At 68.1% G+C, this 56,502-nt stretch carries 48 protein-coding genes and 1 tRNA gene (1 of these 49 cut by a window edge); 18 read left to right on the forward strand and 31 right to left on the reverse strand.

The window, feature by feature from the left end:
* The 10 genes from hypF to gltX all read right to left on the reverse strand — a co-directional run.
* Positions 1–2,050, reverse strand: the 5' portion of a protein-coding gene (gene hypF, locus CG50_RS09815) for a carbamoyltransferase HypF (protein WP_036637646.1). 170 nt of this gene lie to the left of the window's left edge; the window shows 2,050 of its 2,220 coding nt (coding positions 1–2,050); it begins with the start codon at positions 2,048–2,050; the stop codon falls past the left edge of the window.
* Between the two features lie 27 nt (positions 2,051–2,077).
* Positions 2,078–3,499, reverse strand: coding sequence for a nickel-dependent hydrogenase large subunit (locus tag CG50_RS09820; RefSeq protein ID WP_036637648.1), 1,422 nt, complete (start codon positions 3,497–3,499; stop codon positions 2,078–2,080).
* The gene (locus CG50_RS09825; protein ID WP_036637650.1) at positions 3,496–4,494 is read right to left on the reverse strand and encodes an NADH-quinone oxidoreductase subunit B family protein; all 999 of its coding nucleotides are present in this window, start codon (positions 4,492–4,494) and stop codon (positions 3,496–3,498) included. The genes CG50_RS09820 and CG50_RS09825 overlap by 4 nt, the downstream gene beginning before the upstream one ends.
* Positions 4,491–5,876 carry a sensor histidine kinase gene (locus CG50_RS09830; protein WP_081880373.1) on the reverse strand — a complete coding sequence of 462 codons (1,386 nt, stop codon included), beginning with the start codon at positions 5,874–5,876 and terminating at the stop codon, positions 4,491–4,493. Before CG50_RS09830 ends, CG50_RS09825 begins: the two co-directional genes overlap by 4 nt.
* Before the next feature lie 303 nt (positions 5,877–6,179).
* On the reverse strand, positions 6,180–7,418 hold the full coding sequence (locus CG50_RS09835; RefSeq protein ID WP_081880374.1) for a LysM peptidoglycan-binding domain-containing M23 family metallopeptidase: 1,239 nt from the start codon (positions 7,416–7,418) through the stop codon (positions 6,180–6,182).
* A gap of 107 nt (positions 7,419–7,525) precedes the next feature.
* Positions 7,526–8,218, reverse strand: coding sequence for a protein-L-isoaspartate(D-aspartate) O-methyltransferase (locus tag CG50_RS09840; protein ID WP_051909849.1), 693 nt, complete (start codon positions 8,216–8,218; stop codon positions 7,526–7,528).
* Positions 8,215–8,994, reverse strand: a complete 780-nt coding sequence (gene surE / locus CG50_RS09845; protein WP_036637652.1) for a 5'/3'-nucleotidase SurE — start codon at positions 8,992–8,994, stop codon at positions 8,215–8,217. The genes CG50_RS09840 and surE overlap by 4 nt, the downstream gene beginning before the upstream one ends.
* Positions 8,995–9,105: 111 nt before the next feature.
* A complete protein-coding gene (locus CG50_RS09850) occupies positions 9,106–9,672 on the reverse strand; it encodes a manganese efflux pump MntP (RefSeq protein WP_036637653.1) in 567 nt (188 codons plus the stop codon).
* A gap of 208 nt (positions 9,673–9,880) precedes the next feature.
* Positions 9,881–11,176, reverse strand: coding sequence for a citrate synthase (gene gltA, locus CG50_RS09855; RefSeq protein WP_036637655.1), 1,296 nt, complete (start codon positions 11,174–11,176; stop codon positions 9,881–9,883).
* 78 nt (positions 11,177–11,254) lie between these two features.
* A complete protein-coding gene (gene gltX / locus CG50_RS09860) occupies positions 11,255–12,658 on the reverse strand; it encodes a glutamate--tRNA ligase (RefSeq protein ID WP_036637657.1) in 1,404 nt (467 codons plus the stop codon).
* A 115-nt stretch (positions 12,659–12,773) separates the two neighbouring features.
* Between gltX and CG50_RS09865 the strand changes: the two genes are divergently transcribed.
* On the forward strand, positions 12,774–14,891 hold the full coding sequence (locus CG50_RS09865; protein WP_051909851.1) for a ComEC/Rec2 family competence protein: 2,118 nt from the start codon (positions 12,774–12,776) through the stop codon (positions 14,889–14,891).
* A gap of 681 nt (positions 14,892–15,572) precedes the next feature.
* On the opposite strand, the gene lexA is transcribed toward CG50_RS09865, so the two are convergent.
* Complete coding sequence (gene lexA, locus CG50_RS09870) at positions 15,573–16,325, reverse strand: transcriptional repressor LexA (RefSeq protein WP_036637658.1); 753 nt, start codon at positions 16,323–16,325, stop codon at positions 15,573–15,575.
* Positions 16,326–16,449: 124 nt separating this feature from the next.
* Between lexA and trmB the strand changes: the two genes are divergently transcribed.
* From trmB to trpB, 9 genes are all read left to right on the forward strand, one after another.
* Complete coding sequence (trmB, locus tag CG50_RS09875; protein WP_036637660.1) at positions 16,450–17,181, forward strand: tRNA (guanosine(46)-N7)-methyltransferase TrmB; 732 nt, start codon at positions 16,450–16,452, stop codon at positions 17,179–17,181.
* Between the two features lie 59 nt (positions 17,182–17,240).
* Positions 17,241–18,590, forward strand: a complete 1,350-nt coding sequence (gene aroA, locus CG50_RS09880) for a 3-phosphoshikimate 1-carboxyvinyltransferase (protein WP_036637662.1) — start codon at positions 17,241–17,243, stop codon at positions 18,588–18,590.
* A complete protein-coding gene (locus CG50_RS09885; RefSeq protein WP_036637664.1) occupies positions 18,587–19,171 on the forward strand; it encodes a (d)CMP kinase in 585 nt (194 codons plus the stop codon). The genes aroA and CG50_RS09885 overlap by 4 nt, the downstream gene beginning before the upstream one ends.
* A gap of 6 nt (positions 19,172–19,177) precedes the next feature.
* Positions 19,178–19,903 (forward strand): alpha/beta fold hydrolase, encoded by a 726-nt coding sequence (locus CG50_RS09890; RefSeq protein WP_036637666.1) that lies wholly within the window; start codon positions 19,178–19,180, stop codon positions 19,901–19,903.
* Positions 19,904–20,092: 189 nt separating this feature from the next.
* The gene (rpsA, locus tag CG50_RS09895) at positions 20,093–21,772 is read left to right on the forward strand and encodes a 30S ribosomal protein S1 (protein ID WP_036637668.1); all 1,680 of its coding nucleotides are present in this window, start codon (positions 20,093–20,095) and stop codon (positions 21,770–21,772) included.
* Positions 21,773–21,975: 203 nt separating this feature from the next.
* The gene (gene ihfB, locus CG50_RS09900) at positions 21,976–22,275 is read left to right on the forward strand and encodes an integration host factor subunit beta (protein ID WP_036637678.1); all 300 of its coding nucleotides are present in this window, start codon (positions 21,976–21,978) and stop codon (positions 22,273–22,275) included.
* Positions 22,272–22,634, forward strand: a complete 363-nt coding sequence (locus CG50_RS09905; RefSeq protein WP_245615676.1) for a LapA family protein — start codon at positions 22,272–22,274, stop codon at positions 22,632–22,634. Before ihfB ends, CG50_RS09905 begins: the two co-directional genes overlap by 4 nt.
* Before the next feature lies 1 nt (position 22,635).
* A complete protein-coding gene (locus CG50_RS09910; RefSeq protein WP_051909853.1) occupies positions 22,636–23,310 on the forward strand; it encodes a phosphoribosylanthranilate isomerase in 675 nt (224 codons plus the stop codon).
* 102 nt (positions 23,311–23,412) lie between these two features.
* A complete protein-coding gene (gene trpB, locus CG50_RS09915) occupies positions 23,413–24,645 on the forward strand; it encodes a tryptophan synthase subunit beta (protein ID WP_036637680.1) in 1,233 nt (410 codons plus the stop codon).
* Between the two features lie 118 nt (positions 24,646–24,763).
* Here trpB and CG50_RS16240 read toward each other — a convergent pair whose 3' ends face one another.
* Together CG50_RS16240 and CG50_RS09925 are read right to left on the reverse strand one after the other, a co-directional pair.
* Positions 24,764–25,270, reverse strand: coding sequence for a GbsR/MarR family transcriptional regulator (locus tag CG50_RS16240; protein WP_051909855.1), 507 nt, complete (start codon positions 25,268–25,270; stop codon positions 24,764–24,766).
* A gap of 78 nt (positions 25,271–25,348) precedes the next feature.
* Positions 25,349–26,305, reverse strand: a complete 957-nt coding sequence (locus CG50_RS09925) for a zinc ABC transporter substrate-binding protein (RefSeq protein WP_051909857.1) — start codon at positions 26,303–26,305, stop codon at positions 25,349–25,351.
* A 124-nt stretch (positions 26,306–26,429) separates the two neighbouring features.
* Between CG50_RS09925 and CG50_RS09930 the strand changes: the two genes are divergently transcribed.
* The 4 genes from CG50_RS09930 (at position 26,430) to CG50_RS09945 (ending at position 29,074) form a co-directional block, all read left to right on the forward strand.
* A complete protein-coding gene (locus CG50_RS09930) occupies positions 26,430–26,933 on the forward strand; it encodes a Fur family transcriptional regulator (RefSeq protein WP_036637682.1) in 504 nt (167 codons plus the stop codon).
* A complete protein-coding gene (locus tag CG50_RS09935; RefSeq protein WP_245615677.1) occupies positions 26,930–27,757 on the forward strand; it encodes a metal ABC transporter ATP-binding protein in 828 nt (275 codons plus the stop codon). Before CG50_RS09930 ends, CG50_RS09935 begins: the two co-directional genes overlap by 4 nt.
* Entirely contained in the window at positions 27,754–28,539 is a 786-nt protein-coding gene (locus tag CG50_RS09940) for an iron chelate uptake ABC transporter family permease subunit (protein ID WP_036637684.1), read from the forward strand. The genes CG50_RS09935 and CG50_RS09940 overlap by 4 nt, the downstream gene beginning before the upstream one ends.
* Before the next feature lie 310 nt (positions 28,540–28,849).
* Positions 28,850–29,074 (forward strand): hypothetical protein, encoded by a 225-nt coding sequence (locus tag CG50_RS09945; protein ID WP_211248598.1) that lies wholly within the window; start codon positions 28,850–28,852, stop codon positions 29,072–29,074.
* A 178-nt stretch (positions 29,075–29,252) separates the two neighbouring features.
* Here CG50_RS09945 and CG50_RS09950 read toward each other — a convergent pair whose 3' ends face one another.
* From CG50_RS09950 to lipB, 9 genes are all read right to left on the reverse strand, one after another.
* Entirely contained in the window at positions 29,253–29,969 is a 717-nt protein-coding gene (locus CG50_RS09950) for a YjbF family lipoprotein (protein WP_051909861.1), read from the reverse strand.
* Positions 29,966–32,113 carry a YjbH domain-containing protein gene (locus CG50_RS09955; RefSeq protein ID WP_245615678.1) on the reverse strand — a complete coding sequence of 716 codons (2,148 nt, stop codon included), beginning with the start codon at positions 32,111–32,113 and terminating at the stop codon, positions 29,966–29,968. Before CG50_RS09955 ends, CG50_RS09950 begins: the two co-directional genes overlap by 4 nt.
* 117 nt (positions 32,114–32,230) lie before the next feature.
* Positions 32,231–33,277 carry an ABC transporter ATP-binding protein gene (locus tag CG50_RS09960; protein ID WP_036637686.1) on the reverse strand — a complete coding sequence of 349 codons (1,047 nt, stop codon included), beginning with the start codon at positions 33,275–33,277 and terminating at the stop codon, positions 32,231–32,233.
* Complete coding sequence (locus tag CG50_RS09965; RefSeq protein WP_036637689.1) at positions 33,274–34,056, reverse strand: ABC transporter permease; 783 nt, start codon at positions 34,054–34,056, stop codon at positions 33,274–33,276. Before CG50_RS09965 ends, CG50_RS09960 begins: the two co-directional genes overlap by 4 nt.
* The gene (locus CG50_RS09970) at positions 34,053–34,949 is read right to left on the reverse strand and encodes an ABC transporter permease (RefSeq protein WP_036637756.1); all 897 of its coding nucleotides are present in this window, start codon (positions 34,947–34,949) and stop codon (positions 34,053–34,055) included. Before CG50_RS09970 ends, CG50_RS09965 begins: the two co-directional genes overlap by 4 nt.
* 120 nt (positions 34,950–35,069) lie before the next feature.
* Complete coding sequence (locus CG50_RS09975) at positions 35,070–36,128, reverse strand: ABC transporter substrate-binding protein (RefSeq protein ID WP_245615680.1); 1,059 nt, start codon at positions 36,126–36,128, stop codon at positions 35,070–35,072.
* Positions 36,129–36,415: 287 nt separating this feature from the next.
* Entirely contained in the window at positions 36,416–37,672 is a 1,257-nt protein-coding gene (locus CG50_RS09980) for a cbb3-type cytochrome c oxidase subunit I (protein ID WP_036637691.1), read from the reverse strand.
* A 45-nt stretch (positions 37,673–37,717) separates the two neighbouring features.
* Complete coding sequence (locus CG50_RS09985) at positions 37,718–38,260, reverse strand: c-type cytochrome (RefSeq protein WP_338048272.1); 543 nt, start codon at positions 38,258–38,260, stop codon at positions 37,718–37,720.
* Positions 38,261–38,268: 8 nt separating this feature from the next.
* A complete protein-coding gene (gene lipB, locus CG50_RS09990; protein ID WP_275452232.1) occupies positions 38,269–38,967 on the reverse strand; it encodes a lipoyl(octanoyl) transferase LipB in 699 nt (232 codons plus the stop codon).
* Positions 38,968–39,151: 184 nt separating this feature from the next.
* Here lipB and CG50_RS09995 point away from each other — a divergent pair.
* Positions 39,152–39,238: transfer RNA gene (locus CG50_RS09995), tRNA-Leu, on the forward strand.
* A gap of 134 nt (positions 39,239–39,372) precedes the next feature.
* On the opposite strand, the gene CG50_RS10000 is transcribed toward CG50_RS09995, so the two are convergent.
* Together CG50_RS10000 and CG50_RS10005 are read right to left on the reverse strand one after the other, a co-directional pair.
* A complete protein-coding gene (locus CG50_RS10000; protein WP_036637703.1) occupies positions 39,373–40,017 on the reverse strand; it encodes a response regulator transcription factor in 645 nt (214 codons plus the stop codon).
* Positions 40,014–42,395, reverse strand: coding sequence for a sensor histidine kinase (locus CG50_RS10005; protein WP_051909864.1), 2,382 nt, complete (start codon positions 42,393–42,395; stop codon positions 40,014–40,016). The genes CG50_RS10000 and CG50_RS10005 overlap by 4 nt, the downstream gene beginning before the upstream one ends.
* A gap of 532 nt (positions 42,396–42,927) precedes the next feature.
* On the opposite strand from CG50_RS10005, the gene CG50_RS10010 reads away from it, so the two are divergent.
* Complete coding sequence (locus tag CG50_RS10010; RefSeq protein WP_036637705.1) at positions 42,928–43,206, forward strand: FeoA family protein; 279 nt, start codon at positions 42,928–42,930, stop codon at positions 43,204–43,206.
* Entirely contained in the window at positions 43,203–45,098 is a 1,896-nt protein-coding gene (gene feoB / locus CG50_RS10015; protein WP_051909866.1) for a ferrous iron transporter B, read from the forward strand. Before CG50_RS10010 ends, feoB begins: the two co-directional genes overlap by 4 nt.
* Positions 45,099–45,117: 19 nt before the next feature.
* Here feoB and rodA read toward each other — a convergent pair whose 3' ends face one another.
* From rodA to CG50_RS10050, 7 genes are all read right to left on the reverse strand, one after another.
* Entirely contained in the window at positions 45,118–46,257 is a 1,140-nt protein-coding gene (gene rodA / locus CG50_RS10020) for a rod shape-determining protein RodA (protein ID WP_036637707.1), read from the reverse strand.
* Between the two features lie 14 nt (positions 46,258–46,271).
* A complete protein-coding gene (mrdA, locus tag CG50_RS10025; protein ID WP_036637709.1) occupies positions 46,272–48,221 on the reverse strand; it encodes a penicillin-binding protein 2 in 1,950 nt (649 codons plus the stop codon).
* A gap of 10 nt (positions 48,222–48,231) precedes the next feature.
* Positions 48,232–48,768: a hypothetical protein gene (locus tag CG50_RS10030; protein WP_036637710.1), complete on the reverse strand. Its 537-nt coding sequence runs from the start codon at positions 48,766–48,768 to the stop codon at positions 48,232–48,234.
* A complete protein-coding gene (mreC, locus tag CG50_RS10035; RefSeq protein WP_036637712.1) occupies positions 48,761–49,651 on the reverse strand; it encodes a rod shape-determining protein MreC in 891 nt (296 codons plus the stop codon). Before mreC ends, CG50_RS10030 begins: the two co-directional genes overlap by 8 nt.
* Before the next feature lie 37 nt (positions 49,652–49,688).
* Positions 49,689–50,726, reverse strand: coding sequence for a rod shape-determining protein (locus CG50_RS10040; protein ID WP_036637714.1), 1,038 nt, complete (start codon positions 50,724–50,726; stop codon positions 49,689–49,691).
* A 321-nt stretch (positions 50,727–51,047) separates the two neighbouring features.
* Positions 51,048–52,607, reverse strand: a complete 1,560-nt coding sequence (locus CG50_RS10045) for a 2-isopropylmalate synthase (RefSeq protein WP_036637716.1) — start codon at positions 52,605–52,607, stop codon at positions 51,048–51,050.
* Between the two features lie 384 nt (positions 52,608–52,991).
* A complete protein-coding gene (locus CG50_RS10050) occupies positions 52,992–54,464 on the reverse strand; it encodes an MORN repeat-containing protein (protein ID WP_036637718.1) in 1,473 nt (490 codons plus the stop codon).
* Positions 54,465–54,646: 182 nt separating this feature from the next.
* Between CG50_RS10050 and CG50_RS10055 the strand changes: the two genes are divergently transcribed.
* Positions 54,647–56,305 carry an NAD+ synthase gene (locus CG50_RS10055; RefSeq protein WP_036637720.1) on the forward strand — a complete coding sequence of 553 codons (1,659 nt, stop codon included), beginning with the start codon at positions 54,647–54,649 and terminating at the stop codon, positions 56,303–56,305.
* The last annotated feature ends 197 nt before the right edge of the window (positions 56,306–56,502 follow it).

Below are 56,502 nucleotides of genomic sequence, written 5' to 3' on the forward strand. Positions count from 1 at the left end.
CGCCGGTCTCGATGAGCTTCCGGGCGCGGCGGGCGAAGGCCTGCGCGAGCCACAGATGAACCGCCCGGGCGCGCTCCGCCGCGGGGGCAGGGCCGCACAGCATCCGCAGCATCGGGGCGGGGTCGATCTGCGGCCCGTCGGTCTGGTCCTCGACCTCAGCGGCCTCGCGCGCGGTGCCGGCCAGCGCCTCGAGCCGCATCGCGGCCTCGCCCTCGTAGCTTTGCGCCTGCACGCAGAGCCCGATGATCGCCGCCGCCGCATCGAACAGCCGCCCGGCCGAGGACGACAGCGGCGCGTTCAGCCCGGCGCGGGCGGCGGCGCGGATCACCTGAACCGGCAGCGCGGCCAGAGGCTCGGGCAGCGCAAGCCCCGCCTGATCGAGCCGCATGACCGCATTGCGCCAGGGCTCGCGCGCCGCCCGGTCGCCCCCCGGCAGCGGCGCGGGCGCCAGATGCGCGATGCGCCGCGCCGCGTGGTAATCGCCCAGAAGCAGCTCTCCGCCCCAGAGCGTGCCATCGGGGCCGAGCCCGGTACCGTCGAGCACGATCCCCGCCACCTTGCCCCCCCGAAGCGGCCAGCCGTTCTCGGCCATGCAGGCGGCCATATGGGCGTGATGGTGCCAGACCTCGGTGACGGGCAGCCCCTCGCGCCCGGCGATGTCGCGGCCGATCTGGCTGGCGCGATAGCCGGGGTGGGCGTCGACGGCCACATGCGACGTGCGATGGGCGAAGAGCGCGCGATAATCAGCGATGGCGCGCTCGAACTCGCTCAGGCACAGCGGGTCATCGAGATCGCCGAGATAATGCGACAGCATCGCCTGACCGTGGCGGATCAGGCAGATCGCGCCTTTCATCTGCGCGCCGGTGGCCAGCACCTCGGGCGCGTCGGCGAAGCCCTCTGGCAGGTCGATCACGCCCGGCACCCGGCCGCGGGCATGGCGCAGCACCATCGGCGGATCGCAGCGCAGCACCGAATCGTCGAGCCGCCGGGCGATGTCGCGGTCATGGATCAGGAAGCCGTCAGCGAAAGGGGCGAGCTTCGCGCGCGCCTCGGCATTGTCGATCACCTGCGGCTCGCCCGAGAGATTGCCCGAGGTCATCACCAGCACCCCGCCGAACGCGTCGAGGAGCAGGTGATGCAGCGGCGTATAGGGCAGCATCACGCCCAGAGTGTCGATGCCGGGCGCCACGACCCCGGGCAGCGTGCCGCGCGCGGGCATCAGCACCACCGGCGCCGCGGGGCTGCGCAGGGCGGCAAGGTCAGCGGGTGTGACGCGCACCAGCCGATCGAGGTCGGCCTCGCGCGCCATCAGCGCGAAGGGCTTCGCCGGGCGGTGCTTGCGCGCGCGCAGCCGCCCGACGGCTGCCGGGTCGCGCGCGTCGCAGGCCAGATGAAACCCGCCGAGCCCCTTCACCGCGACGATCTCGCCGCGTTTCAGGGCGGCGACGGCCAGCGCGACGGGATCGCCCGAGAGCTCAACCCCGTCCGCCTCGAACCACAGCCGCGGGCCGCAGGCGGGGCAGGCGACGGGCTGGGCGTGAAAGCGGCGGTCGGCCGGATCGTCGTATTCGGCGCGGCACGCGGGGCACAGGGCGAAGCCCGCCATCGTGGTCTGCGCCCGGTCATAGGGCAGCCCGCGCAGGATCGAGAACCGCGGTCCGCAATGGGTGCAATTGGTGAAGGCATAGCCGTGACGGCGGCCGGGGGCGCGGATCTCGGCGAGGCAATCGGGGCAGGTGGCGGCGTCCGGCGTGACGCGGGTATCGGCTGCGCCGCCCTCCGAGGCACGGATTTCAAAGCCGTCGGGCGGGTTTTCCGTGACTTCGCGGGTCTCGATCCGGTCGATCCGGGCCAGCGGCGGGGCCTCGTCGCGCAAGGCTTCGGTGAAACCCGCGGTCTCGCCCCAGATCCGGATCAGCACCCCTGCGGCATCGTTCAGCACCCAGCCGCGAAGGCCGCGGTCGCGCGCCAGACGCCAGACGAAGGGACGGAACCCGACGCCCTGGACCTGCCCGCGCACGCGGATTTCGGTTCCCTTGCGCTCTGTCATCAATGCCCAGCCATCAGTGCCCCGCCATCAGTGCACCGTGCAGACCATGCACGGATCGAAGGAGCGCACGATATGCTGCACGGCGATGGGCGTCTCTTCGCCCTCCGCGACCGGGGTGCCGACGAGCGCGGCCTCCAATGGCCCGGGCACCCCCGCCGCATCGCGGGGCGAGAAGTTCCAGGTCGTCGGCGCGATGATCTGATAGCTTGCGATCACGTCCCCTTCGATCCGGACCCAGTGGCCGAGCGCACCGCGCGCCGCCGCGACCAGACCGGCGCCTTGCCCCTCGCGCACCGGCGGGGTGCGGATCATGAACCGCTCGGCCGGGCGGATCGCCCCGGCCATGCGTTCGAGCGCGATCTGGGTGCGGGCAAGCTCCAGCAGCCTTCCGGCCACGCGCGCAAGGACCCCGCCGCCCGCCAGCGCCACCGCCAGCGGATGGCCGTCGATCACCTGCCGGGCCAGCGCGCCGACCTCGGCCGGCTGACCGTTCAGCCGCGGCGCCTTGCACCAGGAATAGGCGCCCTCGCGCATCGCCTCGTCCGGGCGGGTGTCGCCGGCGAAAGGATGCGCCGTCGGGCCGAGCATCCAGGAATGGCTGAGGTCCTCGGCGATCGCCGCCGTGTCGAGGGGCGCGAGCCCGCCGTCCTGCCACAGCCCCGGGGCGAACACCGGCCCCCCGTCCAGCGGATAGGCCCCGAAGCTGAGGTATCGCCCCGCCCCGCGGCCGAGCGTGTCGAGATCGAGATCCGCGGCGATTTCCAGAAACAGCCCGGCGTCGCCGCGGCTCCAGCGCATCAGATCGGCGGGGGTGGCAAGGGCGATGAACTCCTCGACCGGGGCGCCGAACAGCGTGGTCTCCAGATAGTCGCGAAAGGCGCGCAGCGTGGCGCGGATGCGGGTGCGGTCGCGCTCGTCGGGGGCGCGGGTCACGCCGCCGGGCTGGATCGCCAGCGTGTGCGGCCACTTGCCCGCGAGCAGGCCGAGGATGTGCATCAGCTCCGCCCGCGCGCGCAGGGCGGCGCGCTGCGCGCCGCCCTCGGCCGGGGTGAAGCGGTCGAGGGCGCGCCGGTGCCAGCCCCGCCCGGCATAGCAGGGCCGGGTGAAATCGGGCATGAAGAACAGGTTGAAATGGGTCAGGTGGTCGCAGACATTCTCGACCGCCTGGATCAGCGCGGCGATCAGCGCGCCCTGCGGCGCCGGCTGCACCCCGCCCGCCGCCGCCAGCGCCTGCGCCGCCGCCGCCGACTGGCTGATCGAGCAGATGCCGCAGATCCGGGGCGCGATGGTCAACGCATCCATCGGATCGCGGCCGATCAGCATCGCCTCGAACCCGCGATAGAGCGGCGAGGACACCTCGGCCGAGCGCACCCGACCGTTTTCGACATCGAGATGCACTTCGAGGTCGCCCTCGACCCGGTTGAACGGTCCGACGACAAGGCGGCTCATGCGCGCCCCCGCGGCGGGCGCAGCGTCGGCGGGGCGACGATGCGGTCGGCATGGGCGTTCTTCGCGATGCGCGCTGGCGTCGCCGCTTTCGACAGCGAGGCCAGCGCCATGAACCAGGCCTTCGGCATGTCGGTCGGCAGGCCCACTGGGATGCCCGCGATCTTCGGCGTGGCGGTGAAGGCGTGGCCCGGGTCCTCGAACTCGGGCGCGGTGCAGTTGATGCAAGGGTAGCCGCCGCGGGTGCACGATCCGGTGCCGTTCCACGGCCGGATGTTGCAATCGCCCACCGCCTGCGTGCCGATGCAGCCCAGATGCTCCATCATGCAGCCGATCTCGGACAGCGCCTCGGCCGAGGCCTTGTATTCGTAGAACTCGTTCTTCGGGCAGCCGTGATGGACGAGGTTGCGGGCGTAGAACAGCGGCCGGCCGAGGGCATCCATCGCCTCGGGGCCGAAGTCGCCCGCGGCGAGCATCATCAGCGTCTCGCTCACCCAGTCGGGATGCGTCGGGCAGCCCGCGACATTGACGACCGGCAGCCCGAGCCGGGCGCGGAACCCTTCGCCCAAGATGCCGCCCGGCAGTGCGCCATCGTATTGCAGCCCCACCGCGTCCGAGGGGTTGCCCCCCGCCGCCGTCATCCCGCCATAGGCCGCGCAGGTGCCGACCGCGACGACATGGCCGGCCCTGGGCGCGAGCGACCTCACCCAGTCGAGCATCGAGCGCCCGGTGCCCGCCAGCATCTGGAACCGCCCGGTGCCGCGGGGCCCGCGCGCGATGGCGCCCTCGATGCAGAGGATGTCGAGGGTCTGTGCGCCGCTCTCGATCCGGTCGAGCAGCGCGCGGACCTCGCCCCCGGTTTCGAGGCTGATCGAGGGATGCCACAGCAACTCGATCCCCGCGCCCTCCATCAGCGAGAACAGATCGGGCGCCTCGGCGCACAGAAGCGACATGGTGCAGCCGCCGCAGCCGGCGGCCTGAAGCCAAAGCAGGTTCATCTTGCCTCTTCCTGAGCGAGCGGCAGCTCGAAGCGAAACCGCGCGCCGGGCGTGCCCGGAACCAGTTCCAGATGGCTGCCATGTTCCTCGACGATCTTGGCGCTGATCGACAGCCCGAGGCCGGTGCCCTGACCGACCTCCTTGGTGGTGAAGAACGGATCGAAGATCTCGGCGGCGATGGCGGGGGGGATGCCGGGGCCGGTGTCGGCGACCTCGATCCGGCCCATGCCACCCGTGGCGGAGAGCGTGACGGTGATCGCGCCATCGGTCGCGGGGGCGGTGTCCGTGCCGGCGCCGGCAATGGCGTCCGCGGCGTTCTGCACGAGGTTCATCACCACCTGCTGGATATGGCCGGGCCGGCCGCGCACCATCAGCCGCGGCAACCCTTCGAGGCGCAGCGCCACATGCGCCCGGCTGCCGCGCAACACCCAATGCGCGGCGATCTGCACCGCCTCGGCCAGATCGAAGGCGACCATCTCGCCCGAGCCGTCCGAGGACAGCCGGCGCAGATCCTCGACGATGTCGCGCACCCGCGCGGCGCCTTCGCTGGTGCCCTCCACGGCCTCGCGCAGGTTGCGCATGTCGCGTTCGAGGCGCAGCTCGCCGCGCAGCGCGCTCAGCTCGGCCCGGCTGGCGCCGGCCTGCACCCGCCCGAAATAGGTTTCGAGCTTGCCCGCATAGCGCGCCATCGCATGGGCATTGGCATAGACGAAGCTGATCGGGTTGTTCAGCTCATGCGCGACGCCCGCGAGCAGCCGGCCGAGCGAGGCGAGCTTCTCGTTGCGCACCAGCATGGTCTGGGCTGACTTCAGTTCGGCAAGGCTGGCTTCGAGGCGCGCATTGGCCCGGCGCAGTTCGCCCAGGGGCCGCCCGCTCAGCACCCAGCCGGCGAGGCGATGGCGCTCGTCGAAGCGTGGCGCGACGGAAAGATCGAGCGGCGCGGGCTGGCCGCGGGCTTCGAGGGCGGCTTCGATCGTCACCGGCTGGCCGCTCGCCGCGACCTCGGCGAGCGCGGTATCGAGGCGGACAATGTCGGTGGCGGTGAACAGATCGGCAAGCGGCAGTCCGGCGATCTCTCCGGCATCGCGCCCGGTCAGATCGGTGACCGAGGCGGAACATTCGACCACCGTGCCCTGCCGCGACACCACCACAAGCGCATCCGACACCGAGGCCAGCACCGAGGCATGGAACGAGCGCAGTGCCTCCAGCTCGTGGTTCTGGCGTTCGAGCTGTTCGTGATGGCTGACGAGATCGGCATAGGTGCGGTCGACCGCATCAAGCACATCGCGCCAGGCCGCATCGCCCGACGCCCCGGCGCCGGCGATGAACTCTTGTGGCGCGGCATGGAATGGGACGGATGCGCCCTGCGGCTCCTGTGTCATCTCTGCGGTCTCCGGGAAACGCGGATCATGCTAGGGAAAAGCGGCCGGGGCGACAAGGGGGCGGGGGGCGCTGGCGGTGAGGGCGCGGGGGCTCTGCCCCCGTCCGGCTGCGCCGGACTCCCCCGGGATATTTTGGGAAAGATGAAAGCAGGGGGGGCGGACAGGGCAGGTCCGGAACCGGCAGCCGGTGCTCGGGCGTCTCGTTTGCCTTTCGATTCGCCCCAAATATCCCGGGGGAGCTGCGGCTTGCCGCAGCGGGGGCAGAGCCCCCGGCGCGATTTCCGCTTCGTGAATGGCCGTCGTCTATTGCAGGTAGGGGACCGGATCCACGCTGTCGAAGCCCTTTCGCACCTCGAAATGCAGATAGCTGTCGCTGCCCGGGCGGGTTTTCGCGATGCTCTGGCCGCGTTTCACGCTGTCCCCCTTGGCGACGGCGATGGCGTCGACATTGGCATAGACGGTCAGGAGCCCGTCGGGGTGACGCAGCACCATGATCGGCACGCCCTCGGTGTCCTTGGTGATCGCCGCGACGGTGCCGCCCTCTGCGGCCTTCACCGAAGTGCCGGCGGGGGCCGAGATGTCGATGCCGTCGTTCTTCTTCTTCACGTAGGGGTGCACGATCTTGCCCTGAACCGGCATCATCAGCTGCGACTGCGCCGAGGCGCTGCGGCTGCTGCCGAGATCGGGGGCGGACGAGGTGTCGACCGGGGTCGAGGCGGCGGGCGTGTCGTCGGCGGGCAGCGGCTGCGAGGCCGAAGGCGGCAGCGGCGTCGGCGAGCCTTCGCCGGGCGCGGTGACGGTGCTGAGTGCGCCGGTATTCTTGCCCGCGCTCGGCGGGATCAGCAGATACTGGCCTTCGCGCACGCTCATGTCGGAGGACAGCCCGTTCCATTCGGCCAGCGCTTTCGGCGAGACGTTGTAAGCGCGGGCGATGGTGAAGGCGGTTTCGCCACGGCTGACACGATGACGCAGAGGTTCGGCCGCAGCCGGCTGGATCGCCGCGGTGCGGGCCTGCGGTGCGGGACTGCTGGCCGGTGCGGCCGGGGCCGGGGCCGTGGGCGCACGCTCGATCGCCGAGGACGCAAGCGAGGCGATGTCGACGCCCGCGGCAGGGGCTGTGGCCGCACCGGCAGGTGCGACCGGCTCGGCCACACGCTGCGGCAGGGCCAGAACCTCGCCCTTGTTCAGTGTCGTGCCGGTGTCGAGGGCGTTGAACTTCGCCAGCGTCGCCGGATCCATGCCAATGCGGTTGGCGATGGAGGCAACGCTGTCGCCGCGCCGCGCCACCGCGACCTGGTAGTTCGGATAGGAGATGATGCCGCGGTCGTCGGGCGTCGGCCGGCTGAGCGTCGCCTCGCTCGCCGCCGAGGACGTGTCGAAGCCAAGCTTGCCGTAGCGGCGCAGATCGGGGTCGCCGCAGGCCGACAGAGCCAGCACCGCAGCGCCGGCCACGATCAGGCCCGCCGGGCGCGACAGGGCACGAAAGCCGGTCCGGCGGGCTGCGGTGCCGACGGCTCCGGGGAAGGGAAGGGTCGCTGTCATGCTCGGTCCTCGTCGTCTGGTTGCGGCCCCTGTTCGCCGGGGCCTTGGTCTTGCCGGTCGCTGTCATGCCTGCGGTCAGGCCGGGAAGGCCAGACGCCGGGCAGGCCTCAGTCGGTGGCCATTCCCTCGACCAGAGGCACGAAACGCACCGGGCGCAGCTCCTCGTAGTCGAAGCCGGTTTCGCTGCGGGTGACGCGGATCAGGCTCTGGACGGTATCGGACTGACCGACCGGGACGATCATGATACCGCCGATCTTGAGTTGCGACAACAGCGGGCCGGGCGGGTCCTCGGCGGCGGCGGTCACGAGGATGCGGTCGAACGGCGCCTGATCGGGCAGCCCGCGAGAGCCGTCGGCGGCGATGGCGACGATGTTGCTCAGCCCGAGCGCCTCGAAGCGCTGCACCGCGGCGCGCACCAGATCGCGGTGACGGTCGACGGTATAGACCCGCCGGCCGAGACAGGCGAGGATCGCCGCCTGATAGCCCGATCCGGTGCCGACCTCGAGCACGGTATCGCGCGGCCCGATCTGCAGCGCCTGGGTCATCAGCGCGACGACCGAAGGTTGCGAGATCGTCTGGCCGCAGGGGATCGGCAGGGGGGTGTCCTCGTAGGCGCGGGCGGCAAAGATGCCGCGCACGAAGGCGCCGCGGTCGATGCGCTCCATCGCGGAGAGCACACGCATGTCTGTCAGGCCCTGCTGGCGCAGCGCGAACAGAAAGCGCATCTTGCGCTCGGCCAGCTCTGCGGGCGAGACGGGGCCCGGGGGGGGACTGTCCTCGGCGCCGGGCCCTGTGCTCATGCGAGGCTGGCCTCCAGCTCGGCGAGGACGTCATGAGCGGTCAGATCGGCGCGCATCGGTGTCACCGAGATCCAGCCGTCGAGGTTCACCGTCGCATCGGTGCCGGGCTGGGCGGCGACGTGCTGTTCTCCGCCCTTGACCCAAAGGAAGCGCCGCCCCGAGGGCGACAGGCTCGGCTCGACGCTCATGAAACTGTCGGTGCGGTAGCCCTGCGCCGCGACCTTGAAGCCGCGCACCCGTGCGGCCGGCAGCGGCGGGAAGTTGATGCTGTAGAACACCCGATAGGGGCCGTTGTCCCACACGCCCTTTTCCCACAGCCGGCGCACCAGATCGGGGCCTAGGGTGCGGGCGGCGTCGAACGGGTTCTCGCGGCTTTCGGGGCCGAAGAACTGCGACAGGGCGATAGCGGGCACGCCTTGCAACGCGGCTTCCATCGCACCACCGAGCGTGCCCGAATAAAGTGCATTCTCGGCCGAGTTGTTGCCGGCATTGACGCCCGACAGCACCAGATCCGGCCGGCCGTCATGCAGCACGTCATAAAGGCCGGCAAGGACGCAATCGGCGGGGCTGCCCTCGGCCGCGAAGCGGCGCGGGCCGTGCTTTGCCAGCAGCATCGGCCGGGTGTAGCTGACGCAATGGCCGACGCCCGACTGCTCGAAGGCGGGCGCGACGGTCCAGACCTCGCCCTCGGGGCCCGCCAGATCGGCCGCGATGTCGTGCAGAACGTCGAGGCCCGGTGCGTGGATGCCGTCGTCGTTGGTGATGAGAATGCGCATCCGTTCCCCCTGGGTCGCTTGCTGATTGATTACCCTCCGGGGGCGCATCGGGCAAGCCGGGCGGGACGGAAAGCCGGGCGCTGAGTCGTTCCGGCCACGGAAAAAGGGGGGTCAGGCCCTCAGATGTTCGACAAGGATCGTCGCGCCGACACCGATCAGCACGAGGCCGCCGACCAGTTCGACGCCCCGGCCGAAGCGCTGACCGAGCCTGCGCCCGAGCCCGAGGCCGAGCAGCGCCATCGCCGTCGTCGTCACCCCGATCGCCGCTGCGACGGCAAGGATCGGCACGTCTACGAAGGCAAGCGAGACGCCGACCGCCATCGCGTCGATCGACGTGCCCACGGCCGTCGCGACGATCCGCAGCCAGCCGTTGGACAGCCGCCGCGGGGCCTCATGTGCCGGGGCGGGGCGCAGTGCCTCGGCAATGGTGCGCAGCCCCACCGCCGCCAGCAGCCCGAACGCCACCCAGTGATCGACGGCGGCGATGGCATAGCTTGCCATCACCCCGAGCGCCCAGCCGATCAGCGGCGTCAGGGCCTCGACCAGGCCGAAGATCGCCCCCGTCGCCAGGAGCGCACCGAGCCCGCGCCGGCGCGCGCTGGCGCCTTGCCCGAGTGCGGCAGCGAAGGCATCGACGGACATTCCAAGCGCCAGAAGGCCGATGGTCGCGGGGGTCATGGGGCGTCTCCGGATCGGACAGCAAGAGCGGTCCCTGTCCGGCAATTCACGCCAATTGTCAATTAAAACAATGAGATATAGACAAGTGAAAATCCGGTTCACAGGGCTAAACCCTGTTGCCGAGGCTTCGGTCCCGGGGGTGAAGGGGGGCGGGCATGAAAAAGGCCGGGGAGATCCCCGGCCTTCTCGTGTCGCAGGGTCGCTGCGATCAGCGGTTCTCGACCGGAACGTAATCGCGCGCGGGCGAGCCGGTATAGAGCTGACGCGGACGGCCGATCTTGCCGGTCGGATCCGAGATCATTTCCTTCCACTGCGCGATCCAGCCCACGGTGCGGCTGAGCGCGAAGATCGGGGTGAACATCGAGGTCGGGAAGCCCATCGCCTCGAGGATGATGCCCGAGTAGAAGTCGACGTTCGGATAGAGCTTCTTCGAGACGAAATATTCGTCTTCCAGAGCGATCCGCTCGAGTTCCTTGGCAACCTGAAGCGTCGGGTTGTTGTGGATGCCGAGCAGGTCGAGCACCTCATCCGCCGACTGCTTCATGACCTTCGCGCGCGGGTCGAAGTTCTTGTAGACCCGGTGGCCGAAGCCCATCAGACGGAACGGATCGTTCTTGTCCTTGGCGCGGGCGATGAACTCGGGGATGCGGTCGACCGAGCCGATCTGACGCAGCATCTCGAGGCAGGCCTGGTTGGCGCCGCCGTGGGCCGGACCCCAGAGGCAGGCGATGCCGGCCGCGATGCAGGCGAACGGGTTCGCACCCGACGACCCCGCCAGACGCACCGTCGAGGTCGAGGCGTTCTGCTCGTGATCGGCGTGCAGCATCATGATGCGGTCCATCGCACGGGCGAGTTCCGGCGCGACGGTGTAGGTCTCGGCCGGGACCGAGAAGCACATGTTCAGGAAGTTCGCCGCGTAGCTCAGATCGTTGCGCGGATACACGAAGGGCTGACCGATCGAGTATTTGTAGGCCATGGCCGCGATGGTCGGCAGCTTGGCGATCAGGCGGAACGCCGCGATCTCGCGCTGACGCTCGTCCGAGACGTCGGTCGAATCGTGGTAGAAGGCCGACATTGCGCCGACCACGCCGACCAGCGTCGCCATCGGATGGGCGTCGCGACGGAAGCCGCGGAAGAAGTAGTGCATCTGCTCGTGCACCATGGTGTGACGGGTCACCATGGTCTCGAAGCTGTCCATCTCCTGCTTGTTCGGCAGGCTGCCGTTCAGCAGCAGGTAGCAAACCTCGAGGTAATGCGATTTCTCGGCCAGCTGTTCGATCGGGTAGCCGCGATACAGCAGTTCGCCCTTGTCACCGTCGATGTAGGTGATCGAGGATTCGCACGATGCCGTCGAGGTGAACCCGGGGTCATAGGTGAACATGCCCGACTGGCCGTAGAGCTTGCGGATGTCCAGAACGTCGGGGCCGACGGTCGGAGAAATGACCGGGACGTCGTAGGTCTTCCCGTCCAGCGTCAGCGTGGCAACGCGCTTCGTGTCTGCCATGAGGTACCCTTTCCTGTCGTCCGGCGTGGCCACGCCGGTATGTCGTCTCCGGTCTCGCGCCGGAAAGGCGGCCGGGCCTCAGGCCGCCTGATCCTCCATCCTCGCCAGAGTCTCCTCCCGACCGAGAACGATCATCATGTCGAACAGACTGGGGGTCACTGACCTCCCCGCCAGTGCCGAGCGCAGGGGTGCGGCAATTTTTCCCATTCCCACCCCGTGAGCCTCGGCCACCTTGGTGACAATGGCCTCCAGTTCCTCGCGCGTCCAGCTAGCATTTCGCAACTGTTCCGTCAATTCGGAGAGTATACCACGGGATACGGGATCGAGCGCCTTCGCCGCTTTCTCGTCGGGCACGATCGGCCGCCCGGACAGCACGAACGCCGCCTTGTCGACCAGCTGCACATAGGTTTTCGAGGCGGTCTTCAGGAACGGCAGCGAGGCCTCCAGCCCGGGACGCAGCGTCGCGGGAATGGGGTCAAGGCCGGCGGCCTCCAGATAGCCGTCTAGGCCTTCGAGGATGTCGGCATCGCTCATGATCGCCATGTGCTTGCCGCAGATGTTCTCGAGCTTCTTGAAGTCGAGGCGCGACGGCGCGCGGTTGATGTCGTCGAGTTCGAACCAGCTTTTCGCCTGTTCATCGGTGAAGAACTCGTCGTCGCCATGGCTCCAGCCGAGGCGGGCGAGATAGTTGCGCATCCCCGCCGCCGGGTAACCCATCGCCTGATATTCGTGCAGGCCCACCGCGCCGTGACGCTTCGACAGCTTCTTGCCGTCGGGTCCGTGAATCAGCGGGATATGCGCGTAGCTCGGCACCGGCCAGCCCATCGCCAGATAGATCTGCATCTGCCGCGCCGCGTTCACCAGATGGTCGTCGCCACGCACCACATGGGTCACGCCCATGTCGTGATCGTCGACCACCACGGCCAGCATGTATGTGGGCGTGCCGTCCGAGCGCAGGCAGATCATGTCGTCGAGCTGGGCGTTCTTCACCGTCACGTCGCCCTGCACCTTGTCGTGGATCACCGTGACGCCCTCGCGCGGCGCCTTGAGGCGGATCACATAGGGGCGATCGGTCGGGTAGGTCGCGGGATCGGCATCGCGCCAGGGCGAGCGGAACAGCTGCGAGCTGCCCTCGGCCTTGGCCTTCTCGCGGAACGCCTCGATCTCTTCCTGGGTCGAGAAGCATTTGTAGGCAGAGCCGCGCTCCAGCATCTGGCGGGCGACCTCGGCGTGACGGGGGACGCGCTCGAACTGGCTGACCACCTCGCCGTCATAGTCGAGGCCGAGCCATTTCAGACCCTTGAGGATGGCATCCGTCGCCGCCTGGGTCGACCGCACGCGGTCGGTATCCTCGATACGCAGCAGAAACTTGCCGTTGTGGCCACGCGCGTAAAGCCAGTTGAACAGCGCGGTGCGCGCGCCGCCGATATGCAGGTAGCCGGTGGGCGAGGGGGCGAAACGGGTAACGATCTGATCCGACATCGGGGCCTTTCCTGCGCGCCCGTCTCTGGGGCGGGGGCGCGTTAACCTTCTGTAAACCGTGAAGCCGATAGGCTTGTTCCCGGACTGTCTAAGCGTGCGGAGGCAGAGAAACAAGGTGTCCGAGCAGGAGGCCATCGGGACGGGCGGGCAAGGGGGGCGGCTGGCCGTGCCACTCTGGCTGTCGGCGCGCGCCGCGGGCTGGGGGGCGGCGCTGATCGCGGCGCGGACGGATCTCGTCCTCTGGGCGCCCATCGCGATGGGGCTGGGGATCGGCGGCTATTTTTCCTGGCCCGGAGAGCCCGGCTGGCCTGAGGTGCTGGTTTTGGTGCTGCTCGGGACGGCCGGTCTCGCGGCCTGGATCCTCGCGCCGGAGGCGGGGCGGTTTCCCTCGGCGCTTCTGGTGCTGGTCTGTTTCGGGGCGCTGCTGGCGGTGTGGCGCGCGCATTCGGTCGCGGCACCTGTGCTGACGTTTCGCTATTACGGCCCGGTCGAAGGACGGGTGATCGAGGTCGACCGTTCGGCGCGCGACAAGCTGCGCATCACGCTCGATCAGCTGGTGCTGTCGGGTGTCGCGATGGAAAAGACGCCCGCGCGGGTGCGGCTGACGCTCGGCCCCGGCCCGCCGCCCGAGCCCGGCTTTCGCGTGATGACCACGGCGCATCTGCAGCCGCCTCCCGGTCCGGCAGAGCCGGGCGGATGGGATTTTCGCCGCATGGCGTGGTTTGCGCGGCTCGGCGCGGTCGGTTCCGCGCAGGCGCCGGTTCTGGTGGTTGAACCGCCGGTTCCGGGCGACTGGTCGCTCGCCGGCGACCGGCTGCGCCGGTCGTTGTCGCAGGCGATGCAGGCCCGGATGGAGGGGCAGGCGGGGGCCGTCGCCGCGGCGCTGATGACGGGCGACCGCTCCGGCATCGAGACGGCGACGAACGATGCGATGCGGGCCTCGGGGCTGTATCACATCGTGTCGATTTCGGGGCTGCACATGGGGATGCTGGCGGGGTTCGTCTTCGCGGCGGTCCGCTACGGGCTGGCGCTGGCGGGTTCGGCGGCGCTCTGCTGGCCAACGAAGAAGATCGCGGCGGTCGCGGCGCTGATCGCGGCGACGGTTTATCTGTGGATCGCCGGGCCCGAGGTCGCGACGCAGCGCGCCTATATCATGACGGCGGTGATGCTGGCGGCGGTGCTGTTCGACAGGCGCGCGCTGTCGTTGCGAACGGTGGCGCTGGCGGCCGTCGCGGTGATGCTGCTGCGCCCCGAAAGCCTGACCGAGCCGGGGTTCCAGATGTCTTTCGCGGCAACGGTGGGGCTGATCGTCATGCTCGGCCCGTGGACGCGGTGGGCACAGAGGTTGCCCGCGCGGCTGCGCCCGGTGTTGGTGCCGGTGCTGGGGCTTGCGCTGACCTCGGTGGTGGCGGGGGTGGCGACGGGGCCGGTTGCCGCGGCGCAGTTCGGCCGGGTGTCGGGTTACGGGTTGATCGCCAATATGCTGGCGGTGCCGGTGATGGGGGTTGCGGTGATGCCGGCGGGGGTGATCGCCGCGGTGCTGGCGCCGTTCGGTCTGGCCGCACCGGCGCTGTGGCTGATGGAAATGGGCACGCGCTGGATGATCTTCGTGGCCGGGCATATCGCAGCGCTTGACGGGGCGCAGGGCTATGTTGTGCAGCCCGGCCCGGCGGTTCTGCCGTTGATGGCGGTGGGGGCCGCGGTCGCCGTGGTCGGTCGCGGTGTGGTGCGGGGGGTGGCTGTCGGGGCGATCGTGGTGGCGGCCGGACTGTGGTTGGCCGCGTCTCGTCCCGCGCTGCTGATCGCGTCCGGGGGGCAGGCGGTCGGTCTGATGACACCGGCGGGCCGGGTCCTTTCGAAGCCCGGGGCAGAGTTTGCCGTTGCCGAATGGTTGCAGGCGGACGGCGACGCGTCTTCCCCTGCTACAGCCTTCGCCCGTATCGGGTTCGAGGGGCCGCGCGCTCAGCGCAGCGCTGTCTGGGAGAATCATGTCGTTGTTCATCTGAGTGGCAAGGCCGGGCCGGAGGCCGTTCGGGCGGTGTGTCACGATGGGGCTATCGTGATTCTCGCGGGCAGGGCCGGGGCGGACCAGGATGTGGCGGGGTGCACCCTGTGGGACCTGCCGCGGCTGAACCAGAGCGGCGCGGTGGCTTATGACACCCGGCGGCAGGTCCGGGTCACGGATGTGCCCGGGCGGCTTCGGTTGTGGTCGCTCCGGGGCAACCGGTTCTGACCGTGCTGACCTGGGCGGGGTATCCGGGGGGCAGCAGCCTTCGCGCGGTTGCGGTGGCGCAGATGCGGTTCCTTGGTGGTCCGCCATGTGTTCGGCGCATCCCCGAGGTGCGCCTCGGGGGGATTGCCCGTCAGACGGGAAGGCGCTGGCGAGAACGGCCGGTTCTATCCGTCATGGTCTGCCGGCGTGCTGACCTGTGAAGTCTCAAGATCTGCAGTGGACAACGCAGAAGCGGCGCCTTCTTTTGCAGACTTCAGGCCCGTCCACCCGTGCTTTGCCGGTTTCTACGGGGCCCTGAGTGGGTCATGCGCCGTGACCGCCATGATCTGAAGGGGCTGGCGTCGCCTCAGGGCGCAGCCGGACCGGCGCGGATCTGCGGCACGGTCGTCGGCCGTCTGCGTTCTGCCCGGGAGATTGCCCTGCGGATCCGGAAACTTCCCGGCAAGACGCCCGCCTGGCGCGCCGCGGCCGCTATGACCGCGGTTCGGGCGGACACCGGAGGCTGGGAGCGCATGAAACCACCCGCCCCCTGTGTCTGCATTTGGCCGTTTCGTGATCGGTTGAGGTCTGCGGCCCTGCGCCGTTCCTGCGCACTTGCCAGTGTGGTCCCGCACGGGCTGAATCCCGACCGCTTCTTCGTCCGCTGCCGGGCTGTCCACTCTGCTCAGGGCTAGGTGCGGATCAGGAATAGGTGCGGATCAGACCGACCAGCCGTCCCTGCACGCGCACCCGGTCTTCGCGCAGAAGCCGCGTCTCGTAAGCCGGGTTGGCCGCTTCGAGTGCGATCATCCCGCCCTTGCGGTGGTATTTTTTCAGCGTCGCCTCGTGCTCATCGACCAGGGCCACCACGATGTCGCCATTGTCGGCGCTGTCCTGCTCGCAGATCACCACGATGTCGCCGTCGTTGATGCCGGCGTCGATCATCGAATCGCCGCGCACCTCGAGGGCGTAATGCTGCTTGCGCCCCGACAGCATCGCGCCAGGCACCGCGACGTGATGCGAGACCTCGGAAATCGCTTCGATCGGCACGCCGGCGGCGATCCGGCCCATCACCGGCAGTTCCAGCGCCTGGACGGCCCCGGCTGCACCCGCGGCTTTGCCGTCGCGCGCCGTGGCGAGATCGGCCACTTTGCCGCCCGCGGCCTTCTTCGTCTCCGCGGCCCGTTCGGCGGGTTTCGCCACGGGCTTTCCTGCCGCTGTCTGGCGCGCCTTCTCCATCGCCTCGGGCAGGCGGACGATTTCGATGGCGCGGGCGCGATGGGCGAGGCGGCGGATGAAGCCGCGCTCTTCCAGCGCCGTAATCAGCCGGTGAATCCCGGATTTGGAGCGCAGCTCCAGCGCGTCCTTCATTTCGTCGAACGAGGGCGGCACGCCGTCGGCGTCCATGCGCTTCTGGATGAAGTCGAGCAGTTCCATCTGCTTGCGCGTCAGCATATCGGGATCATCCTGCGGGCTAGTGACAAGTGTTCTCTTTAAGTTCTAGCACCGTTCACGTTTCGGGTCAATCGCCCGTCCAAGCCGCTTGACCGGCACCGCGCCCCGTCCTAGAGGCGCGCGCATGACCGATGACACCCCCCTCCCGCCCGAAGACGGCCCCGAGTCCACCCAGCCCGTGCAGGAGTGGCGCAACTTCTATGGCCGGCGCTCCGGCAAGACGCTGCGCAACAGCCAGCGCAGCTATCTGGACGAGGATCTCGACCGGCTGCGTCCGCGCGGCATCGGGCGCGACGAGAACCCGGAACGCAGCCCGCTCGACCTTCAGGCGCTGTTCGGCAATGACAATCCGGTCTGGCTGGAGGTCGGTTTCGGCGGCGGTGAGCATCTCGTCCACATGGCGAAGACCTATCCCGGCATCAACATCATCGGCTGCGAGCCGTTCATCAACGGCGTCGCGATGCTGCTCGGCAAGATCCGCGAGGCGGGGGTGAGCAACCTCGCCGTGCATCCGGGCGATGTGCGCGACCTGATGGATGTGCTGCGCGACGGCACCATCGCGCGCACCTTCCTGAACTATCCCGATCCCTGGCCCAAGGCGCGCCACCACCGGCGCCGCTTCGTCAATCAGGATTACCTCGTGCCGCTGTTCCGCGTCATGGCCGAGGGCGCCGAGTTCCGCGTCGCCACCGATATCCCGAGCTACATGGAACAGGCCCTCGAAGAGGTGCCGAAGGCCGGCTTCCGGCTCGAGGCGCATTCGGGCACGCCCTGGTCCGACTGGATCTCCACCCGCTACGAGCAGAAGGCCCTGCGCGAGGGCCGGGTGCCCGATTACGCCACCTTCCGCCGCTGACCCTTCCGGCAGGCGCGCCGTTGCGCTAACAGGGGAACGACCAAACAGGGAGGTTCCTCATGTCCGGCCACGGTGACCCCGTTCCCATGATCGCGCGCAAGGGCGCGGCTCTTTGCGGCGTGGCCGAAGTGCCCGGCGACAAGTCGATCTCGCATCGCGCGCTGATCCTCGGCGCGCTTTCGGTCGGGCGGACCGAGATCACCGGGCTGCTGGAGGGACAGGATGTCCTCGACACCGCGAAGGCGATGCAGGCCTTCGGCGCGACGGTCGAACGCCTTGGCCCCGGTCACTGGATCGTCGATGGCGTGGGCGTGGGCGGCTTCGCCGAGCCTGCGGATGTGATCGACTGCGGCAATTCGGGCACCGGGGTGCGGCTGATCATGGGGGCGATGGCGACCTCGCCGATCAATGCCACGTTCACCGGCGACGCTTCGCTGCGCAAGCGGCCGATGGGGCGGGTGACGGATCCGCTGGCGCTGTTCGGCGCGCAGGCGGTCGGGCGCGAGGGCGGGCGGCTGCCGCTGACGCTGGTCGGCGCGCGCAATCCGGTGCCGGTTCGCTACGTGCTGCCGGTGCCCTCGGCGCAGGTCAAGTCGGCGGTGCTGCTCGCCGGGCTGAACGCGCCCGGTCAGACCGTCGTCGTCGAGGCCGAAGCCACCCGCGACCATACCGAGCGGATGCTGAAGGGCTTCGGCGCCGAGCTGAGCGTCGAGGACACCCCCGAGGGCCGCGTCATCACCTTGCAGGGCCGCCCCGAGCTGACCGGCCAGAGCGTCGCGGTGCCGCGCGATCCGTCCTCGGCCGCCTTCCCGGTCTGCGCCGCGCTGATCGTGCCGGGATCGGAGATCGTGGTCCCCGGCGTCAGCCAGAACCCGACCCGCAACGGGCTGTTCACCACGCTGGTCGAGATGGGCGCCGACATCGCCTTCGAGAACCCGCGCGAGGAGGGCGGCGAGCCCGTCGCCGATCTGCGCGTGCGCCATTCCGCGCTGAAGGGCATCGAGGTTCCGGCGGAGCGCGCGGCCTCGATGATCGACGAATATCCGGTGCTGGCGGCGGTCGCCTCTCTGGCCGAGGGCACGACGGTGATGCGCGGCGTGAAAGAGCTGCGGGTGAAGGAATCCGACCGCATCGACGCGATGGCGCGCGGCCTCGAAGCCTGCGGCGTGACGGTCGAGGAAGAGCGGGACGTTCTGGTGGTGCATGGGCGGGGCGCGGCGGGCGTGCCGGGCGGTGCCATCGTCGCCACCCATATCGACCACCGCATCGCGATGAGCTTTCTGGTTCTGGGGCTGGTCACCGACCGGCCGGTCGCGGTCGACGACGCCTCGCCCATCGCGACCTCCTTCCCGGTGTTCGGCGATCTGATGCGCGGCCTCGGCGCCGATGTCGCGGAGGGATCGCTGTGATCTTCACCGTGGCGATCGACGGGCCGGCGGCGGCGGGCAAGGGCACGATCAGCCGTGCCGTTGCCGCGCGTTTCGGCTTCGCGCATCTGGACACCGGGGCGCTTTATCGTGCCGTCGGCGTCAAGGGCGGCGATCCGGTTGCCGCGGCCCGCGATCTGACGCCCGAAGACCTCGCGCGCGACGATCTGCGCACGCTGGCGGCGGGGCAGGCGGCCTCGAAGGTCGCCGTCATCCCCGAGGTGCGTCAGGCGCTTCTCGACTTTCAGCGCCGCTTCGCCCGGCGCGAGGGCGGCGCGGTCCTCGACGGGCGCGACATCGGCACGGTGATCTGTCCCGCGGCCGAGGTGAAGCTGTTCGTGACCGCCAGTCCCGAGGTCCGCGCGCATCGCCGCTGGCTCGAAGTCGGCGGTGACGCGGCGCAGGTTCTGGCCGAGGTGCGCGAGCGCGACGAGCGCGACATGAACCGCGCCGATGCGCCGCTGCGTCCGGCCGAGGATGCGACGCGCCTCGACACTTCGGATCTGAGCATCGAAGAGGCCACCGCCCGCGCCATCGCCCTGGTCGCGGCGCGTCTGGGCTGAGCGCCGATGGCCGCGCTGACGCGGCTGGTCGCGGCCGCGCCCTGGCAGGTGGATTTCAGCGACGGCGAGGGTGGCGATCTGGTCGTCAGCTTCGCCTCGGTCGGCCATGACCCGGACCGCACGCCTTCGCCCGAATTCGTCGCGACGGCGACCGGGCGGGGGACGGCTGCCGCGCCGCGCCGGGCGCTGTTCGTCTCGGACGACAGCCGCAGCTGGGGAAATGCACCGGGCTTCGCCGAGGTGCTGCGGCAGGCGCTTGGCCTCGTCTCAGAACGCGCGCCGGTTTGTCGGGTTTTGACGATAGGGCTGTCGATGGGGGCGGTCTCGGCGCTGATCGCGGCGCAGGCGGTGCCGGTGACGGCGGTTCTCGCCTTCGGGCCGCAATGGTCGGTGCGCGCGGACCACATGCCCGAAGAACGCCGCTGGTCGCGCTGGAGCGACGCGCTGCCGCCCGCGATCTGGCCGGTGACGCCCTTGCCCGCGCCGCCCACCCGCGCGGTGCTGTTTCATGGTGCGCGCGACGATCTCGCGCAGGCGCTGGCCTTTCCCGTCGCGGAAAACGTCGATCATCTGCTCTTCCCGGACCTCGGTCATTCCGATCTGGTGGCGCATCTGAAGGCGCGCGGCGCCCTTGCGGGATTGGTCGAATCGGCGCTTGCGGGCGACCGGCGACGGCTGCTGCGCATCGCCGCCTCGGCCGGCGGGCAGCGCCGGGCGCGGCTTTTCGGCTGAACGGCGGGGGTTTCGGGCCGCGCGGGCCCGTGCGCGGCCAATCTTCGCTTGGCAGAACGGGCATTCGTGCGTATATCGGCCGCGTCCCGCGCCCGTGCCGATGCACCGGCGTCTCGGGGCATATTCAGACAAAGACCGGCGGAGACAACCGCATGGCCCGTGAAACAGACCCGAAAGGAACTTTTCTTTATGACTGATAAAACGTCCATGGACGAATTCGAGGCCCTTCTCAACGAAAGCCTCGAGATCGACACCCCTCAGGAGGGTTCGGTCGTCAAAGGCAAGGTCATCGCCATCGAGGCGGGCCAGGCCATCATCGATGTCGGCTACAAGATGGAAGGCCGCGTCGACCTGAAGGAATTCGCGAACCCGGGCGAGGCCCCGACCATCGCCGTCGGCGATGAAGTCGAAGTCTACCTCGACCGCGTCGAAAACGCCCGCGGCGAAGCCGTGATCTCGCGCGAGAAGGCTCGCCGCGAGGAAGCCTGGGACCGTCTGGAGAAGGCCTACGCCAGCGAAGAGCGCGTCGAAGGCGCCATCTTCGGCCGCGTCAAGGGCGGCTTCACCGTCGACCTCGGCGGCGCCGTTGCCTTCCTGCCCGGTTCGCAGGTCGATGTCCGCCCGGTGCGCGACGCCGGCCCGCTCATGGGTCTCAAGCAGCCGTTCCAGATCCTCAAGATGGACCGTCGCCGCGGCAATATCGTCGTGTCGCGTCGCGCCATCCTGGAAGAATCGCGTGCCGAACAGCGCGCCGAAGTCATCTCGAACCTCACCGAGGGGCAGGTGGTCGAGGGCGTGGTCAAGAACATCACCGAATACGGTGCGTTCGTTGACCTCGGCGGCGTCGACGGCCTGCTGCATGTCACCGACATGGCGTGGCGCCGCGTGAACCACCCGTCGGAGATCCTGTCGATCGGCGAGACCGTCAAGGTCCAGGTCGTCAAGATCAACAAGGAAACCCACCGCATCAGCCTGGGCATGAAGCAGCTCCAGGCCGACCCGTGGGATTCGGTCGAGCAGAAGTTCCCGATCGGTTCGGTCCACAAGGGCCGCGTGACCAACATCACCGACTACGGCGCGTTCGTCGAGCTGGAAGCCGGTGTCGAAGGTCTGGTCCACGTGTCGGAAATGTCCTGGACCAAGAAGAACGTCCACCCCGGCAAGATCGTCTCGACCTCGCAGGAAGTCGACGTCATGGTCCTCGAGATCGACACCGCGAAGCGTCGCGTGTCGCTCGGCCTCAAGCAGACCATGCGCAACCCGTGGGAAGTGTTCGCTGAAACGCATCCGGTCGGTTCGGTCATCGAAGGCGAAGTCAAGAACATCACCGAATTCGGTCTGTTCGTCGGCCTCGACAACGACATCGACGGCATGGTGCACCTGTCGGACCTGTCGTGGGACAAGCGCGGCGAGGAAGCGATCCAGGAATATCGCAAGGGCGACGTGGTCAAGGCCGCCGTCACCGAAGTCGATATCGAGAAGGAGCGTATCTCGCTCTCGATCAAGGCTCTGGACGCCGACACCTTCTCGGACGCCGTTGACGGCGTGAAGCGCGGTTCGGTCATCACCGTGGCCGTCACCGCGATCGAGGATGGCGGCATCGAGGTCGAATACAACGGCATGAAGTCCTTCATCCGTCGTTCGGACCTGGCCCGCGACCGTGCCGATCAGCGCCCCGAGCGTTTCCAGGTCGGCGACAAGGTCGACGTGCGCGTCGTCAACGTCGACTCGAAGACCCGCAAGCTCGGCGTGTCGATCAAGGCGCGCGAGATCGCCGAAGAAAAGGAAGCCGTGGAACAGTACGGTTCGTCCGATTCGGGTGCGTCGCTCGGCGACATCCTCGGCGCCGCCCTCAAGGGCCGCGAGTGATCTCTGTCGGAAAGGCTTCGGCCTTTCCGCACGGCCCTGCCCGGCGACGGGCAGGGCCTTTTTGTTTCCCATTCGTCGCAAACTGCCGGCAATTCGTTGCATTTCAACGCATTGCTGTTTGAGCGCGACAAAAATCTTCGTATAGTTCACGGCGAATCCGATGCGCCGGGCTGCCACCCGGAAGGCCCTGGGGGGAGAACCGCATGATCCGTTCCGAACTGATCGCCAAGATTGCCGAGGAAAACCCGCACCTGTTCCAGCGCGACGTCGAGAAGATCGTCGGCACCGTCTTCGATGAGATCATCGAGGCGATGGCCCGTGGCGACCGGGTCGAGCTGCGCGGTTTCGGCGCCTTCTCGGTGAAGAAACGCGACGCGCGCACCGGGCGCAACCCGCGCACCGGCGATTCCGTCGATGTCGACGAGAAGCACGTGCCGTTCTTCAAGACCGGAAAGCTCTTGCGCGACCGGCTGAACGGGCTGGAACCGACGGACGACGAATGACCATGATCCGCCTGCTGCGCAGTCTCGTTCTGGTGCTTGTCGCGCTGGTTCTGGTGGTTCTGGCGCTCGCGAACCGCAATATCGTGGAACTGCACCTGCTGCCCGCGGCCGTCGGCGATTTCATCGGACAGGACTGGACGCTGCGGCTGCCGCTGTTCCTGGTGATCTTCGGCGGCATTCTGGCCGGTGTCCTGCTGGGCTTCGTCTGGGAATGGCTGCGCGCCCATCGCACGCGGGCCTCGGGGCAGGCGGCGAAAAAGCAGTTGCGCAAGATCGAACGCGAGACGGCGAAGGCCGGTGCGACGACCGACAAGCCGCGCGATGAGGTTCTGGCGCTCCTCGATCAGTCGGGACGCTGAGATGGTCCGTGTCGCCGTGTCCCGTCCGGCGCGCCCCGAAGGCGTGCGCGTCAAGATCTGCGGTCTGACCCGGCCCGAGCATGTCGTCTGGGCCGCCGGAGCCGGGGCAAGCTATCTGGGCTTCGTGTTCTTCCCGAAAAGTTCGCGCAACGTGACTGCCGAAACGGCGCGCGGGCTGGCGCTCGAGGCCCCCGCGGGCATCGCCAAGGTGGCGCTGCTGGTCGATGCAGACGATGCCGCGATCGGGGCGATCCTCGAGCGGGTGCCGCTCGATATGCTGCAACTCCATGGCCACGAGACGCCCGAACGCGTCGCCGAGGTGCGGGCGCGCTTCGGCCTGCCGGTGATGAAGGCGGTGGGGGTGGCCGGGGCTGCCGATCTCGACGCGCTGCCGGATTATGAGGCGGTGGCCGATCAGATCCTGCTCGATGCCAAGGCGCCGAAGGGTGCGGCGCTGCCCGGCGGCAACGGTCTCGCCTTCGACTGGCGGCTGATCGCCGGCCGGGTGTGGAGCAAGCCGTGGATGCTCGCGGGCGGGCTGCGCCCCGATACCGTGGCCGAGGCGATCCGGCTGACCGGGGCGCATCAGGTCGATGTGTCCTCGGGCGTCGAAACCGCGCCGGGTGTGAAGGACGAGGCGCTGATCCGCGCCTTCATCGCCGCCGCGCGCGGCTGAATGCGGGCGGACGGGGACGGAATCCGCATCCTCCTCCGGTCCGCCGCTTTACCCGTCGGAGCAATCGCGATAAGCCCTCTCAGAACAACGCGAGGTAAGACGATGGCCGAAGACCTTCCCAACAGCTACCGCACCGGGCCGGATGAAAACGGCCGTTTCGGCATCTTCGGCGGGCGTTTCGTTTCCGAGACGCTGATGCCGCTGATCTTGGATCTGGAAGCCGAATACGAGCGCGCCAAGAAAGACCCGGACTTCTGGGCCGAGATGGACTACCTGCGCAAGTATTACATCGGCCGGCCGTCGCCTTTGTATTTCGCGCCGCGCCTGACCGAGCATCTCGGCGGGGCGAAGATCTACCTCAAGCGCGAAGAGCTGAACCATACCGGCTCGCACAAGATCAACAACGTGATCGGGCAGATCCTGCTGGCGCGCCGGATGGGCAAGACCCGGATCATCGCCGAGACCGGCGCCGGTCAGCATGGCGTGGCGACCGCCACCGCCTGCGCGCGCTTCGGGCTGAAATGCGTCGTCTACATGGGCGCGACCGATGTCGAGCGGCAGGCGCCGAACGTGTTCCGGATGCGTCTGCTGGGCGCCGAGGTCCATGCCGTCACCTCGGGCAGCGGCACGCTGAAGGACGCGATGAACGAGGCGCTGCGCGACTGGGTGACCAACGTGCGCGACACCTTCTATTGCATCGGCACGGTGGCGGGCCCGCATCCCTATCCGGCGATGGTGCGCGATTTCCAGTCTATCATCGGCGACGAGACCCGCTGGCAGCTGGAAGAGCAGGAAGGCAAGGGCCGCCTGCCCGATACGCTGGTCGCAGCGATCGGCGGGGGCTCGAACGCGATGGGGCTGTTCCACCCGTTCCTCGACGACAAGTCGGTGAAGATCATCGGCGTCGAGGCCGGCGGCAAGGGCGTCGATGAGCGGATGGAGCATTGTGCCTCGCTCAACGGCGGGCGTCCGGGCGTGCTGCACGGCAACCGCACCTATCTGTTGCAGGACGAGGACGGCCAGATCCTCGAAGGCTATTCGATCTCGGCCGGGCTCGATTATCCTGGCATCGGGCCGGAGCACGCCTGGCTCTATGAGACCGGGCGCGCCGAATATGTCTCGGTCACCGATGTCGAGGCGCTGGCGGCGTTCCAGCTGCTGTGCAAGACCGAGGGCATCATCCCCGCGCTGGAGCCGAGCCACGCCCTCGCCCATGTGACGAAGATCGCGCCGGGCCTGCCGAAGGACCATATCATCGTGGTCAACCTGTCGGGGCGCGGCGACAAGGACATCTTTGCCGTGGCCAAGCATCTCGGCGTCGAGATGGCCGTCTGAGACCGCCACTGCAGCGCAGACCGAACCGAAAGCCCCTGTCCCGCCCGGACGGGGGCTTTTCATTCCGGCGTCCGGCTTTCTCAGCTTGTGAACGCCACGGGTGCAAAAGATGGCGCGGTCAGTCCTTGTCGCGCTTCTTCTTTTTCTTGCGGCCTTCGGGCGCGGCGGCAAGGGTGCGGGCAAGGTCTTCGGGCGCCAGCTGCGCCAGCTGGCCGAACCACTCCGCCGCCTGCGTGACCATCGCCGCCAGCGGCGCGATGCGCGGGTCCGAGCTGTCCAGCCGCGCAAGGCTGTCGGCAACCGGAGCGATGTCGCGGCGGTGGCGCTCGGTCAGAAGCGCGCGCAGCAGCGCCCAGGGATCTGCTTCGGCGACGAAATAATCGCGCCGCGATCCGGGGCTGCGCGCGGCACGAACCAGCCCGGCGCCACGCAGCTCTTTCAGCGCGACCGAGACATTGGTGCGCGACAGCCCCAGTTGCTCGGTCAGCATCTCGGCCGAGGGCGCCTGTGCCGCGCGCCAGATCGCGGCCAGACATTGCCCGGCCGGCCGCGACAGGCCGAAGCGGGGCGCGATCTCGGCAAACAGCCGGACGAGGTCTGACTGAGGCGGCAGGGGTTCGGACATGGGGTGGGGGCTCCTCGCTGACCGGCTCCACCATGCGAAGGGGCGCCGGCGGGCGCAAGCCCCGAAGCGTGCGGGGACCTACCTGTCGAGACAGGCGAGCAGCGTATCGCCGAGGCTTTCGAGCGTCCGGACATAGAGATCGGGGCCGCGCTCCATCTCGGTTCCGGCCGGGTCGAGTGCACCGCCGAGGCGGGTGGTCGTGCCCTCGATCAGGCGCTGCATCGGGCGCGGGTCATGGGCGGCCTCGGGGAAGGCGCAGACAACCTGCTTCGCGGACAGCTCGGCGCGCAGCTCCGACAGATGCGCCGCGCCCGGGTCAGTCGCGTCGCCCGGCGAGACCGATCCCGCATCCGCAAGGCCGTAGCGGTCGGCGAAATAGCCATAGGCATCGTGGTAGACGACGAAGGGCTTGCCGGCGACAGGTTTCAGCCGGGCCTCGAGACTGGCATCCATCTCCGCGATCCGGGCGCGCGCCGCCTCGGCATTGGCGGCATAGGTCGCCTTGTGCTCGGGGTCGAGCGTGCCAAGGCGGTCGGCGATGACGGTCAGCCAGGTCTCGGCATTCCCGGGGTTCAGCCAGGCGTGCGGGTCGAGGATCGTGCCATCCGCACCGGCGGTGTGCTCGTGGTCCTGTCCGTGGTCGTGGCCTTCCTCGTGCTCGTCCTCGTCGCCGTCGCCGGCGAAGCTGCGGGTCTTCGTGCCTTCGGCGTGCAGCAGCGCCAGCTGCGGCCGGGCCGGCCCCGAGGCCGCGATGGCCCGGTCGAGCCAGGGGGTCATCTCCGGCCCGATCCAGATCACCAGATCGGCCTGATCGAGGGCGCGGGCCTCGGAGGGGCGCATCTGATAGCTGTGCGCATTTGCCCCCTTGCTCAGCAGGATCGACGGCTGACCGAGGTCGCCCATCACCAGCGCCACCAGCGATTGCGTGGGTGCGATGTCGGTGGCGACCTTCGGCACTCCGGCCGAGGCCAGCGCGGGAAAGCACAGGGCCAGCGCAGTCAGGGTCAGCGGACGGGCGAGGGCGGGACGTGGCATCTGAGTCTCCTTGATCCGGGGGTGGCGGCCTTGTGGTGCGGAGGCGGGTTATCTATGTTACCTCATAACCCGTCAAGCCGGATTGTTACATGATAACCTCTCCCTTTCGCCCCGATGGGATCCGATGACCCGCGAAGCAGAGCAGCCGCAGCCGGCCTTTGGCGCGCATGATCACGCGCATTGCACCGCCGACACGCTGGCGCGTGCCGAGGCCGAGGCCGTCCGTCTCGGTCTGCGGCTGACCCCGGTGCGCCGGCGGGTGCTGGAGATCTTGCTCGAACAGCATCGGGCGATGGGCGCCTATGAGGTGCTCGACCGGCTGGCGGCCGAGGGGTTCGGCCATCAGCCGCCGGTGGCTTATCGGGCACTCGATTTTCTGGTCGACAACGGTTTCGCGCATCGGGTGCGGCGGCTCAACGCCTTCGCGGCCTGTATGCACCCGGGCGAGACCCATGCGCCGGTCTTCCTGATCTGCCGCTCGTGCAATGTGGTGGCCGAGGCGGCGGGGCAGCCGGTGCGCTCCGCGCTCGACGCGGCGGCGGCGGCGGCGGGCTTCACCGTCGAACGGGCGAATATCGAGGCGCTCGGCCTGTGTCCGGAATGCAAGGCCAGGGAGTTGGCATCGTGACTGCGACACAGCGCCCGCCGCTGATCGGGGCGCGGGGGATTTCGGTGCGCCATGGCGCGGCCGAAGTCCTGTCGCATGTCGATTTCGCCATCCATCCGGGCGAGATCGTCACGGTGATCGGGCCGAACGGTTCGGGCAAGTCGACGCTGCTGCGCGCCCTGATCGGCGCCCAGCCGGTGGCCGCGGGCGAGGTGTATCACGCCCCGGGGCTGGCGATCGGCTATGTGCCGCAGCGGCTGGCGATCGATGCCAGCCTGCCGATGACGGTGCGCCGCTTTCTTTCGCTGCCGCGCCGCGTCGGCGATACCGAGGCCGAGGCTGCGCTGGTGCGTACCGGGGTGGCGGGCATCGGCCCCCGACCGCTTGCCGGGCTGTCGGGCGGGCAGTTCCAGCGTGTCCTGCTGGCGCGCGCGCTGCTGTCGCGGCCGCAGATCCTGATCCTCGACGAGCCGACGCAGGGCCTCGACCAGCCCGGCACGGCGGCCTTCTATCGGCTGATCGAGGAGGCCCGGGCGGAAACCGGCTGCGCGGTGCTGATGGTCAGTCACGATCTGCATGTGGTCATGGCGGCCTCGGACCGGGTGGTGTGTCTGAACGGGCATGTGTGCTGCGCGGGAACGCCCCGCGTCGTGGCTGACGCGCCGGAATATCGTGCGTTGTTCGGGCTGGGCACGGGCGGGGCGTTCGCGCTGTATCGCCATGTCCACGACCACAGCCATGACGACGACGAGGGGCACGGCCACGATGCCATCCATCCCCATGCGGCGCATCCGCATCCGCTGCCGGCCGCGGCCGATGAACCCGCCCCCGGGAGCCTTCGATGATTGATGAATTTCTGATTCGTGCCGCAGCCGCGGGGCTGGGGCTGACGCTGGCGACGGGCCCCCTGGGGTCTTTCGTGGTGTGGCGCCGGATGGCTTATTTCGGCGATGCGACGGCCCATGCGGCGGTGCTGGGCGTGGCGCTGAGCTTCGCCTTCGGCCTGCCGGTTTATGTCGGCACGCTGGCGGTCGCGCTGGCGATGGCGGTGACGGTGGCGGGGCTGGCGTCGCGCGGACAGGCGATGGACACGGTGCTCGGCGTGCTGGCGCATTCGGCGCTGGCCTTCGGCCTGATCGCGGCGTCGTTCGTCGCGGGGCTGCGGGTCGATCTGGAAAGCTTCCTGTTCGGCGACATCCTGTCGGTCGGCTGGGGCGATGTGGGGCTGATCTGGGCGGGGGCGGCGGTCGTCGCGGGGCTTCTGGCGTGGCGTTGGCAGGCGTTGCTGACCGCGACAGTGAACGAGGAACTCGCCCGCGCCTCGGGAATCGACCCGCGGCGCGAGCAGCTGGTGCTGACGCTGGCGCTGGCGCTGACGGTGGCGGTGGCGATCAAGATCGTCGGCGCGCTGCTGATCGCGGCGCTGCTGATCGTTCCGGCCGCGGCCGCGCGGCGGCTGTCGCGTTCGCCCGAGGCGATGGCGCTGTGGGCGGTGGCGATCGGCGTGGCTTCCGTGCTGGGAGGGCTCGCGGCTTCGCTGAACTGGGATACACCCGGTGGCCCCTCGATCGTCGGGGCGGCGGCGGCGATCTTCGGGCTGACCCTGCCGTTCCGGCGGCTGCGCTGAAGGGGGGCGACTCGCCTTCTGCAGCGGCTGCGCCCGGCGCAGAGCGGTCATGCAGCAGATGCGGGCCGCGCCGGTTCCGCGGGCTGCGCGCAGGCCGGGGTGTGCCGTGAAATATCGGTATCCGGCCTTGCCCCGCGGGCTTTCCGGGCCATCTTGTGACCGGTTCGCCGCTGCCTTGTGCCAAACTGCAACAGTCGGTTAAGGCCTCGGGAAGGTCCATGATTTTCCCTTTGCTTTTTGGGGGGACTGTGCCAGTTTTCGCAAGATGCCGCCGCAAGGGTGGCTGTCAAATGTAATGACGGAGATTATCATGAAGAAGATCGCTACGCTCGCCCTGGCCTTCGGCCTGTCGGCTACCACCGCTTTCGCTGGCGGCTACACCGCCCCGGTCGTCGAGCCGGAACCCGTTGTCGTGAAGCAGGCTTCGTCGTCGAACCCGGCTTACGTGATCCCGGCTGTGCTGCTCGCCGCTCTGGCGATCGCCGCTTCGGACTCGTCGGACTCGTCGTCGTCGTCGACCACGACCACGAAGTAATCCGCTTCCCCTCGCGGGGAGTGAAAGGCCGGGACGCAGCAATGCGCCCCGGCCTTTTCTTTTGTCCGGCTCCGGTTTCGGTGTCCGGCTTTGGTCGGACCGGACCGCGGAACACGAAAACGGCCCGTGCCTGCGAAAGGCACGGGCCGCGTTCAACGGTCCGGTTTCGGGTGTGGGCTCAGGGCCGGACGGTCTGGATCGTCATGTAACCGAGCTGAGGCGTCACCCACTGGCGCGAGGACACGATCGCCCCGGCGGCCGAGACGACATAGCTGTTGTCGAGTTTCAGCCCGGCGATGCCGGTGCAGTGCTCGACCATCTGGATGCCGCTCCAGGTCGTGCCGGCGAAGGGATAGCTCACCGTCTTGCCGGTGTTGCTGACCTGGCAGCTCAGCGGGATCGGCCGTTCGAGGCTGAGCCCGTCGAGATAGCGGATCACCTTCGGCGCGGTTCCCGAACGCCGCGACCGGATCAGCGATTCTACAGAGGCCGTATCGGCCGATTCCATGTCGAAGCCAAAGCCCCGCGTCGCCGCGACCAACCCGTTACGCAGCACGATCGACTGCTTGTAGGGGGTGTAGTAGGTGCGCATCGCCCCGTTCTCGCCGGCCATGCCGATGACCGAGGCATAACCGTTGCCCTCCATCGAGATATAAACCAGCGGCCCCTTGTTCAGCCCGAGGGCCGAACGCGACTCGGCCTCGGGGTCGGGCTTCGCCGGAGCGGGCTTTGCCTTGCCGATCGAGGTGATGTCCTTCGCCACCTGCTTGCTGAGCCCGCCCAGATAGGCGCCGCGCGAATTGCCCATCTGATCGCCACCGCTGCATCCTGCCAGCGCCAGCACCGCGCCGGCCGCGACAAGCGCCGGACGCAGGATCGGGAACCGAGTGCTCATCGCCAGAACCTCCCCCAGTCGTCGTAGATCTGCCCACCCTGGGCCGGGCTGACCACGCTGTAGAGGCGGCCGTCCACGTAAACCTTCTGCCCACCGTCGCGGGTCAGCGGACGGATCGTCGAATCGATGCTGCTGGTCGACGGCGTGCCCGAGGCCCAGGACAGCGGGATCGAGAAGAAGATGCCCTTGTCGAACGAACCCTCGCCGAAATCCGAGGCCGAGATATCGGTCTTGGTCGCGAAGGCGCCGACCTTCCAGCCGTTCGAGAACACCCGGCTGAGCTGCATCGTTGCACCCCAGTCCTTGGCAAGATAGCGGCCGACGTCCAGCTCGGCGAGGTAGCCGTTGCTGAGGTCGTAATAGGCCGAGGCATGGCCGGTCACCGTCGAATAGCTCTGGAAGTCGAAGCGCTGGTTATAATCGCGCTTCTTCACCCAGTCGGTTTCGAGACCAAGCGCCAGCCGGCTGTCCGCCGGCTTCCACAGCATTTCGCCCGACACGCCGCCATACATCTGTTCGAACAGACCGGCGGTGGCGCGCAGGTAGATGTCGTCGCTGGCCTTGGCGTAATAGGCGCCCTGCATCTGCCGGATCGTGGTGCCCGGATAGCGCGAATAAAGCGTCGTGTCGGTGCGCACCTGCGGCACGCCTCCGGTCGGATCGGCCGCGGTGCCGTCGCCGACATCGCCGAAGGCCTTCTGGCGCAGCACGCCCGAGAACACCACGCCCGGCGCAGCCTCGAACCGGCCGGCAAGCTCGGCGCCGACATCGAGGCGCAGCGGCTGATCCGGATCGAACAGCGAGACCGCCGTATAGGGGCCGAGTGCCCAGGAATAACGCGGATAGACGCCGGGGGTGGGCACCTGTGCCGGGTCGCGGCCGGTATCGCCAACCCCGGTGCGGGCCAGCATGTCATAAGAGCTGGTGTTTTCCAGCTTCTCGACATCGCTGCGCCGGAAGGTCAGTGCGGCCAGCGGCATCCCCTTGTTGACCGGGGTGATGACGATGGTCTCGACCGAGGAGGGCAGGGCGCGCGTCGCGATGCGCACCGCTCGGCCCACGGCTTCGGGCGTCGACAGATAACGATTGTTGCGGATGCGCAGCTCTGCCCGGTCCTTGCTCAGCGACATCGATTCGAGGATCTGCCCGTCTTTTTTCAGCGCATCGGCAAGCGCGGTCTGGATCGCGGGCTGCGCCGTCGGGTCGCTGGCCCAGGTGCCAGACCAGCCATCGGGATCGGCGGCATAGGCGGGGCGCGGCTTCACCGGCAGGGGGGCTGTCTCCAGCCCCGAGGGGAAGGGAGCGCTCTTCGGGTCGATGTTGATCGAGAACTGGAAGCCGACCCGCGTGCCATACATGTAGAACATCTGCAGATCGACGAACTCGTTCGGGCTGTAGGCAGCCGCGAAGTTGAACGGGCTCTTGCGGTCGAAATCGTCGTATTTCTTCTCGCGCGGGTAGTCGTCCGAGGAATATTCCGCCTTCAGCGTCCATTTCTCGGTCAGCGCGTAGGACAGGCCGAAGAACGGCGCATAATTGCCCTTGAACCACGAGGTGCCGTTCAGCTGCCCGCCGGTCGAGCTGAAATCGTAGGCCGGGCGCGTGCCCCAGCCGGAATGCTCCCCGAACGTGCCGAGCCGCCCCCAGCCGATCCCGGCCGTCGCGCGCAGCTTCTCGGTGAGGCTCTTGGTGGCGACGAGATATTCGCCCGAATAGATCCCGGTGCCGACGAAATCGCGCAGGCCCACCGCCATCGACGGCAGATATTGCCCCTCATCGAGGAAGGTCCACTGCACGTCGAAAGAGCGGTCGTAAAGCGCCGTCCAGGCCTCTCCGGGGGCGTTGTATTGCAGCCCCGGCACGCGCGAATAGCGGAACGCCGCGCTGATGCGGGGCGTGATCTGGAAGGTGATCTGGTTGCGCTGCGTATTGTCGTCGAGCCGCGTCATCGAGACGGCGAATTCGCCATCTGTCCGCGTCTCGGCCGTCGGCATGTCGATCAGGCCGGGCATCCCGTAGGTATTGCGCGCCTGATTGAGAAGCGGATCGGCATGGCCCGCCGGAACGGCCGCGAGCGTCAGCGACACCGCTCCGATCGTGCGCGCCAGACGCCGCTTGCGCCTGCTTTTCTGTCCCACCGTCACCTGGTTCACCTCCAAGGGTTTTGCGGACATTACAACGGCTTTGTCCGCGGGGCGAGGGGGGAAAGCGCACCCTTTGGGCGGATCGCCGCCCAGTCCGCCGCGGCCCGGCCGGAAATCTCAGGCGCCGATCACCAGCATGTCGGCTGCGCGCACGCCCAGGGTGACCGCTTCGCCGACCTTCGGCGGCTGCTTGTCCGAGGTGTTGAATGTGTCGAAGGCGATGCTTTGGCCCGCCACCTCGGCGCGCAGCCGGATCACCGCACCGAGGAAGTCGACCTCGGTGATCGTGCCGCCGAGCCCGCTGTCGCAGCCTTCCCGGCCGAGGCTGATCGTCTCGGGCCGCAGGCCGAGCGTAACCTTGCCCGCAGGCAGCGCACGTCCGAGCGTGAGTTCCGTTCCCGCCACGGCGACGCGCCCGGCCGTCGGGTCCAGCACCTGGGCCTCGAGCGTGTTCAGCGTTCCGACGAAGCTTGCGACGAAGCGGGTCGTGGGGCGGTTGTAGATCTCGAACGGCGTGCCGACCTGATCGGCGATGCCCTGGTGCATGACCACGATGCGGTCCGACATCGACAGCGCCTCTTCCTGATCGTGGGTGACGAAGATCGTGGTGATGCCCAGCTCGCGCTGGATCGCGCGGATCTCGTTGCGCAGGCTGACCCGCACCTTGGCGTCGAGTGCGGAAAGCGGCTCGTCGAGCAGCAGGACCTGCGGCTTCGGGGCGAGCGCGCGCGCCAGCGCCACGCGCTGCTGCTGGCCGCCCGACAGCTGGAACGGATAGCGCGCGCCAAGGTCGGGAAGACCGATCAGCGACAGCATTTCCTCGACCCGCGGTGCGATCTCGCGCGCGGGGGTGCCCTTGACCTTCAACCCGAAGCCGACGTTCTGCGCCACCGTCAGGTTCGGAAACAGCGCATAGGCCTGGAACACCATGCCGATGTTGCGCTGGTTCGGCTTCTTGTCGGTGACCGGCGCGCCGGCGATGCGGATCTCGCCCGTGCTCGGGGTCTCGAACCCGGCGATCATCCGCAGCACCGTGGTCTTGCCGCAGCCCGACGGCCCGAGCAGCGAGATGAATTCGCCCTTCTCCACATCGAGGTTGAAGTCCTTGACCACGCGGGTCGGGCCGAAGGACTTTTCGAGGTGACGGATCGTCAGGAAGGTCATGCGCGCGCCTTGTCGAATTTCGAGAAACGGGAGACGAGCTGGATCAGGCCCATGCAGGCCCAGGTGATCACGAAAGAGATCACCGCCAGCGCGTTCGGCTCGTAGGCGCGGTTGGCGCCCATCAGCTGCAGATAAGGCCCGAAGGCCGGGCGGTTCAGCAGTGCCGCCATGGTGAATTCGCCGATCACGATGGCCAGCGTGACGAAGGCCCCCGACATCACCGCGACCATGACATTGGGCAAGATCACCCGGCCGATGATCGTAGGCCAGCCGGCGCCGAGGGATTGCGCCGCCTCGGTCAGGGTGGCGACGTCGATGGTGCGCAACCCGGTGTCGACGGCGCGATACATGTAGGGCAGGGCGAGCGTCGCATAGCCCAACAGCAACAGCAGGTTGGTGCCGAACACCGTGCCGGTCAGCGGCAGCCAGCTCGATGTGTTGTAAAGCCGGATGTAGCCGAACACGATCACGATGGCCGGGATCACCAGCGGCAGCAGCGTGACGAATTCGACATAGGGGCGCAGATGCGGCAGCTTCAGCCGCACCCAGAACGCCGTCGGCACCACCAGAAGCACCGAGAACACGATCGTCGCCAGCGCCATCCCCAGCGAATAGACGAAGGTCTGCGCGAAACGCGGATCGGCCAGAACCACGCGATAGGCCTCGGCGGAATATTCGCCGCGTTTCATCGACAGCGAGAATTCCGTCATGCCGAGCAGCGGAAGGATGAAATAGGCCATCCCCAGCAGCAGGATCGCCCAGGCAGCCAGCTTCTTCATTTCAGCCACCTTTCCGAGCGCATCCGCAGCCAGATGTAGATCACGTTCGCCAACCCGGTGATGACGATCATGCCAAGCGCCATCGCATAACCCAGATGCGGATTGCCCAGCACGTCGCCGCGGATCTGCGCGAACAGCATGATCGGCACGATGTTCAGGCTCGATCCGGTCAGCGCGATGGCGGTGGCGACGGCGCCGAAGGCATTGGCGAAGAGCAGCGCGAACGTGCCGAGGATCGCCGGAAACAGGATCGGCAGCGCCACCATGCGCCAGTATTGCGCCCCCGAGGCGCCGAGCGACTGCGCCGCCTCGCGCCATTCGCGCTTCAGCCCGTCGAGCGCCGGCGTCACGATCAGGATCATCAGCGGGATCTGGAAGAACAGATAGGTGATCGTCAGTCCCCAGAAGCTGAGGATGTTGAACCCGTAGGCGCGCAGGTTGATGCCCAGATGCGTTTTGAGGAACACCGTCACCAGACCGAGCGGCCCGAGCGTGGCGAGAAACGCGAAGGCGAGCGGCACGCCCGCGAAGTTCGACGCGACCCCTGAAAACGTCAGCAAGGGCGAACGCACCCATTTCGGCAAACCACCGAGAACCACCGCCGCCGCCATCAGGAACCCGATCAGACAGCCGAGCGCTGAGGACGCGACCGAGATCCTGATCGAGATCCAATAGCTGCCGAGGATGGATTTCGTGAACAGCCCGGCGACGTTCTCGAAGGTGAAACTTCCGTCAGCCCGCTGGAACGCGCCGATCACGATCTTCATCGTGGGCGCGATCAGGAACAGCGCGATGAACAGCGCGAAGGGCAGCAGCCCGAGCCAGGTCAGCGGCAGGCGTCGGCGCGCGGGTGCGGCGAGGGGAGGGGAGGCAGGCGATGGGGTGTCGGTCACGCGATAAAACGTCCGGTTGGTCCGAAAAACGGTCCGCCGCGCCTGCCGGGCCATGTGGCCCGGAGCGCGGCGGTCTGGATCAGAGGGCCGGGCGCATCCGCGCCCCGCCCGGTGTCGGTCTTACTGGACGTTCGCGCCCACGACCTTGTCCCAGCCGGCGGTGACTGCGGCCTTGTTGTCGCCCTGTTCGGCGATGGTCGGGAAATAGGCGGCGGCGTAGTTCTCGGCCGGCGGCAGAGCCTTCAGCAGCGCCTCCGGAACCTTGCCGGCCTTCGACATCGCGTTGAAGCGCGCCGGGTGGCAATAGCCCTTCAGCCAGAGGTTCTGCCCCTCGTCCGAATACAGGTATTCCATCCACAGCTTGGCGGCGTTCGGATGCGGCGCATAGGCCGAGATCGCCTGCACGTAGACACCGGCGAGAACGCCCGACTTCGGCACCACCACTTCGACCGGCGGGTTGCCCTTGAGCGTGTCACGCGCGGCGAGCGCGTTGTAGTCCCACATCACCACGATCGGCGTCGCACCCTGCGCGAGCGTGCCGGCCTTGCCGATGGTGGGGACGAAATTGCCCGCTTCGTTCAGCTTCTTGAAGTAGCCGAGGCCCTTCTCGCCCGATTCGGTGCCGGCCTTGGCGCCTTCCGACAGACCCGAGGCGAGAACCGCCAGAATCGCCTGGTTCGAGGCGCGCGGATCGCCCGCCAGCGCCACCTGACCGGCGTAGTCCTTGCCGAGCAGATCGCTCCAGTCGGTCGGAACCTTGTCGACGAGGTCCTTGTTCACCATGAACGACATCACGCCGTAATAGTCGCCATACCAGTAGCCGTCGGCATCCTTCACCGCGTCCGGGATCTCGGCCCAGGTCGAGACCTTGTAGGGCTGGACGAGCTTTTCTTCCTTGGCCTGCGGACCGAAGGCGAGGCCGACGTCGATCACGTCGGGCGCCTGCGGGCCGGTGTTGCCCTTGTTGGCGCGAATCGCTTCCAGCTCGTCGGCCGAGCCCGCGTCGGGGTTCAGTTCGTTCACCGAGATGCCCGGATATTTCGCCTTGAAGCCGTCGATCACCGCGCCATAGCCGCACCAGTCATGGGGCAGCGCGATGGTGGTCAGCATCCCTTCCTTCTTGGCCGCCGCTTCCAGAGCGGCCATGTCCTCGGCCTGCACCATGGCGGTCGTCATCATCAGGACGGTCGCCCCGACGATGCCCTTGGTGAACCAGCGCATCGGGTTCGTGTTCATGTGGTCTCTCCCCAGTTTCGGAAGTCAGGGCCCGGAATGGGCACCAGCAGCACCTAGGCCCGTTTGGTGACAGTTTCGCGACAGCCGGGCCGGTGTGTTCTTGTTCCTGATCGGTGGGGCAAGGCTTGCCGCTTTTCGCCGGCTTTGCAACATCTCTGTCACCGAAGCGTCACGTCTCCCGGCCGGAGTGCCCAAGATTTGGGCCGGCTCAGGACGCGACCGAACCGGGCTCAGCGCGTCCGGGCGCCGGCAAGGCGCAGTGTCAGCGGCACGGCCAGCGCCGCCCCGGCAAGGCACAGCAGCGCGCCGGCCGTGGTCATCCGCCCGAGACCGAAGATCTCGGCCGTCAGCAACAGCACCGCCCCCGCCGCCATCAGCGCGAACTGCCCCCGGCCGAGGCGCCCCGCCGCCGGCCCGAGCCGCGCATTGAGCACCGCCATCACCGCGAAAGCCGCGCCGAGGCCGATCGTCTGGTGCATCAGCCCGGTGACCTCGCGCCCGGCAAGCGCCAGCGCGACGGTGCCGGTCAGCCCCGCGGCCATCAGCAGGGTCAGAGCGACGCTCCAGCCCGATCTGGGCCCGTGGCGCAGACTGCTCAGCGCGGCCAACAGCACCGCGAGCACCGGTCCGCCGATGCACAACGCCCCGAGCCAGGGTGCCAGCGCATCGGGTCCGAGCCCTTCCGAAAACAGCCGCCCCGCCCAGACGAAGAACCCGATCCCCGTCGCCGCCAGCATCGTCGCCGCAACGGTGCGACGCCCGGCGAGGGGGCGGCCGGTCTCCGCCTCGATCCCCTGCGCGGCAAGGCCGAGCGCAGGCAGCACCACCATCAGGATCGCCGGATGGCCGAACACCCAGCCGAGGCCCGGTTGCGTCACCGGCCCACCGAGATGCGCAATGGCCGCCGCCAGCACCGGCATCGACATCAGCACCATCGCATTCGCCGAGAGCAGCGCCCAGCCGAGCACGGGCATCTCGCTCAGCCGTCGGTCGGGGGCGCGATGGGTCAGGATCGAGGTGATCGCGACCGCCGCCAACCCCAGCATGGCGATGCCGCTCAGATGCAGCGCGAACGAGCCGAGGGTCGTCGCGGTGGCGCTTTCCACCGCGGCTCCGGGGACCGCCAGGGCTGCGAGCGCAAGCGCCGTCGCCAGTCCCTGCAGTGCCGCCGCCGCCACGGCCAGGCGCGGGAAGGCGATGTCGCGCGTGCCGAGGATCCCCGGCAGCACCAGCATCCCGATGCCGCCGATCAGCGCCGGGATCGCGGCGAAGAACAGCATGACCAGCCCGTGCGCCGTCACCAGCGCCTGCCAGGGCGCGGTGTCGAGGGGCCGGCTCAGCGCGACGACCCGCATATATCCGGTCAGCGCGCCGCCCGCGGTGCCCGCCAACGCCGCCGCGCACAGCGTCATGACGCCCGCGAGGCGCGCGCCGCCGCGGGTCAGGGCACGTGTGCCGCCATGTTGCCGGAGCTGTGAGTCGTGCATTCGGGATCTCCTGCGCCGCGGCAGGGTGTCGCACCTGCCCGGTTTTCAGGGCTGTCTAGCGTCAGAGCCGGCCTCGGGCAACTGTTTCGCGCCGTCGGGGAGCGTGTCGGGGGGCGCGTCTGGCGCAGGACCGGCGCCGGCGGCGGGCACCCCGGCGGGCGGGGCGACGCTCGCCAGATAGGCCGCGACATCGGCGCCGCCCGAGGGCAGCTGGAACGCCATCTTCGCCGGGCCCGATCCGCCATGCGCGTCGATGAAGGCGGTGGGGTTGCGCACGTATTCGGCGATCAGTGCCTCGGACCAGACAAGCCCGGCTTCGCCCGCCTGCTTCACGCCCGCGCTGTAAGCAAAGCCCGGATAGGTGCCGGCGGTGCGCCCGACCACGCCGTAAAGGTTCGGTCCGACCTTGCCACCACGCATCACCGCCGTGCCGTCGGGCGCGGTGATCGAGTGACAGGCCTTGCAGCGGGTGAACAGCCGCTCTCCGGCGTCGACATCGCCAGAGGGGGCGGCCGGGTCCGCCGGTGCGGCGCCCGGCATCAGGGCCAGAAGCAGTGCGGCGGCGAGGTGGCGGGGCGCGGTCGTCATCCGGGCGCTCAGGCGGCGAAGGGGGTGCCGGCGGCGGGCTCGGGGCCGAAGAACCGCTCGTAAGTGCGCATCAGCGCCGCGTCGACGTCTTCGAGCGTCACCGGCAGCCCGAGGTCGACCAGACTGGTCACCCCGTGGTCGCGGATGCCGCAGGGCACGATTCCGGCAAAATGGCTCAGGTCCGGTTCGACGTTGATCGACAGGCCGTGATAACTGACCCAGTGCCGCATCTTGACGCCGATGGCGGCGATCTTGTCCTCGGCGACAGAGCCGTCGGCACCGAGCGGACGTTCCGGGCGGGTGACCCAGACACCGACGCGGCCGTCGCGGATCTCGCCGCGGACGTTGAATTCGGCGAGCGCCGCGATCACCCAGCCCTCCATCGCCTGCACGAAGCGGCGCACGTCCTTGCCGTGGCGGTTGAGGTCGAGCATCGCGTAGACCACGCGCTGGCCCGGGCCGTGATAGGTATACTGGCCGCCGCGGCGTGCCTGATAGACCGGAAACCGGTCGGGCCAGAGCAGATCCTCGCGGTGCGCCGAGGTGCCGGCGGTGTAAAGCGGGGGATGTTCGAGCAGCCAGATCGCTTCGTCCGCTTCGCCACGGGCGATGGCGTCGACCCGCGCCTCCATGAAGGCGAGGGCCTCGTCATAGGGAACGGGCGCGTCGGAATGGATCCATTCGGGCATGGCTGGCTCCTTCTTCATCGGCAGGGCGGGCGTCATCGGCGGCGCACAGTATCGGGATCGGGGTAGGGGCAAAGGCGGTGCGGCTCAAGCCGAAACCGCGGGTGGCGGTGGGGTCCCGGACCGAAAAATTGCATCCCGGTGAAAAATCCGCTTTTCATTCCCGAAAGCCTCGGATACATCGCGCTTCACCAAGCCAAGATATGCGGTCGTGGCGGAATTGGTAGACGCGCAGCGTTGAGGTCGCTGTGGGGTAACTCCCGTGGAAGTTCGAGTCTTCTCGACCGCACCATTCAAAAAGCCCCTGTGAACAAGGCATTGCCGGTTCACAGGGGCTTTTGGCTTTTACGGCCCGCGGTTTTTCTGGGGGGCGGTTCTTTCTGAGGGATTGCGCTTCCGACCTCCGCGGCGGGCCGCGGACCGGCCTCAGCCGCGCTGGCGGGCGAGGTCGATCAGCTCGGCCACGGAGCGCACGCCGAGTTTTTCCAGGATGCGTGCGCGATGATGGTCGACGGTGCGCGGGCTGATGCCCAGATGGCGGCCCACCTCCTTGCTGGAGCTTTCCGAGGGGCTTTCGATCATCCGCTCGACGATCTCCATCTCGCGTGCGGTCAGCCGCGAGAACCGTTCGGCCAGGGCGCGGTCGGCGGCATTGCGCAGACGCCGTTCGGCCGCAATCTCGCAGGCGGCCTGGATGCGCTCGATCAGCACCGGCTGACGGAACGGCTTTTCCAGAAAGTCGATGGCGCCGCCTTTCATCGCCTGCACCGATTCGGGCACGCCGCCGTGGCCGGTGATGAAGACGATAGGCGGCGCCGCACCGCGGGCGTTCAGCTCGCATTGCAGTTCCAGCCCGTTCATCCCGGGCATTCCGTAATCGAGAATCAGGCAGTCGAATCGCAGCGGCATGTCGGTGCCGAGGAAAGCGGCGGCCGAGGCGAATGTCTCGACCTCGAAACCGCGCAGTCGCAAGGCGCGCGACAGCGAACTGCGGATGTCGTCGTCGTCGTCGACGAGGGCAAGGACCGGCGCCGCGGTTTCCGGTTCGCCCGATGGTGCGGGTTGCGTCATGCAACGTCCTCCGTGGATGGGGCCGGTCGCGGGGGGATCGCCTCCGCGCCTTCCGGTCCGGACCCGGCCGGTTCCGCGACCGGCAGGGTGAAACTGAACCTCGCGCCGCCGCCGGGAAGCGATTCGTGCCACAGCCGGCCGCCATTCGCCTCGACGATCGAGCGGCAGATCGACAGTCCGAGGCCCATTCCGTCGCGTTTCGTGGTTTCGAACTGGGCGAACAGATCGAGGTTCGCCGGCACGCCCGGGCCGGTGTCGCTGACCGAGACCTCGACGGTCGGCCCCATGCGCCTGGCCGAGAGGGTGATGCGCCGCTCTGCCCCGGGGGCGGCGGCGATGGCCTCGATGGCGTTGCGCATCAGGTTGACCAGAACCTGCGCGACATGAACGCGGTTGGCATGGACCGGCGGCAGCCGGCCGATGGTCTGGCGCACGGTGACGCGGGCTTCGGAGGCTTCGGCCTGGATCAGGCGGCAGGTCTGTTCGGCCAGCGGCCCGAGGTCGAGCGCGCTGCGGCCCGCGTCGTCCTTGCGGATGAAAGAGCGCAGCGCGCGGATGATGTCGCCCGCGCGCAGCGACTGCGATTCGATTTCGTCGAGGATCTGTTGCAATTCGGCGGTATCGACGGGGGTCGCATCGAGGATCATCCGCGCCGTATCGGCATTCTGTGCAATTGCCGTCAGCGGCTGGTTCAGCTCGTGGGCGAGGCCCGAGGCCATCTGCCCCATCGTATTGCCGCGCGCCAGATGCGACAGATCCCGGTTCAGCCGGTCGATCTGCATCTGCTGGGCGCGGGCCTGGGTCACATCGTCCATGGTGATGACGCCGTGTTCGGGCACGCCGTCCTGGCCGCGCACCACGATCAGGTTCAGCCGCACCCGGATGGTCACGCCATCCTTGCGGATGCAGGGCAGGTCCTCGATTTCGGGGAACTCCTCCTGCCGGGTATGGCCGTCCGGGGCGAGGGCGGCGCGTTCGGCCGGCGGCAGCAGGTCAAGGAAGCTCATCGTGGACAGCTCCTGCGCGGAATAGCCGGTGATCGCGCAGAACCTGGCATTGACGCGCAGGAAGCGGCAGGTGGCGGGCTCGATCTGAGCCATGCCGCGCACCGATTTGTCGAAGGTCTGGCCGTATTCCCACTCGGTCTTGCGCCGTTCGCTGATCTGTTGCAGCAGCGCGCTGTTGGCCTTTTCCAGCTCCTTGTAAGTTTTCGGAGCCGGCTCGGCCGGGTCGAGCGCACCTTGCGACAGCTGTGCCGAACGCGCCGCAAAATCCCGCACGGGGCGGTGGATGTAATCGGCCAGTCCCAGCCCGATCAGAGCGGTGATCGCCGCCACCGCCGCCGCGATCCAGATGTTGGTGGCGCGGTTTTGCCGGATGACATTGGTGAAGTCGTCCTCGGGGGCATAGACGGCGATGGTCCAGGGCAGCTGATCGTTGATCTTGGGCATGACCACGGCGACGTAGGTGCGCTTGTCATAGGTCAGGCTTCCCATCACCGGCTTGGTGATCGCGGCGACCTTGCCCGTTGCGAACAGCGGCCCGAAGGCGGCGCGCGCGATCGGGTCGCTGAATTCGCCGATCTTGACGAAGCGCAGCGTGCCGTCGTCGTTCTCGGTCTTGATCAGCGAGGGCGTGGGATGTGCGATCACGTCGCCATTGTCATGGATGATCAGGGCCTTGCCGGTTTCGCCGATCTTCAGATGCGAGAGGAACTCCGAGATGTTGGAAATCTCGATATCGACGCCCATCACGCCGCGCACGCCTCCCCAGGCGTCCAGAACCGGGGCCGCCAGGGTGATGCCGGGCTGTTGCGACGAGAAGAAGATATAGGGATCGGTCCAGATCGTTGCGCGTTCGGCACTGGCACGGATGTACCAGGGACGGGTGCGCGGATCGTAGAGATCGCTTGGGTCGCTTTCGCGCAGCACCACGTTGTAGCTGTCGTCGCGCCAGATCAGCTCGGTGTGGCGCTGCCCGTCGCGGAAGGTGATGATCTTGGTGCGGAACGGTGCCGGTCCCTTCGCGCGCATCACATAGACGAAGCTGCCGTCGCGCGCGCCATAATATAGCCCCGAGAACTGCGTGGCGATCTGCAGTTGCTGAAACAGCAACTGTTCGAGAAGTGCGGGATCGTCACTGGCCACGACGTCGTTTTGCGCCAGCCGCGCCGCCAGCACGGCCGCGCCATGCGCCGGCATCAGGAAGCTTTTCGAATGCTCGATGGTGTTGTTGCCGACATCGCGCAGCAAGTCGCGCGCATGATCGAGCAGCGCCCTCTCCGAGCTGACATAGGACGAGAACACCACGATCAGCACGGCAATGAACTGCAGCCCGGCCAGACCGAGCGCCAGCAGCGCTCCGAGGGATCTCTTCATCGCGGGGCTTCCTGTTTCGGGCGGAAGAGCCTGCCCTGGACGAACAGGCGGGCGGGGCTCGGTTTTGGTGTGCTTCTATCGGGTGGCGTCGCGAGGGGCAAATCCCGCCGGTGGGCAACCTTGCCTAGGTAATGTTGCGAATTTCGCCGGATGGCAAGTTGCGGCATGACAGAGAGGTAATCGCGGGGCGCGGGCCGTTTCGGCCGGTCCGGCGGTTTGGGCCGTTGTTTGGCCTGAGTGGTGTCGTCACGAGTGAGGCCGTTCGCGGCCATGTGTGCGGACGTCGCAACGGTCGCGAGAGATCCCCCGTCCGGCGTCCGCAAGTCGTTTGTTTCGTCAGTGGTGCCGGCAGGTTTGCCCCGGCGGGCCCCGGGTCCGCCGGGGGCAGGTGTGCCGCATCGCCCGGAGGGTATCCTCTGTGGCCGGATCTATCTTGACTTTTTTTGTGGGAAACTATCATCTGCCCCGAAGCCCGGGGCAGGTTCGCCTGTGTCATCGGCTGTGCGGATCTGGCCAGGGACACCTAAGCGGAATGGATCACACGAGTTTCGGCGACATGTGCCTCGGCCAGGCGGGGCGGGATTTTCAGGGTGTGGTGCGCGCGATCGCCGTGGACGATGCCTTCTGTGCCATGCCGCCCGCCGAGATGGAGCGTCGCCTGATCGAGCTTGGTTTCGTCGAGGGGGCGCATGTGAGGCTGTTGCACGAAGGCCCGTTCGGTCGCGATCCGATCGCCGTCCGGGTCAACGGCGCCACCGTGGCGCTGCGCCGGCGCGAGGCTATGGCCATTCACGTGATCGAAACAAGATGACAGATATTCAGAGTGCCGGCGATGGGGCCGGGACCGCCCCCGTGCCGCGACTGGCGCTGGTGGGGGCGCCGAACTGCGGCAAGACGGCGCTGTTCAACGCGCTGACCGGCAGCCGCCAGAAGGTCGGCAATTACGCGGGCGTCACGGTCGAGCGCAAGGTTGGGTCGGCCATCACGCCGGCCGGACGGCGCGTCGACATCGTGGACCTGCCCGGCACCTATTCGCTGCGCGCCCGCAGCCCGGACGAGGAAGTGACGCGCGATGTTGTCCTCGGCCGGCACCGGGCGGAGCCCGCGCCCGATCTGTTGCTGGTGGTGGCCGATTCAGTCTCGCCGCAATCGGGACTGCGGCTGGCGATGGAGCTGCGCAAGGTCGGCCGGCCGATGATTCTCGTGATGAACATGATCGACATCGCCCGTCATCGCGGCATCGGCATCGACATCGCCGGGATGGCGCGCCTCATCGGCGTGCCGGTGGTGGCCGCGACCGCGGTGCGCCGTGGCGGGCAGGATGAGCTGTGGCGCGCGCTCGATGCCGCGCTTGCCGAGGGGCTGGCTGCGCCCGGCCTGAACCGCTGGGCCGAGCCCGACGGGGCGGAGCTGCGCCGCATCCACCGCGAGGTCTCGGGGCTGATCGCGGCGACGGTGACCGAACCCGCGCGTCCCGACACCCGGACGGCCCGCATCGACGCGGTGCTGCTGCACCCGGTCTGGGGGCTGGCGGTGCTGCTCGGGCTGATGTTCGCGATGTTCCAGGCGGTGTTTACCGGCGCGGCGCCGGTCATGGATCTGATCGGTTCGGCCTTTGACGGGCTTGGCGCGCTGGCCGGGCAGGCGCTGCCCAGGGGGCTGCTGCTCAGCTTCATCCAGGACGCGGTGATCGCGGGCGTGGGCGGGGTGGTGGTGTTCCTGCCGCAGATCCTGATCCTGTTCCTGTTCATCCTGTTGCTTGAAGACCTCGGTTACATGGCGCGGGCGGCTTTCCTGATGGACCGGATCATGGGCGGGGCGGGGCTGCACGGCCGCGCCTTCATTCCGCTGCTGTCGAGCTTCGCCTGCGCGATCCCGGGCATCATGTCGGCGCGGGTGATCGACAGCCGGCGCGACCGGCTGACCACGATCCTCGTCGCGCCGCTGATGACCTGCTCGGCGCGCATTCCGGTCTATACGCTGATCATCTCGGCTTTCATCCCGGCGCGGCGGGTGGCGGGGGTGTTCGATCTGCGCGGTCTGGTGATGTTCGGCCTTTATGCCGCCGGGATCGCCGCGGCGCTCGGCGTGTCCTTCGTGGCGAAGCGGCTGTTCTGGCGCGACCGGCCAGCCCCGCCGTTCATGCTGGAACTGCCCGACTACAAGATGCCGCGGCTGCGCGATGTCGCCATCGGGCTGATGGCGCGGGCGAAGATGTTCCTCAAGCGCGCGGGCACCACGATCTTCGCGATGACGGTGCTGATCTGGGTGCTGGCGACGCTGCCGCGCCCGCCCGACGGCGCGACCGAGCCCGCCATCGCCTACAGTTTCGCCGCGATCATCGGCCACTGGATCGAGCCGCTGATGGCCCCCATCGGTTTCAACTGGCAGATCTGCATGGCGCTGGTGCCGGGGATGGCGGCGCGCGAGGTGGCGGTCTCGGCGCTCGGCACGGTCTATGCGATCCAGGGCGACGAGGGCGCGCTCGGTCACAGCCTCTCGACGCACTGGAGCCTCGCGACTGCGCTGTCGTTCCTCGCCTGGTATGTGTTCGCGCCGCAATGCGTCTCGACGCTCGCTGTGATCCGGCGCGAGGCGGGCGGGGCGCGCTGGATGTGGCTGACCTTCGGCTACATGTTCGCGCTGGCCTATGCTGCGTCCTTCGTCGTCTACAACGTGGCGGTCGCGCTCGGCTGGGGCTGAGCGCGGTTTTCGGATCCGGTCACCTTGGCCGGTGCACGTTCGCGCTTTGCACCAGCCCGAAGGCGCCGAGGATGATCATCATCGCCGTGCCGCCATAGCTGACCAGCGGAAGCGGCACGCCCACGACCGGCATCAGCCCCATCACCATCGCCATGTTGATCGAGAAGTAGAAGAAGAACGTCCCCGCGATGCCCAGTGTCAGCAGGCTGGAAAACCGGTCCTTGTTCACCAGCGCGGCATAGATCGAGAAGGCGATGATTCCGGCGTAAAGCATCAGCAGCGTGAACGCGCCGACGAAGCCGAACTCCTCGGCCAGCGTGGTGAAGATGAAGTCGGTGTGCTTCTCGGGCAGGAAGTTCAGCCGGCTTTGCGTGCCCTGCATGTAGCCGCGCCCCGACCACCCGCCCGAGCCGAGCGCGATCTGCGCCTGCATGATGTTGTAGCCCGCCCCGAGCGGATCCTGCCCCGGGTCCATGAAGGTGTCGATGCGCTTGTATTGGTAGTCGTGCAGCAGCTGCCAGTCGGTGCCGCGGCTGTCCATCACCACGAAGACCAGCCCCACCACCAGCGCGATCACCGTGCCGAAATACCACAGGCTGACGCCGGCCGCGAACATCACGAAGCCGCCGCCCAGCACCAGCATCACCGCGGTGCCGAGGTCGGGCTGTTTCAGCACCAGCGCCGTCGGCAGCAAGATCAGCACCACCGGGATCATCACCCACAGCGGGCGCGAGACCTTCTCGACCGGCAGCCAGTCGTAATAGGCGGCAAGCAGCATCACCATGGCGATCTTCATCAGCTCGGAGGGTTGCAGGCGCAGCGGTCCGATCTCCAGCCAGCGTTGCGCCCCCATGCCGATCGCGCCGATCAGGTCCACCGCCAGCAGCAGCACCGCCGCCACCAGATAGGCCACCCCCGAGATGTTGCGCCAGAACCAGATCGGGGTGAAGCCGATGGCGACCATCAGGATCATCCCGACGGCATAGCGCTTCATCTGCGGATCGGCCCAGGGTTCGAGGCTGCCGCCCGCGACCGAATACAGCATCAGGAACCCGAAGCCGCACACCGCCGACAGCAGCACGATCAGCGGATAGTTCAGATACAGCACCTTGCGGATGCCGGTCGGAACGGTCTTGAGGCTGTGTTGCAGGTAGCTCATCGCGCGTCCTCCTCTCAGGCCCGGCTGCGTCCGGGACCGGACGGGGTGTCGGGGTCCATCAGGTCGAGGGCGTCGAACCGCTTCTTCGCTTCGGCACGCTGATCGGCCGGATAGGCATCCATCGGCGGCACCCCGCCCGCCAGCGCGAACAGCATGATGTCGCGCGCGATGGGCGCCGCGGCCGAGGCACCGCCGCCGCCATGCTCGACGATCAGACTGACGGCATATTTCGGATTGTCGACCGGGGCATAGCACACGAACAGGCCATGATCGCGATATTTCCACGGCAGCGCCGAGTTGGCGATCACGCCGCGCTCGCGCTCTGCGGCCGAGATGTTGCGCACCTGCGCCGAGCCGGTCTTGCCCGCCATCTTCCAGTCCGAGCGCACGATCTTCGACTTGCCGGCGGTGGCATGGCTGCCGTTGACCACCGCGGTCATGCCGCGCCGCACCTGTTCCAGCATCGCGTTCGGGATGCCCAGAGGTTTCGGCGACGGGTATTTCTCCTCGACCCCATCGCGCGAACGGATCAGCCGCGGCTGGATCGCCAGCCCCGAGGCCGCGCGCGAGGTCATCACCGCCAGATGCAGCGGCGAGGCCAGCACATAGCCCTGTCCGATCGAGGCGTTCACCGTATCGCCGATCAGCCAGGGCTTGCCGTAGCGCTGCTGTTTCCAGTCCTTGGTCGGCACGAGCCCCTCGGCCACCGCCGACATCGGCAGATCGTGCTTGACGCCCACGCCCATGCGGTGCGCCATCTCGGCGAGCTTGTCGACGCCGATCCGGCTGATGACCTCGTAGAAGAACACGTCGCAGGACTGTTCGAGCGCACCTTGCAGGTTCACCCGGCCGTGGCCCGAATGTTTCCAGCAGTGGAACTTGCGGCCGGCGACCTCGTAATAGCCCGGGCAATAGACGGTATCGTCGGGGCCGATGGCACCGTTCGAGAGCGCGGCGAGCGCGCTGACCACCTTGAAGGTGGAGCCCGGCGGATAAAGACCCTGCACCGTCTTGTCGGCGAGCGGGCGGTGATCGTTCTCGGTCAGCGCCTTGTATTCAGGCACGGTGATGCCGCGCACGAACATGTTCGGGTCGTAAGACGGATCCGAGGCGATGGCGAGGATGTCGCCGTTCGTCACGTCCATCACCACGGTCGCCGCGGATTCGCCCTTCAGCCGCTGATGGGCGAAGTTCTGCAACCGCGCATCGAGGGTCAGCTGCAGGTTCGCGCCCGGTTCGCCCTCGCGCCGGTCGATCTCGCGCATCTCGCGGCCGGCGGCGTTGACCTCGACCCGGCGCTGACCGGCCTTGCCGCGCAGCGCGTCTTCCATCTTGTTCTCGACGCCGGTCTTGCCGATCTGGAACTTCGGGATGCGCAGCAGGGGATCGGGGTTCTCGATCTGGCCGAGGTCGTAATCCGACACCGCGCCGACATAGCCCATCACATGGGCGAAGTCATAGGCGTGCGGATAGATCCGCGACAGGCCGACCTCGGGCTGCACGCCGGGCAGGGCAGGGGTGTTGACGTTGATGCGCGAGAATTCCTCCCACCCGAGCCGCTCGGCCACCAGAACCGGGGCATGGGGCGGCTGGCGGCGAATCTCGGTCTGGATGTCGGCGATCTGCGCATCGCTGAGCGGGATCAGCGCGCGGATGTCGGACAGCACCTTGTCGGTGTCGCCGGCGTCCTCGCGGGTGATGGTGACGCGATAGTTCTGTTCGTTGCCGGCGAGCAGCATCCCGTTGCGGTCATAGATCAGCCCGCGCGGCGGCGCGATCAGCCGGATCTTGACCGAGTTGCCCTCGGCCATCATGCGATACTCGTCGGCATGTTCGAGCTGCATCTCGCGCATCCGCATCCCGAGAACGGCGACGATGGCCGTCTGCGCCGCGCCCAGCATCAACGCCCGGCGCGTGACCGAGGAGCGCCCGGCCTGCGAATTGATCTGCGAGGTCGTCTTCATCGCCGCCCCCTTACGCGCCGTGCCGCACGGCCGATTCGCCCGGTGCGGGCCGGCGCAGCCCGAAGGCAAGCTCCGACAGCGCCACGACGAAAGGATAGGCGACCAGCGTCATCAGCCAGCGCAGCATCTCGGGGCCGAGGCCGGGTTGCTCGATCATCACGAGGCCGAGGATCAGCCGGTTTCCCAGCAGCATCGTCAGCGTCACCGCGCCCACCAGCGCGATCTCGACCGGCAAGGGCATGTGCCGGCCCGGCCGCACCCGGGCGCGCAGGAACTCGGTTCCGCCCAGCATCGCCAGCGTCCACAGCCCGACCGGGCGCCAGTAGATCAGATCCTCGAACAGGAACACCGCGACGATCAGCAGCGCCGGCACGTAATCGGGGCGGCGCATCAGCCACACGAAGGTGAAGGCCACCATCAGATCGGGCCCCGGAATGCCGCCCGGTGCCGGGTTCACCGGCAACAGGCGCAGGAAAGTCGTGAGCGCGGCGATGGCGGCGAAGATCGCGTAATGGCCAAGTCGCCGCGCGCTCCTCGGATCAACCATTGGGGCCTCCGGCGGCACGCGGAACCGGGCCGTTCGGAGTGATGAGCGGGCCGACGTCGCGCAGCGCCTCGGCCGGATGCGAGCGCAGCACCCGCAGATAATCGAGCCGCCCGTAATCGGCCGAGAGCCGCACCCGGAACCGCCGGTCCTGGCCCTGCAGCACCTGTCCGACGAGCATCCCCGAGGGGAACACCCCGCCGTCGCCCGAGCTGACCACCCGGTCGCCCGGACGGATCTGATCGGGGTTCTCGATGAAATCGAGCGTCGGGTAGGGCGAGTTGTCGCCGGTCAGGATGGCGCGCTGGCCCGAGGGCTGGATCGTCACCGGAACGCGGCTCGACGGGTCGGTCAGCAGCAGCACCCGGCTGGTGCTGTCTCCGACGCCCGAGATCCGCCCGACGAGGCCCAGACCGTCCATCGTCGCCCAGCCGTCGACGATGCCGTCGCGCGAACCGACGTTGAGCAGCACCGACTGCCGGAAGGGCGAGCCCGAATCCGCCAGCACCTCGCCCGAGACCGAGGTCAGCTTCGGATCGAGCCGCACCTGATTGAGCGCCAGGAGCTTGGCGTTCTGCTGTTCCAGCTGAACCGCGGACTCCTTCCACGACTTCATCTGTTGCAGCTCGCGGCGCAGTTCCTGGTTCTGTTCGTAAATGCGGGCGTAGGACTGGAAGCCCTCCGCCATCGCGAGAGTCTTGGTCACCGGCACCATCGCCCAGTCAAAGGTGGGCACGAAGCGGTCGAGGAAGGCTTCGCGGAACCGCTCTACGCGGGGATTGTCGATGCGCCAGACAAGGAAGGTCGCTACAAGGCACAGCGCCAGAATCGCGACAGCGATCCGGCGCAGGGGGCCTGCGTAATCCTCGTCTCTGTTGTTGGCCACGTTCGCCTCCGGGTAAGGGTCCGGCCGGACCCCGGCCTCAGCTGTCGTAGTCGATCACATGGCGCAGCTGCTTCTCGTATTCCAGAGCCTTGCCGGTGCCGAGCGCCACACAATTCAGCGACTGCTCCGCGACCGAGATCGACAGCCCGGTCTGTTCGCGCAGCGCCAGATCCAGATCGCCCAGAAGCGCGCCGCCACCCGTCAGCATCACGCCGCGGTCGACGATGTCGGCGGCCAGATCGGGCGGGGTGGCTTCCAGCGCCTGCATCACCGCGTCGCAGATCTGCTGCACGGGTTCCGACAGCGCCTCGGCCATCTGCGCCTGGTTGATCTCGACTTCCTTCGGGACGCCGTTCAGCAGGTCGCGGCCGCGCACCATCAGCGAGGCGCCGCGCCCGTCGTCGGGCATGCGCGCGGTGCCGATGGTGGTCTTGATCCGCTCGGCGGTGGATTCGCCCACCAGCAGGTTCTGGTTGCGGCGCAGATAGGAGATGATCGCCTCATCCATCCGGTCGCCGCCGACGCGGACCGAGCGCGCATAGACGATGTCGCCGAGCGAGAGCACCGCCACCTCGGTGGTGCCGCCGCCGATGTCCACCACCATCGAGCCGGTGGGGTCGGTGATCGGCATGCCCGCGCCGATCGCCGCGGCGATCGGTTCGGCGATCAGCCCGGCGCGGCGCGCGCCGGCCGAAAGCACCGACTGCCGGATCGCGCGTTTCTCGACCGGCGTCGCGCCATGGGGCACGCAGACGATGATCTTCGGCTTCGACAGGGTCGAGCGCTTGTGCACCTTGCGGATGAAATGCTTGATCATTTCCTCGGCCGAGTCGAAATCGGCGATGACGCCGTCGCGCATCGGGCGGATCGCCTCGATCGAGCCGGGGGTGCGGCCGAGCATCAGCTTCGCATCCTCGCCGACCGCGAGAACCTGCTTCTTGCCGTCCTTCACGTGATAGGCGACCACCGAGGGTTCGTTCAGCACGATCCCCTTGCCCTTCATGTAGACGAGCGTGTTCGCCGTCCCGAGGTCAATCGCCATGTCCGAGGAAAAGATTCCGCCAAAGCCTGCCATTTTCGGTTCCCGATGCAATAAATGCCGCGACTCGGCAGAGAGCGGCCTTTGCGCCCATATAGGCAAAGGAAACCCTCGGTGAAAGATCATTTCATGACGCTCTGCGGTCTTTCGCCGAGCTTTGTCGGAATGCATTCACATTTGCGACTTTTCTATAATATTTCAGCGTCTTTTGCCGACAATAATTTCCATTTTTCAATATTTCACGAAGCCGTGTCGAAAAGCGCCGGAATCCCGTGAAAATCCGGCGGAAAGCGGAAGGGGCGGCCCGTCGCCGGGCCGCCCCCTGATGTCAACTCCCGTGGGAGGGTTTCCGGGGGCTCACTCCTTGAAGCTGACCTGCTTCATGTCGGCGTCGGGCGCGGTCTTCTGGCTGCGCACCCGCAGACGGTTCAGCGCGCCGACATAGGCCTTGACCGAGGCGAGGATCGTGTCGGTGTCGGCGGCCGAGCCGGTGACGATGCGACCGTCTTCCTCCAGCCGGACGCTGACCGTGGCCTGCGCGTCGGTGCCCTGCGTCACCGCCTGCACCTGATAGACCTTCAGCCGTGCGTTGGTCGGATATATCGCCTTGACCGCCTTGAAGCAGGCATCGACCGGCCCGTCGCCCGGAACGCGGGCGCTCTTCTCGACGCCGTCGACGGTCATCTTCAGCTCGGCTTCCTGACCGTCCGAACCGCAGGTGACGCGCAGCCACTTGACCTGCAGGTAGTCGTTTTCGGTGTTCGCGGCCGAGTCCGACATCAGCGCGATCAGATCCTCGTCGTAGATCTCCTTCTTGCGGTCGGCGAGCGCCTTGAACCGCACGAAGACGTCGTTCAGCTGGTTGTCGGCCAGATCGAAGCCCAGATCCTTCAGCTTCGAGCGCAGCGCCGCGCGGCCCGAATGCTTGCCCATCGCGATGTTGGTTTCGGTGATGCCGATGTCGGCGGGCTTCATGATCTCGAAGGTCTCGACGTTCTTCAGCACGCCGTCCTGATGGATGCCGGATTCGTGCAGGAAGGCGTTCTTGCCGACGATGGCCTTGTTGAACTGCACCGGGAAGCCCGAGACCTGCGCGACGCGGCGCGACAGGTTCATGATCTTCGTGGTGTCGATGCCGGTGGTGTAGGGCATCAGGTCGCGGCGCACCTTCATCGCCATCACGACTTCCTCGAGCGCGGTGTTGCCGGCGCGCTCGCCCAGACCGTTGATGGTGCATTCGATCTGGCGCGCCCCCGCGGCGACGGCCGCCAGCGCGTTCGCCGTCGCCATGCCGAGGTCATTGTGGCAATGGGTCGCGAAGACGATCTCGTCGGCGCCCGGCACCTTCTCCAGCAGCATCCGGATGATGTCGGCCGATTCCTGCGGCAGCGTGTAGCCGACGGTATCGGGGATGTTGATCGTGGTGGCGCCGGCCTTGATCGCGGTCTCGACGACGCGGCACAGATAGTCGCGCTCGGTGCGGATGGCGTCCATCGCCGACCATTGCACGTCCTCGCACAGGTTGCGGGCGTGGGTCACGGTCTGCTGGATGCGCTCGATCATCTGCTCCTGATCGAGGTTGGTGATGCCGCGGTGGCTCGGCGAGGTGCCGATGAAGGTGTGGATACGCGGCTTCGGCGCATGTTTCACCGCTTCCCAGCAGCGGTCGATGTCCTTGAAATTGGCGCGCGACAGGCCGCAGATCACCGAGTTCTTCGCGTTCTTCGCGATGTCCGAGACCGCCTCGAAATCGCCTTCCGAGGCGATTGGGAAGCCGGCTTCGATGATGTCCACGCCCATCTCGTCGAGGGCCTGGGCGATCTCCAGCTTCTCGTCATGGGTCATGGTGGCGCCGGGCGACTGCTCGCCGTCACGCAGGGTGGTGTCGAAAATCAGGACGCGGGTGTTATCGGTCATTTGGGGATCTCTTCGTCTCAGCAGGTCTTGGAGGGATGCCGGCGGCCGCGGTCGCGGGCTGCCGGTTCGGTCGGGCGCTGGACATCTCTGAGCGGTCGCGCCCGGGGGCACGCTCAGAGAAGGCTAAGAAGAAGGAGGCCACGGACGGAGAGGCCAGAGGCAGAGGCCCCGGCGATCAGCGTCGATATGTCATGCGTCCGTGTCATGGCGGCGACTATAGCGGGCAGGAAGCGAAAGAAAAGCCTTAATTTATGGCAGTTTTGCTTACCTTTGAGGGGGTTCCGGCGAAAGGGGAAGGGAGGGGCGCTGCCCCTCTTCGCGGCAAGCCGCGAATTCACCCCGGGATATTTGGGGAAAGCCGAAAAAGAGAAGGGGGGTCGGGGGTCAGGGAAGGGCGGTTTCAGGGAGCTGCGGCGTGGGCGTGCCAAGGGGAGGCTTTTTCGACGAGGCGTCGGTGTCGGGCTGGGTGAGCGCGTCTGCGGTCCAGATGCCCGCCGCGATGGCGCCGCGGCGGCTGCGCAGTGTGCCCTGACCGTTGCGCCGGCCGGCGGCGAAACTGCCCTCGTAATTGTCGCCGTTGGCGTAATGCGCCTTGCCTTCGCCCTGCATCCGGCCGGCGAGCCAGCTGCCCTCGTAGCGGAAGCCGTTGCGCATGGTGAAGATGCCCGTGCCCGAGGGCAGGCCGGCGACGAAGCCGCCTTCGTAGCTGCTGCCGTCGGGGAAGGCGATGCGGCCCTGACCCTCGCGCCGGCCATCGACCCAATCGCCGTCATAGACCGTGCCGTCGGAGGCGGTCATCTTGCCCGGACCGTTCATCCGCCCGTGGGCGAAGCTGCCCTCGTAGGTCTGGCCCGAGGGGTAATGCGCGCTGCCGCTGCCCTCGATCGTGCCCTGCGACCAGCTGCCCTGATAGGAGGAGCCGTCCTTGTAGGTGATGCGGCCGGCGCCGTCGGGCTGATCGTTGCGAAAGCCGCCCTCGTAGACGGTGCCGTCGGGGTAGGTGGCGCGGCCCTGGCCCTCGACATGGCCGTCGATCCAGTCGCCATCGTAGCTGTAGCCGTCGGCGCCGCGGAACACGCCCCGGCCCTGACGCCGGTCGGCGACGAAGCCGCCCTCGTAGCTGTCGCCATTGGCATAGTCGAGCCGTCCGGTGCCGTCGCGCTTGCCGTCTTTCATGCCGCCCCGGTAGCTGTCGCCGTCGGGCTGGACGAGATGGCCGGTGCCGGTCATCTGCCCGTCGCGCCAGTCGCCCTCGTAGACGAGGCCGTCGGGCATGGTCATCCGGCCTTTGCCCGCCCGTTTGCCGCCCTGCATCTCGCCTTCGTAGGTTGATCCGTCGGGATAGCTGATCCGGACCCGGCCCTGCGGCTGGCCCTGCGACCAGTCGCCTTCGCAGCGATAGCCGTCGGGGCGGCTGAGCACGCCCTGACCGTCGCGTGTGCCATTGGCGAAGCGGCCGGTGTAGCTGGTGCCGTCGGCAAGGCGCAGCGTGCCCGCGCCGGTCATCTGGCCCGCGACCCAGCTGCCGTCATAGCTGCTGCCGTCGGCGAAGACGATGCGGCCCTGGCCATCGGGTTTGCCGGCGCTGAAATTGCCCTCGTAGATCGCGCCGTTCGGGTATTTCGCCCGCCCCGGCCCCTGCATCGTCCCGTTCACCCATTCGCCGTCGTATTCGAAGCCCGAGGGCAGCCGGTAGCTGCCGTGTCCGTCCTGCTTGCCGTCGCGGAAGCTGCCTTCGTAAAGGCCGCCGTTGTCGTATTGCTTGGTCACGACCTCCTGCGCGGTGCTGCTCCAGCCGATCAGCACCCCGATCAGTCCGAGCCCAAGCCCCAGACCGTAATGTCGCGTCCCTGTCATGCTCTTTCCTGCCCGGCCTGTCCTGCGCCCCGCGGGGCCGGCGGGTGACTCGGGCCGGGCGCAGGGTGGCGCGACCCTAGGGGGAGGCGATGCCCGAGGCAACCCGGCCCCGATCCGGCGCGAAGTCTTTCTTCGCGCGGCCGGGCGCGCTACATCAGGGGCAGACGACAAGGGAGCCCCCGATGGCCGACAGATTCCGCCTTACCCTCGCTCAGCTCAACCCGACGGTTGGGGCGATCGCCGCGAATGCCGAGCGTGCCTTCGAGGCCTGGCAGCAGGGGCGCGAGGCCGGCGCGGATTTCGTGGCGCTGCCCGAGATGTTCCTGACCGGCTATCAGACGCAGGATCTGGTGCTGAAACCCGCTTTCGTGGCCGAGGCGATGGCGGCGATGGAGACGCTCGCCGCGCGCACGGCGGATGGCCCGGCGCTTGGCATCGGTGGGCCGTTTCACGATGCGGGCGGGCATTACAACGCCTGGTGGGTGCTGAAGGACGGCGCGGTCGCGTGCCGCATCCTCAAGCACGATCTGCCGCATGACGAGGTGTTCGACGAATACCGGCTGTTCGACAGCGGTCCGGTCTCTGGCCCTTACCGCATCGGGCCGCTGCGCATCGGCTCGCCGATCTGCGAGGACGCCTGGCACCCCGAGGTCGCCGAGACGCTGGTCGAGACCGGGGCCGAGATCCTGCTGGTGCCGAACGGCTCGCCCTATGCGCGGGCGAAGCAGGACGTGCGGATGAATGTCTGTGTCGCGCGGGTGATCGAGACCGGGCTGCCGCTGGTCTATCTCAACCTCGTGGGCGGGCAGGACGATCAGGTCTTCGACGGGGCGAGCTTCGCGCTCAATCCGCATGGCGAGCTGGCGTTGCAGATGCCGGCCTTCGAGGAAAGCCTCGTGCATCTCGATTTCGAGGCGGGGGCGGAGGGCTGGCGCGCGGTGCCGGGCGCGCTGGTGGCGCAGCCCGACGAGTGGGAGCAGGACTATCACGCGATGGTGCTGGCGACGCGCGACTATCTGACGAAATCGGGCTTCGGCAAGGTAGTGCTGGGGCTGTCGGGGGGCATCGATTCGGCGCTGGTCGCTGCGATCGCGGCCGATGCCATCGGGGCGGGGAACGTGCATTGCATCATGCTGCCCTCGCGCCATACCTCGCAAGGCTCGCTCGACGATGCGGCGGAACTCGCGCATCGGCTCGGCGCGCGGCTCGATACCGTGGAGATCGAGGGGCCGCGTGCCGCGACCGGGGCGGCGCTCGCCCATATGATGGCAGAGGGGATGCCCGGGATCGCGGCCGAGAACATCCAGTCGCGGTTGCGCGGCGTTTTGCTGATGGCGGTGTCGAACAGCACCGGCGAGATGCTGCTGACCACCGGCAACAAGTCCGAGATGGCGGTGGGCTATTGCACGATCTACGGCGACATGAACGGCGGCTACAATCCGATCAAGGATCTTTACAAGACCCGGGTGTTCGAGACCTGCCGCTGGCGCAATGCCCATCACCGGCCCTGGATGCTGGCGCCGGCGGGCGAGATCATCCCGGTCGCGATCATCGACAAGCCGCCCTCGGCGGAGCTGCGCGACAACCAGACCGATCAGGACAGCCTGCCGCCCTACGAGATCCTCGATGCGATCCTCGAGCGCCTCGTCGAGGGCGAGCAGTCGGTGGCGGAGATCGTCGCCGCAGGGTTTGAGCGCGCCACCGTCAAACGCGTCGAGCATCTGCTCTATATCTCGGAGTGGAAACGCTTCCAGTCGGCACCGGGGCCCAAGTTGACGCGGCGCGCGTTCTGGCTCGACCGCCGTTACCCGATCGTCAACCGCTGGCGCGACGGCACCTGAGGAGGGGGCTCTGCCCCCGCCCTTCGGGCTCCCCCGGGATATTTTCGGAAAGATGAATGCAAAAGCGCGCTCTCCCTTTCGATTCGCCGCAAATATCCCGGGGGTGAGGGCCGAAAGGCCCGAGGGGGCAGAGCCCCCTCTGTGCTACTCTTTGCGGGGCAGGGCTCCCCCTTTCCGTTCGCCGTCTTCCCTTGCGC

It is taken from the genome of Paenirhodobacter enshiensis, from assembly GCF_000740785.1.
In the GTDB taxonomy this organism is placed as follows: Bacteria; Pseudomonadota; Alphaproteobacteria; order Rhodobacterales; family Rhodobacteraceae; genus Rhodobacter; species Rhodobacter enshiensis.

Coding starts and splice junctions, on each gene's coding strand:
- CG50_RS09820 (WP_036637648.1), bottom strand. CDS start 3,499: ATGAGCCGCCTTGTCGTCGGACCGTTCAACCGGGTCGAGGGCGACCTC.
- CG50_RS09825 (WP_036637650.1), bottom strand. CDS start 4,494: ATGAACCTGCTTTGGCTTCAGGCCGCCGGCTGCGGCGGCTGCACCATG.
- CG50_RS09830 (WP_081880373.1), bottom strand. CDS start 5,876: ATGACACAGGAGCCGCAGGGCGCATCCGTCCCATTCCATGCCGCGCCA.
- CG50_RS09835 (WP_081880374.1), bottom strand. CDS start 7,418: ATGACAGCGACCCTTCCCTTCCCCGGAGCCGTCGGCACCGCAGCCCGC.
- CG50_RS09840 (WP_051909849.1), bottom strand. CDS start 8,218: ATGAGCACAGGGCCCGGCGCCGAGGACAGTCCCCCCCCGGGCCCCGTC.
- surE (WP_036637652.1), bottom strand. CDS start 8,994: ATGCGCATTCTCATCACCAACGACGACGGCATCCACGCACCGGGCCTC.
- CG50_RS09850 (WP_036637653.1), bottom strand. CDS start 9,672: ATGACCCCCGCGACCATCGGCCTTCTGGCGCTTGGAATGTCCGTCGAT.
- gltA (WP_036637655.1), bottom strand. CDS start 11,176: ATGGCAGACACGAAGCGCGTTGCCACGCTGACGCTGGACGGGAAGACC.
- gltX (WP_036637657.1), bottom strand. CDS start 12,658: ATGTCGGATCAGATCGTTACCCGTTTCGCCCCCTCGCCCACCGGCTAC.
- lexA (WP_036637658.1), bottom strand. CDS start 16,325: ATGCTGACGCGCAAGCAGATGGAACTGCTCGACTTCATCCAGAAGCGC.
- trmB (WP_036637660.1), top strand. CDS start 16,450: ATGACCGATGACACCCCCCTCCCGCCCGAAGACGGCCCCGAGTCCACC.
- aroA (WP_036637662.1), top strand. CDS start 17,241: ATGTCCGGCCACGGTGACCCCGTTCCCATGATCGCGCGCAAGGGCGCG.
- CG50_RS09890 (WP_036637666.1), top strand. CDS start 19,178: ATGGCCGCGCTGACGCGGCTGGTCGCGGCCGCGCCCTGGCAGGTGGAT.
- rpsA (WP_036637668.1), top strand. CDS start 20,093: ATGACTGATAAAACGTCCATGGACGAATTCGAGGCCCTTCTCAACGAA.
- ihfB (WP_036637678.1), top strand. CDS start 21,976: ATGATCCGTTCCGAACTGATCGCCAAGATTGCCGAGGAAAACCCGCAC.
- CG50_RS09905 (WP_245615676.1), top strand. CDS start 22,272: ATGACCATGATCCGCCTGCTGCGCAGTCTCGTTCTGGTGCTTGTCGCG.
- CG50_RS09910 (WP_051909853.1), top strand. CDS start 22,636: ATGGTCCGTGTCGCCGTGTCCCGTCCGGCGCGCCCCGAAGGCGTGCGC.
- trpB (WP_036637680.1), top strand. CDS start 23,413: ATGGCCGAAGACCTTCCCAACAGCTACCGCACCGGGCCGGATGAAAAC.
- CG50_RS16240 (WP_051909855.1), bottom strand. CDS start 25,270: ATGTCCGAACCCCTGCCGCCTCAGTCAGACCTCGTCCGGCTGTTTGCC.
- CG50_RS09925 (WP_051909857.1), bottom strand. CDS start 26,305: ATGCCACGTCCCGCCCTCGCCCGTCCGCTGACCCTGACTGCGCTGGCC.
- CG50_RS09930 (WP_036637682.1), top strand. CDS start 26,430: ATGACCCGCGAAGCAGAGCAGCCGCAGCCGGCCTTTGGCGCGCATGAT.
- CG50_RS09940 (WP_036637684.1), top strand. CDS start 27,754: ATGATTGATGAATTTCTGATTCGTGCCGCAGCCGCGGGGCTGGGGCTG.
- CG50_RS09945 (WP_211248598.1), top strand. CDS start 28,850: ATGAAGAAGATCGCTACGCTCGCCCTGGCCTTCGGCCTGTCGGCTACC.
- CG50_RS09950 (WP_051909861.1), bottom strand. CDS start 29,969: ATGAGCACTCGGTTCCCGATCCTGCGTCCGGCGCTTGTCGCGGCCGGC.
- CG50_RS09960 (WP_036637686.1), bottom strand. CDS start 33,277: ATGACCTTCCTGACGATCCGTCACCTCGAAAAGTCCTTCGGCCCGACC.
- CG50_RS09965 (WP_036637689.1), bottom strand. CDS start 34,056: ATGAAGAAGCTGGCTGCCTGGGCGATCCTGCTGCTGGGGATGGCCTAT.
- CG50_RS09975 (WP_245615680.1), bottom strand. CDS start 36,128: ATGATGACGACCGCCATGGTGCAGGCCGAGGACATGGCCGCTCTGGAA.
- CG50_RS09980 (WP_036637691.1), bottom strand. CDS start 37,672: ATGCACGACTCACAGCTCCGGCAACATGGCGGCACACGTGCCCTGACC.
- CG50_RS09985 (WP_338048272.1), bottom strand. CDS start 38,260: ATGACGACCGCGCCCCGCCACCTCGCCGCCGCACTGCTTCTGGCCCTG.
- lipB (WP_275452232.1), bottom strand. CDS start 38,967: ATGAAGAAGGAGCCAGCCATGCCCGAATGGATCCATTCCGACGCGCCC.
- CG50_RS10000 (WP_036637703.1), bottom strand. CDS start 40,017: ATGACGCAACCCGCACCATCGGGCGAACCGGAAACCGCGGCGCCGGTC.
- CG50_RS10005 (WP_051909864.1), bottom strand. CDS start 42,395: ATGAAGAGATCCCTCGGAGCGCTGCTGGCGCTCGGTCTGGCCGGGCTG.
- CG50_RS10010 (WP_036637705.1), top strand. CDS start 42,928: ATGGATCACACGAGTTTCGGCGACATGTGCCTCGGCCAGGCGGGGCGG.
- feoB (WP_051909866.1), top strand. CDS start 43,203: ATGACAGATATTCAGAGTGCCGGCGATGGGGCCGGGACCGCCCCCGTG.
- rodA (WP_036637707.1), bottom strand. CDS start 46,257: ATGAGCTACCTGCAACACAGCCTCAAGACCGTTCCGACCGGCATCCGC.
- mrdA (WP_036637709.1), bottom strand. CDS start 48,221: ATGAAGACGACCTCGCAGATCAATTCGCAGGCCGGGCGCTCCTCGGTC.
- CG50_RS10030 (WP_036637710.1), bottom strand. CDS start 48,768: ATGGTTGATCCGAGGAGCGCGCGGCGACTTGGCCATTACGCGATCTTC.
- CG50_RS10040 (WP_036637714.1), bottom strand. CDS start 50,726: ATGGCAGGCTTTGGCGGAATCTTTTCCTCGGACATGGCGATTGACCTC.
- CG50_RS10045 (WP_036637716.1), bottom strand. CDS start 52,607: ATGACCGATAACACCCGCGTCCTGATTTTCGACACCACCCTGCGTGAC.
- CG50_RS10050 (WP_036637718.1), bottom strand. CDS start 54,464: ATGACAGGGACGCGACATTACGGTCTGGGGCTTGGGCTCGGACTGATC.
- CG50_RS10055 (WP_036637720.1), top strand. CDS start 54,647: ATGGCCGACAGATTCCGCCTTACCCTCGCTCAGCTCAACCCGACGGTT.